A 57,671-nucleotide genomic window follows, 5' to 3' on the forward strand; every position below is an offset into this window, starting at 1 on the left:
TCTGATAAATTGTTAAAGAGCAGTTGCGACGCGCTTTAGCGCTCTGTCGCGAGGTCCCGTATAATACGTTTTCCTCATTCAGAGTCAAGCGCTTATTTTGCTTTTCTCTGTCGGCTTCAACGTTATCTTTCGCCGTTGAATCCTGCTGCCCCGGCGGCTTGCTTGCCGTTGTTCCGTGTCAGTGGAGGCGCATTATAGGGGGTAATTCTGAAGTGACAAGGATAAATTCAAAAAAAGAATTCAATCGCTCACTTTTCAACCAAATAAGGTATTGAGCTTTAATTCTTGCCTGGTTTTTAAACAAAAACGAGCCCGCTGGGCCCGTTTTTGTCGTTTTGTGACTTACTGCACTGCCACGATACGGTCGTCTTTCACTACCAGCTCGACGGTTTTACCCGGAATCAGCTCACCGGAAAGGATCTGCTGAGCCAACGGGTTCTCAATCTGCTGCTGAATAGCGCGTTTCAGTGGCCGCGCGCCGTATACCGGATCGTATCCGTTGGCGCTTAGTAACTTCAACGCCTCATCGGACATCCGCACTTCATATCCGCGCTCTTCCAGACGTTTATACAGACGCTGCAGCTGGATCTGGGCAATAGAAGCAATGTGTTTCTCACCCAGCGGATGGAAGACCACCACTTCATCGATACGGTTGATGAACTCCGGACGGAAGTTCTGGCTGACAACCCCCAGCACCAGGTCCTTCATATGTCCGTAATCCAGCTCGCCGAACCGTTCCTGAATCAAATCGGAACCGAGGTTCGAGGTCATGATGACCACCGTGTTACGGAAGTCGACCGTTCTCCCCTGGCCATCGGTGAGGCGCCCGTCGTCGAGTACCTGCAGCAGAATGTTGAACACATCCGGGTGCGCTTTTTCCACTTCATCCAGCAGGATGACGGAATAAGGACGACGGCGCACCGCCTCGGTCAGGTAACCGCCCTCTTCATAACCGACGTATCCCGGAGGCGCACCGACCAGACGCGAGACGGAGTGTTTCTCCATAAACTCGGACATATCGATACGCACCATTGCGTCGTCGCTGTCGAACATAAAGTTAGCCAGCGTTTTACACAGCTCGGTTTTACCGACCCCAGTCGGACCGAGGAACAGGAATGAACCAATCGGCCGGTTCGGATCGGACAGCCCGGCACGGCTACGGCGAATAGCGTTAGATACTGCTTCAACCGCCTCATCCTGACCAATCACCCGATGATGCAGTTCCTGCTCCATACGCAGCAGTTTGTCACGCTCGCTTTCCATCATGCGGGAGACCGGGATACCGGTCCAGCGGGCCAGCACTTCGGCGATTTCAGCATCCGTCACTTTATTACGCAGCAGACGCATGGTTTTTCCTTCGGACTGAGTGGCTGCCGCCAGCTGTTTCTCCAGTTCCGGAATTTTGCCGTACTGCAGCTCGGACATCCGCGCCAGGTCACCGACGCGACGCGCCTGTTCGATGGCGATTTTCGCCTGCTCCAGCTCGGCTTTGATGGTCTGGGTGCCGGAGAGGGACGCTTTTTCCGCTTTCCACTCTTCTTCCAGCACCGAGTACTGCCGTTCTTTATCCGCCAGCTCCTCGTTGAGCATATCAAGACGCTTCAGACTCGCCTCATCAGACTCTTTCTTCAGCGCCTGCTGCTCCAGTTTCAACTGGATGATACGGCGATCGAGACGGTCCAGCTCTTCCGGCTTTGAGTCGATCTGCATACGGATGCTGGACGCCGCCTCATCGATAAGGTCGATGGCTTTATCCGGCAGCTGACGGTCGGCAATGTAGCGATGCGACAAGGTCGCCGCCGCCACGATAGCCGGGTCGGTGATCTGCACATGGTGGTGCAGTTCATAACGTTCTTTCAGACCGCGCAGAATAGCGATGGTATCTTCTACCGACGGCTCGGCGACGAACACCTTCTGGAAGCGGCGCTCCAGCGCAGCGTCTTTTTCAATGTACTGACGGTATTCGTCGAGCGTCGTCGCCCCGACGCAGTGCAGTTCACCACGCGCCAGCGCCGGCTTCAGCATGTTGCCCGCGTCCATCGCGCCGTCGGCTTTACCGGCGCCAACCATGGTATGCAGTTCGTCGATAAACAGAATGACGTTGCCTTCCTGTTTTGAAAGGTCGGTCAGCACGCCTTTCAGACGCTCTTCAAACTCACCGCGATATTTCGCCCCGGCCACCAGCGCGCCCATATCCAGCGCCAGCACCCGACGGCCTTTCAGCCCTTCCGGAACTTCGCCGTTGACGATACGCTGCGCCAGTCCTTCGACGATAGCGGTTTTACCCACCCCGGGTTCACCAATCAGCACCGGGTTGTTTTTGGTACGGCGCTGCAGTACCTGAATGGTACGGCGGATCTCTTCATCACGGCCGATAACCGGGTCCAGCTTGCCCTGTTCGGCACGCTCGGTGAGATCGACGGTAAATTTCTTCAATGCCTGACGTTGGTCTTCGGCACCCTGATCGTTCACGCTTTCACCTCCGCGCATTTGTTCAATCGCCTGGGTCACGTTGGCGGTTGTTGCTCCGGCGGATTTTAAAAGGTCGGTCAGCGTACCGCGTGATTCAAGCGCCGCCAGAACAAACAGTTCCGACGAAATAAAGTTGTCCTTTTTCTTTTGCGCCAGCTTGTCGCAAAGGTTCAGGATCCGCACTAAATCCTGAGAAGGTTGCACATCGCCGCCGGTGCCTTCCACCTGCGGTAAACGGCTCAGAGCCTGTTCGATGTCAGTGCGCAGTTTCCCGGCATTCACGCCCGCCGAGGTTAATAAAGGACGTACCGATCCCCCTTCCTGATTCAGCAAGGCGCTCATTAAATGAAGAGGTTCGATGAATTGGTTGTCGTGCCCGAGTGCAAGCGACTGGGCATCGGCAAGAGCAAGCTGGAATTTATTGGTAAGACGATCCAGACGCATAACTCCTCCCATAACAGGTCAAATTTGCTACTGGAGATTAAATGAGGTCATCCCTCAATTATTCAAGGTTAAAGACCTGAACTATGCGAAAAATAAGTTTGCCTTCTGGATCGTCTTGATTCTCTAGGTTATATCAGCCAAATGAAACTTGCCATACGACCGGTGGTCTTGTCGCGCCGGTAAGAGAAAAAATCATCCTTTTCGCTTAGCGTGCAGCGATCGCCGCCGAAAATCTGCTCAACGCCGACGTTTGCCAGGCGCTGCCGAGCCAGCTGGTAGATATCAGCAAAATATTTTTCGCCTGCCGGACGAAAAGCCTGATGCGCATTCTCATCCTTAGCCATAAAAGCGTCGCGAACTTCTGGGCCCACCTCAAACGCCTGCGGACCGATGGCGGGTCCCAGCCACGCCATAATGTTTTCGGCTTTATCGGCGAAACGGGCGACCGTCTCTTCCAGAACCCCTTCGCATAAGCCGCGCCATCCCGCATGCGCCGCGGCGACTTCGGTACCGGCGCGGTTACAGAACAGGACCGGCAGGCAGTCAGCGGTCATCACCGCGCAGACAGTCCCTGGCGTACGGCTATAAGAGGCATCCGCGCGTTTCGACGGATAGGGTCCGCCGTCCAGCGTGAGCACATCGGTACCATGAACCTGCTCCAGCCAAACCGGGTAAGACGGTAAGCCGCCGGCGGCAAACATCCTCCGCCGGTTTTCTTCGACATGCTGCAGATTGTCGCCGCAATGGGCGCCCAGGTTGAGCGAGTCATAGGGCGGCAGACTCACGCCGCCGATGCGGGTAGAACTACAGGCCGCCACGCTGCCGGGCATTGGCCACTGCGGTACAATCAGTTTAGTCATAACCAGTCAATATCGTCCTTATGGGCTTCAAAATCGGCGCGCATCGCCTCGATGAGCTCGACCATATCTTGTGGGATGGGCGCGTGCCACTCCATTTCAATGCCGGTAATCGGGTGGTACAGACGTAGCATGGTGGCGTGCAGCGCCTGGCGGTCGAATTTACGCAGCGCGGTGATGAACTCCTCCGACGCGCCCTTCGGCGGACGCGGGCGGCCGCCATACACCTGGTCGCCTACCAGCGGATGGGTGATATGCGACATATGCACGCGGATCTGATGCGTACGACCGGTTTCCAGACGCAGGCGCAGGCGGGTATGGATGCGGAAATGCTCCATAATGCGGTAGTGGGTCACCGCCGGTTTGCCCATCGGGTGCACCGCCATATGGGTACGCTTGGTCGGATGACGGCTGATCGGTTCTTCAACCGTACCGCCAGCGGTCATATGACCGATCGCCACCGCTTCGTATTCACGGGTGATCTCGCGCAGCTGCAGCGACTCCACCAGCCGGGTTTGCGCTGGAATGGTTTTCGCCACCACCATCAGACCGGTGGTGTCTTTATCCAGACGGTGGACGATACCCGCACGCGGCACATCGGCAATAGGCGGATAGTAGTGCAGCAGCGCATTCAGCACAGTACCGTCAGGGTTGCCCGCGCCAGGATGTACAACCAGATCGCGCGGTTTGTTGATCACGATGATGTCATCATCTTCGTAAACGATATTGAGCGGAATATCCTGCGGCTGGAAGCGCGCCTCTTCTTCGATTTCCACATCGATAGCGATGCGTTCTCCCCCCAGCACTTTTTCTTTCGGTTTATCGCCAATGGTGCCATTGACTAATACGCGTTGGTCGAGGATCCATTCTTTTATCCGCGATCGCGAATAATCAGGGAACAATTCGGCCAAAGCCTGATCTAAGCGTTGACCGAGTTGATTTTCGGTCACCGTTGCGGTGAGTTGTACTCGTTGTGCCATATACAGCTTCTTCGTTTAACGTTGGGTTTTACGGCTTTGCCGTTTAATATAGTGTGCTATTGTAGCTGGTCTTAATCGGGAGCAGGAACAGAGATTCTCCCGCATAAACATTTTGAGGAAGTCAAAACGTCATGACGCGCATGAAATACCTGGTGGCAGCCGCCACACTGAGCCTGGCTTTGGTGGGTTGCTCCGGCTCTAAGGAAGAGGTGCCTGATAATCCGCCGAATGAAATCTACGCGACCGCCCAGCAAAAACTGCAGGACGGTAACTGGAAACAGGCGATAACGCAACTGGAAGCGTTGGATAACCGTTATCCATTCGGCCCTTATTCCCAACAGGTACAGCTGGATCTGATTTATGCGTATTACAAAAACGCCGATCTGCCGCTGGCTCAAGCGGCCATCGATCGCTTCATGCGCTTGAATCCCACCCATCCGAACATCGACTACGTCATCTATATGCGCGGCCTGACCAACATGGCTCTGGATGACAGCGCCCTGCAGGGCTTCTTCGGCGTCGATCGTTCCGACCGCGATCCGCAGCACGCGCGCGATGCCTTCAATGACTTCTCCAAACTGGTACGCGGCTACCCGAACAGCCAGTATGCCACGGACGCCTATAAGCGCATGGTATTCCTGAAAGATCGCCTGGCGAAGTATGAGCTGTCGGTGGTGGATTACTACACCGACCGCGGCGCATGGGTTGCCGTCGTTAACCGCGTGGAAGGTATGATGCGTAACTATCCGGATACCCAGGCCACCCGCGATGCCCTGCCGAAGATGGAAAATGCCTATCGTCAAATGCAGATGAATGCTCAAGCGGACAAAGTCGCGAAGATTATCGCCGCGAACAGTAAGAACACCTGAGCCTGACTCATGGATCGCAAACGGCAGCCACTGGCTGCCGTTTTTTTATTCGTTATCCTGGTTAGCTGAAGCGGTTTAGCGTCGAGTTAACTCATCAAATATGGCCTGCTTTGGCAGGTTCTACAAGTAAAATCTCACTTCTTCCTGCCCTGTCTCACAAAATGAATTCGTTGACAAAAAGTGACAATAAAACGTGATTTAGATCACACATTTTGACATTAGGAAAGGTATGCTGGATTCACCAAGACGGGAAAGACAAGAGGTAAAATTTATGACAATGAACATTACCAGTAAACAAATGGAAATTACTCCGGCAATCCGCCAGCATGTCGCAGACCGTCTCGCCAAACTGGATAAGTGGCAAACTCATTTAATTAACCCGCACATCATTCTGTCTAAGGAGCCGCAGGGTTTTATCGCTGATGCAACCATCAACACGCCAAACGGCCATCTGGTTGCCAGTGCGCGTCATGAAGATATGTACGCCGCCATTAACGAATTGATCAACAAGCTGGAACGGCAGCTCAATAAAGTGCAACACAAAGGGGAAGCCCGCCGCGCCGCGACGTCGGTGAAAGAGGCAGGCTTTGTGGAAGAAGAAGAGTAATCCTTAACTTAAGTTGTGTCATGCCACGCGCCTTCGGGCGCGTTTTTTATTGACAGAGTGAAAACAGTACAGGTACTGTAATCCCCACTACTTAAAGGAATTCATCATGAAACTCGTCCCGTTCTTCTTCGCATTCTTTTTTACCTTCCCCTGACCGGGAGGCAATTCGTCGTATAAGAAAGAATGCGAAGACGAACAATAAGGCCTCCCACCCGGGAGGCCTTTTTTATTGGATAACAACAAAGGCAACATCTATGACCGAGGAAAACCCATTACTGGCGCTGCGCGACAAGATAAGCGCGCTGGATGAGAAACTGCTTGCTCTGCTGGCGGAGCGTCGCGGGCTGGCTGTTGAGGTTGGTAAAGCCAAACTGGCCTCCCATCGCCCGGTGCGTGATATTGACCGCGAACGCGATCTGCTGGAGCGTCTGATGACCCTCGGCAAGCGCCATAATCTGGACGCTCATTACATCACCCGCCTGTTCCAGCTGATTATCGAAGACTCTGTACTGACCCAGCAAACCCTGCTGCAGCAGCATTTGAATAAAATTAACCCGCATTCGGCTCGCGTGGCGTTCCTCGGTCCCAAAGGCTCTTATTCGCATCTGGCGGCGCGTCAGTACGCCGCTCGCCACTTTGAGCAGTTTATTGAAAGCGGCTGCGCGAAGTTCGCCGATATTTTTAATCAGGTGGAAACCGGCCAGGCCGATTACGCCGTAGTGCCGATTGAAAACACCAGCTCCGGCGGGATCAACGATGTCTACGATCTGCTGCAGCACACCAGCCTGTCGATCGTAGGCGAGCTGACGATCCCTATCGATCATTGCGTACTGGTCAGCACCTCGACGGATGCCGATAAAATTCAGACCGTCTACAGCCATCCGCAACCGTTCCAGCAGTGTAGCCAGTATCTGAGTCGCTACCCGCACTGGAAGATTGAATATACCGAGAGCACCTCAGCGGCGATGGAAAAAGTCGCGCAGGCGAACGCCCCGACCGTCGCGGCGCTGGGCAGCGAAGCGGGCGGCGCTCTGTACGGCCTGCAGGTGCTGGAGCACTGCCAGGCCAACCAGACGCAGAATATTACGCGCTTCCTCGTTCTGGCGCGCAAATCGGTAAACGTCTCCGATCAGGTTCCGGCGAAGACCACGCTGTTAATGGCGACCGGTCAGCAGGCGGGTGCCCTGGTGGAAGCCTTACTGGTGCTGCGCAATCACAATCTGATCATGACCAAACTGGAATCTCGCCCCATCCATGGCAATCCGTGGGAAGAGATGTTTTATCTCGATATTCAGGCAAACCTGGACTCGCTGCCCATGCGCAAGGCGCTGAAGGAGCTGGCGGAGATCACCCGCTCCATGAAGGTTCTCGGTTGCTACCCCAGCGAAAACGTCGTGCCGGTGGATCCGGTTTAACGTTCGCGGAACGGTAATTTCTTCATCCCTGCCACCGCCACCGGCAGGGTGAAGATGGCGCCGGACAGCGGATACTGCGCCAGCTCATCGTCCTCCATGTTTTCCCGGGTGGTGGTGATATAGAGCGTTTGCATATCCGCCCCGCCAAAGCAGACCATCGTCGGGCAACGTACCGGCATCGGGTAGGACTCCAGCTCCTCACCCTGCGGAGAGAAACGGGCGATCCGCCAGCCGTCAAACATTGCGCTCCAGTAACACCCCTCCAGGTCAATCGCCGCCCCGTCCGGTATCCCTTCGCCAGGCTGAAAACGGCGAAAGACTTCGCGCCGGCCAGGCTCACCCTGCTCATCCAGCGGCGTACGGTAGATCACGGCGTTCGGCGTATCGGAGGTATACATCCAGCGCCGGTCGGCGCTAAACGCCAGACCGTTGGCGCCATGGATGTCACACTGGATCACCGTCGGCTTCAGGTCGTTATCGACCCGCATCAGCAGCGCGCCGTTATAATCCCCCGGGCCCCAGAAGGTGCCGGCATAAAAGCGCCCATCGCGATCGGTCCCACCATCGTTAAACCGCGCCAGTTCCGGATTGCTCGGGTTATCGCAGACTTTACGCCGTAGCAGACCGTGGGCGTCGGTCAGCCAGATACCGCTGCGCAATGCAACGATAAACCCACCCTTCTCGCGCAAGGAAAAACAGCCGACCTCCTCCGGAAATTGCAGCACCTGGTGTTCGCCGCTGCGGGTATCGTAGCGGTGAATTTCACATTCCATAATATCGGCCCAGTAGAGGGCCTGCTCTGCCTCGCTCCAGGTCGGGCATTCCGGCAGGTATCCGGTGTAGTCAAACAGCGGTTGTGGTTCAGCCATCGTTGTCATCCCTATAAAAAAAGCCAGCGGTCGCTGGCTTTATTGTATACACCTTTTTCGCTTTACTGCCGATTATCGTTCGCCTGACGCAGCAGCGTGCGGCTCTCGCTCTGGAAACGCTGGGCGTAATCGCCAAACCAGTGTTCGACTTTACGGAAGCTATCGATAAATGCCTGCTTATCGCCCTGCTCCAGCAGACCGATCGCCTCGCCAAACCGCTGGTAGTAGCGCTTAATCAGCGCCAGGTTGTTTTCCGAGGACATAATAATGTCGGCGTAGAGCTGCGGATCCTGGGCAAACAGACGGCCCACCATCGCCAGCTCCAGCCGGTAAATAGGTGACGAGAGCGCCAGCAACTGCTCAAGGCGCACATTCTCTTCCGCCAGATGCAGCCCATAGGCGAAGGTGGCAAAGTGGCGCAACGCCTGAATAAAGGCCATGTTCTGATCGTGCTCCACCGCGCTGATGCGATGCAGGCGCGCGCCCCAGACCTGAATTTGCTCGAGGAACCACTGATAGGCCTCTGGCTGGCGGCCATCGCAGTAGACCACCACCTGCTTGGCAAGGCTGCCGCTGTCCGGACCAAACATCGGGTGCAGGCCGAGTACCGGGCCCTGATGCGCCGCCAGCATCGCCTGCAGCGGCTCTGCTTTAACCGAGGCAAGGTCGACCAGAATGCAATCCGCCGGCAGCGGCGGCAGCCTGGCGATCGTCTCCACGGTGGTGTGAATCGGCACGCTGACAATGACCATGCCGGCATCGGCGACGATATCCGTCGCCCGCGCCCAGTCCTCTTTTTCCAGAATGCGCACCTGGTAGCCGGACAGCGTTAACATCTTCTCAAACAGACGCCCCATCTGCCCGCCGCCGCCGACGATCACTACCGGCCGCAGATTCGGGTAAAGGGTTTTGAAGCCTTTGTCGTTTTCGCTGGAATAGGATTCGCGCATCACGCGACGCAGAATGTCCTCGATCAGATCCGGCGGAACGCCGAGCGCAGCCGCCTCTTCACGCCGGGAGGCGAGCATCGCCGCCTCGCGTTCCGGGACGTAAATCGGCAGGCCATACTGGCTCTTCACCTCGCCGACTTCGGCCACCAGTTCCAGGCGCTTAGCCAGCAGGCTAAGCAACGCTTTATCTACTTCATCAATTTGATCGCGTAACGCGGTCAGTTCAGCAACCATACTTTCCTCTTACACCAAACGGGCCGCCAGGTGGCCGCGGAGATCCTTATCCAGTTCACGCAGTAGCGCATCGGTGGTTTCCCAGCTGATGCAGGCATCCGTTACCGAAACGCCGTATTTCATCGCCTCACGCGGCTGTTCAGAGGACTGATTGCCCTCGTGGATATTACTCTCGATCATCAGGCCGATAATGGAGCGATTGCCATCTTTAATCTGCGCGACAACGGATTCAGCCACGGCCGGCTGGCGGCGGAAATCTTTATTGGAGTTCCCATGACTGCAATCTACCATCAGCGACGGCTTCAGTCCCGCCTGCGCCATCTCTTTTTCGCATTTCGCCACATCGTCCGGACCGTAGTTTGGCGCCTTACCGCCGCGGAGGATCACATGGCCGTTCGGGTTACCCTGCGTTTGCAGCAGGCAGACCTGCCCGGCCTGGTTGATACCGACGAAACGGTGCGGCATCGCCGCGGCGCGCATGGCGTTGATGGCCGTGGCCAGGCTGCCGTCGGTGCCATTTTTAAAGCCTACCGGCATGGAAAGACCAGAGGCCATTTCGCGGTGCGTCTGAGATTCCGTGGTTCGCGCGCCGATGGCGGACCAGCTGAACAGATCCCCAAGGTACTGCGGGCTGTTGGGATCCAGCGCTTCCGTCGCCAGCGGCAGTCCCATATTCACGAGCTCGACCAGCAGACGACGCGCAATCTTCAGGCCGCCTTCAACATCAAACGAACCATCCATATGCGGATCGTTAATCAGCCCCTTCCAGCCGACGGTAGTACGGGGTTTTTCAAAATAGACGCGCATCACCAAGTAGAGGCTATCGCTGACCTCTTCGGCAAGGGCTTTAAACCGACGAGCATATTCGATCGCAGCTTCCGGATCGTGAATGGAGCAAGGACCGCAGACCACCAGCAGGCGCGGATCGCGGCCGGCGATGATATCGGAGATGGTTTCACGGGCGTGCGCGATCTGCGCTTCCTGTTCAACGCTCAGGGGGAATTCCGCCTTCAGTTGCTCCGGGGTCATTAACACATGTTCGTCGGTAATATGTACGTTATTCAGCGCGTCTTTTTGCATGATTGCGATCCTGTGTAGCTCGTTTGCGATAGGGGTTGCCTCAGCGGGCATGACGTAACGATACCATACAAAGTAAAGAATTCAATCCATATTCCGTAAATTTTACTTTACACCAATAAATTAATTGGCACTTTCCACGGCATTAAACGTACAAAAATATTTACACATAGCGAAATCGCGCCAAAATGGCTCATCAGAGCCATCAGCATTACGAAAAATCCTGGTGAGATTTGTCCCAAAGCAAAGGGCGCATCTAATGACGGGTTTTGCTATCAGTGATATTCTTCGCCGGGCATCGGCAGCGGCTTTTCCCGCGCCAGGGCGAATTTGACGGAAGCGTTAATGACAGTATTACACCGTCTTTTATTGACTGTATTTTTTCTCATCGCGGTATCTCCTGTTTTTGCTGCCGGACCTTCAGAACATGTTCGCGCGATTGTTTCCGGGATCGTGACCTATACCCGTTGGCCGTCATTAACAGGGGCGCCGAAGCTGTGCATTTTTGCCTCATCACGCTTCACCCATAGCCTGGCTCATGAAGATCCGGATGCATTGCCCTATCAACCGGTGATAGTACGTAATAGTGAAGAAGCGTTAAAAACAACCTGCGATGGTTTTTATTTTGGCAGCGAATCGCCGACCCAACAGTCGGAATTAACTCGCCGCTATGGCTCGAGGCCGCTGTTACTCATCGCAGAACAAAATACGGATTGCTCAATTGGTAGCGCGTTTTGCCTGATCATCAACGACGACAGGGTCCGCTTCTCCGTTAATCTGGACGTTCTGACGCACAGCGGGGTTCGGGTTAACCCGGACGTCCTGATGCTTGCCCGGAAGAAACCACATGAATAAGGACTTTTCACAGACATCGCGCCCGACGTTCAAACGCGCGTTGCGTCGCATTAGCGTGATAAGCGTGGTGATTTCCATGACGCTGGTCTGGCTGCTGCTGAGCACGGCCTCTATTTTCACGCTCAAGCAGTACGCGCAGAAAAACCTTGAGCTCACTGCAGCGACCATGGGCCGCAGTCTCGAAGCCGCCCTGGTGTTTGGCGACAGCGCGGCAGCAGAGGAGACCCTCGCTTCGCTGGGGAAGCAAGGGCAGATTTCCCAGGCAATCGTGCTCAACGGCCAGAAGCAGCCCTTCGCCGCATGGCGCCACGAACCGCTGGCCAACAAAGAACAAGTGAGCGGCCTTATCAGTAAATGGCTGTTTCCGGAGCCCACGGTGCAGCCCATCTGGCACCAGGGTAAACAAATCGGCGAGCTGCGACTAACCGCGCTTGATGAACTGATTAGCCACTTTCTCGGCATCTCGATTCTGGTACTGACAGGCAGCATTCTGCTCGCCTCGTTTATCGGCCTGCTGCTGACCCACTCTCTGCACCGGGGGATCGTCGCCGCCCTGCAGAGCATCACCGAGGTCGTGCATGATATTCGCGAAAACCGCCACTTCTCCCGGCGGGTGCCGGAGGAGCGTATCGAGGAGTTCCATCTGTTTGCCCAGGACTTTAACAGTCTGCTGGGGGAGATGGAGGACTGGCAGCGCCAGCTGCAGGCCAAAAATGCTCAGCTGTTGCGCAGCTCGTTACACGATCCGTTGACCGGCCTGGCTAACCGCGCCGCCTTTCGCAACGCGCTTGCCGAGCTGATGAAAAATGAAGTGGATCACCAGACCTCAGCGTTACTGTTTCTCGATGGCGATAACTTCAAATTGATCAACGACAACTGGGGACATGCGGCGGGCGATAAAGTGCTGATGGAAGTCGCCAGCCGCCTGATGACTTTCGCCGGTAAACGCCATCTGGCGTGGCGTCTCGGCGGCGATGAGTTTGCCGTTCTGCTGCGCGAGGTGCGCTCGGAAGCAGAAGTCCAGGCCCTGTGCCAGGCGCTGTCGGAACAATTTCTTCCGCCATTCAATCTGCACAATGGCCATAGCGCCACGCTCTCGCTGAGCGTCGGTTATGCCCTGGCGTGGGAGCACGCCACTGCGGAATCACTGCAAGAACTTGCCGATCAGAATATGTATCGGATGAAAAACCAACGTATCCAGCAGACGCTGAAATAATAAAGGACGCATTATGATCACGAAATATTTCGCCCCCGCCCTGATGGCGGCGGCGCTTTTGACAGGTTGCCAGGCTCCTCAGGGAAAATTTACCCCCGAGCAGGTGGCGGCGATGAAATCTTACGGCTTCACTGAAAGCAACGGCGATTGGTCCCTGGGCTTATCCGATAGCATCCTGTTTGACAAGAATGACTACCGACTACGTCCCGACAGCCGCCAGCAGATCACCCAAATGGCCTCGCGGCTGGCGACAACCGGGATAACGCATAGCCGCCTTGAAGGCCACACCGATAATTATGGTGAGGATAGCTATAACGAAGCCCTGTCGCTTAAGCGGGCCAACAGCGTAGCCGATGCCTGGGCGGAAGGCGCCCATATCCCGCGCAGTAATTTAGTCACCCGCGGCCTTGGCAAAAAATACCCGATCGCCAGCAACGACACCGCGGCCGGGCGCGCTGAAAACCGCCGGGTTACGGTGGTCATCAGCACGCCGTAAACGTCCGCTTAATCGCTGGACTTCGCCATCCTCATTGCCGTTGCCGCGCGCCAGCGCAGGTAGTCAACGGCAATGAACAACACCAGGCTGATGCCCATCAACGGCATGGCCAGACCCAGGGCTAACGCTATCCCCAGCACCAGCCCACGGGCAGGCCAGGCGAGCGACAGCCACGCCCGCAGCAGCGAATGCGCCGGATCCCAGACGGCCTGAGGCGGACGGCGCATCCACCACAGCCGGTACCCCACGGCGATGGTTACGCACAGCGCACAGCCAAACCCCACCAGCAGCAGTTGATTCGCCAGACCGAAGAGGATCCCCATATGGAAATCGACGCCCCAGCGGGTAAGTTTCGCCATCAGAGGAAAGTCGGCAAAATGGGTGCGATCCACCACCTCCATCGTGGCGCCATCGATCGCTACCGCATCCACCTGCGTCGGCCAGCGGCGGTCGATCTCATTCACCGTCCAGGCGCGTCCGTCTGATACCGGGGGACGGATCTCCAGCCGGCTGGCGTTCAGCCCCGCCTGACGGGCCACCGCCAGTGCCCGGTCAAACTGCGCGGGCTGATGCTGGGTCATGGCCATCGCCTCCCTGTGATGCCCGGCATGGGGATCGTGTGCCATCGGTGCCTCACCGTGCAGCAGGGTATTGACCTGCGGCGTCCACCAGCCGAAAGCCGCCCGCATTTTATCCACATTGCCGCCGGCCCATTGCGACCAGGTCAGGCCGGTGGCGGAGAAGAGCAGCATGCCCAGCAGTAAACTCCAGCCCAGCGTCACGTGCAGCCGACGATGATTCTGCAGGGCGTTACTGATCCGCCGTTTTGGACGCGTCATCGCCCACAGGGCAATGCCCCCCAGCGCGGCCACCCACATCCATGAGGCAGCCAGTTCGCTGTAGAGCCGCCCGCTGTCGCCCAACAGCAGCGAACGATGCGCATAGTCAATCCACTGACGCAGCGGCAGGATGCCGCTGGTGCCGTAGACCGTCATATCGCCCTTCACCCGCAGCGCGATCGGATCGACAAAAATGGCCCGGGATTCCGACTCCCCGAGACGCGGATCGGCAAACATAATGCGGGTGGTCTCGCCCACCGCGGGGGCCGGACGCACCGCCAGCAGCCGCAGATTACCCTGGGTCGCTTCCTCGGCCAGCGCAATCTGGGCGCTGAGCGGTTGCGGGGTGCCTTCGGGAAGGCCATACAGCGCATCGTGATAGAGCCAGTTTTCCAGTTGCGGCGTCGCCACATAAAGCGTACCGGTCAGGGCTGCGACAAAGATAAACGGTCCGATAAACAGCCCGATATAGAAATGGAGGCGACGCAGCAGGTTCAGCCATGCCGCGCGCGAGGTGCAGGTTGTCATACTTTTCCTTTTTTAAAGCAAAAGAGGTCGTTGCGCGGTGCGCAGATTGATTTTTATGAAAGGGAAAAAGCAGACAGCCGCGGCGGGGCGCGGGTTTCGGGGTAGAGCCAGGGAGAGTAGCGCCAGTGTTTTAATACCGGGCGAGAAGCCGGCAGGCGAATGCGCCGCAGGAGCATGGCGACGAACAGCGCCAGCGCGAACATCAGCCCTGGGACATGGGCTAACAGCACGCAATAGCCACAGGCTTCGGCATGGTCCAGCGGCAGTTCGTGTCCGGTAGGCGTAGCGCCGTCTGTGCTGTGCATCATCGCCATATCGTGGCCGGGCATCTGCGCCATACTCGCTGGCGAGCTGTCCATCATCATGGCGTGGTGCATGCCGGGCATGGCGCTCATAGGGTCTTTTTGCAGGGAGACGGAGATCAGGGGGGCCACCACGATCAGCAGGATCGCCAACAGCGCCAGCCAGGCGGCTCGCCGTTTAGGTGTCGTTTGCTGAAAACTGTTACTGACCACCGCCCCTCCGAATAGAGGGCGTATTGTAAATGATTTACATCACGATGGTTACAACAAAGATAAAAAAAGGGCCGGCCCTGAGGCCAGCCCTTTTTGTCAGGATGTCGCGAAAGCGAATCTTAGTTAAGACGCTCTTTGATACGAGCAGACTTACCAGTGCGCTCACGCAGGTAGTACAGTTTAGCTTTACGTACAGCACCACGACGTTTAACAGCAATGCTGTCAACTACCGGAGAGTGAGTCTGGAAGACACGCTCAACGCCTTCGCCGTTGGAAATTTTGCGAACAGTGAATGCAGAGTGCAGACCGCGGTTACGAATAGCGATAACCACGCCCTCGAATGCCTGCAGACGTTTTTTGGAACCTTCAACAACCCATACTTTCACTTCCACGGTATCACCCGGACGGAAGGAAGGTACGTCCTGCTTCATCTGTTCTTGTTCAAGTTGCTTAATAATGTTGCTCATAATTTAATCTCTTATCCTGGGTAAACTGATATTGGGGGCTCACGCCTGCCCATCATGTTTATGCTGCTGTTGCGCGTGTTCAGTTTTGAACTCCGCCAGCAGCTTTGCTTGCTCTTCAGTCAGAGCCAGGTTTTCCAGAAGTTCAGGTCTTCTAAGCCAGGTGCGGCCCAGCGACTGCTTCAGACGCCAGCGACGTATCTCAGCATGGTTTCCCGACAGCAATACTGGCGGTACTTCCATCTCTTCTAACACTTCAGGACGGGTATAGTGGGGGCAATCCAGCAACCCATCAGCAAAGGAATCTTCCGTTGCCGATGCTTCATGGCCCAGTACTCCCGGAATGAACCGGGAAACGGAGTCAATCAGCGTCATTGCCGGTAACTCACCACCGCTGAGAACGTAATCGCCGATTGACCATTCTTCGTCAATTTCGGTTTGGATTACGCGCTCGTCTATCCCTTCGTAACGACCGCACACCAGAATCAGTTTCTGATTCGTTGCCAGTTCGCTGACGCCCGCTTGATCAAGCTTGCGTCCCTGAGGTGACAGATAAATCACCTTCGCGCCTTCACCTGCCGCGGCTTTTGCTGCATGAATGGCATCCCGTAAGGGTTGCACCATCATTAGCATCCCCGGTCCGCCGCCGTAAGGACGATCGTCCACGGTACGGTGCCGGTCATGCGTGAAGTCGCGAGGACTCCAGCTTTCGATGCTCAGCAGGCCATTTTTTACTGCCCGGCCAGTTACCCCGTAATCGGTAATTGCGCGGAACATTTCAGGAAACAGGCTAATTATGCCAATCCACATAGCGCCGTCTTTTACCGTTTATCCGGAGAATTTAAAAACCAGGATCCCAATCTACTTCGATAGTACGCGTAGTGAGATCGACTTTCTTGATAACCTGCCCATCGAGGAACGGAACCAACCGCTCCTTGATACCAAATGCATCTTTCAGGTTTGCCTTGATGACGAGCACGTCATTAGACCCGGTTTCCATCATATCGATGACTTTACCGAGGCTATAGCCTTCCGTCGTCACTACCTGGCAGCCCATCAGGTCTTTCCAGTAGTAGTCACCCTCTTCCAGCTCCGGCAACTGCGATGAATCCACGATAATTTCGCAATTAGTCAGTAGATTCGCGGCATCACGATCGTCAACGCCTTTCAGCTTGATGATGATGTCCTGATTGTGGTGGCGCCAGCTTTCCAGCTCAACAACCTGCCACTGACCCGCCTTCTGGATTAACCAGGGCTGATAGTCAAAAATGCTTTCGGCGTCTTCGGTGGAGGAAAACACTCTGAGCCAACCACGGATACCGTAGGAAGAACCCATTTTCCCCAATACGATCGGATCAACAGGTGCTTGTGCGGTGTGTTGCTTGCTCATCATGACCACCGTGACAGATTAAGCTGCTTTGTTAGCGGCTTTGATCAGCGCGGCAACGCGATCGGAAACAGTAGCGCCCTGGCCAACCCAGTGAGCGATACGATCCAGATCCAGGCGAGTTTCTTCTTCCGCACCGTTAGCGATCGGGTTGAAGAAACCAACGCGCTCGATGAAGCGACCGTTGCGTGCATTACGGCTGTCGGTGACAACAACCTGGTAGAACGGACGCTTTTTAGCGCCGTGACGTGCTAAACGAATAGTTACCATAACATCCTCTTGTGTGAATAAAACAACCGGGCCCCATCGAGGAACGGAGCCCGGTGTCATATTAAAAGCCCGAAAATTTTACTGATTTCTGGGGAAAATGCAATCAGCAGTTGATAAGTCTGCTGTAAAAGGCCGTCGGCGGTGCAGTCAGTTAGCTGCCGGCGTGCGCGCAGCCACCGGAACGTACACGTCGTACGTGAGGATGGCGCACACACCTCTGCGCTAAAATGACAAACAAGATAGCCTTATGCCCTTGTTTTTAACGGCCCGGGAAGCCTGGAGGCATCATCCCTTTCATCCCGCGCATCATCTTCATCATGCCGCCTTTCGACTTCATCTTCTTCATCATGCGCTGCATGTCGTCGAACTGCTTGAGCAGACGGTTCACATCCTGCACCTGCATCCCGCAGCCGGCGGCGATACGGCGCTTACGTGAACCTTTGATGATTTCCGGCTTAGCGCGCTCTTTCAGGGTCATCGAGTTGATGATCGCTTCCATACGCACCAGCACTTTGTCGTCCATCTGCGCTTTGACGTTGTCCGGGATCTGGCCCATACCCGGCAGCTTGCCCATCAGGCTGGCCATGCCGCCCATGTTTTTCATCTGGCGCAGCTGCTCCAGGAAGTCGGTGAGGTCGAAGCCGTCGCCTTTCTTCAGCTTGGAGGCCAGCTTCTCGGCCTGCGCGCGGTCGACTTTACTCTCGATATCTTCGATCAGCGACAGCACGTCGCCCATGCCGAGGATGCGGGAGGCGACGCGGTCCGGATGGAACGGTTCCAACGCTTCGGTTTTCTCGCCGACGCCGAGGAATTTAATCGGCTTACCGGTAATATGGCGAATCGACAGCGCCGCGCCGCCGCGGGCGTCGCCGTCCACTTTGGTCAGCACCACGCCGGTCAGCGGCAGCGCTTCGTTAAAGGCTTTGGCGGTATTCGCCGCATCCTGGCCGGTCATCGCATCGACGACGAACAGGGTTTCAACCGGATTAATGGCGGCGTGGACGTGCTTAATTTCGTCCATCATCGCTTCGTCAACGTGCAGACGACCGGCGGTATCCACCAGCAGCACGTCGTAGAATTTGAGCTTCGCTTCTTTCAGCGCCGCGTTGACGATATCAACCGGCTTCTGCCCGACGTCGGACGGGAAGAAGTCGACGCCGACCTGCTCGGCCAGGGTCTCCAGCTGTTTGATCGCCGCCGGGCGGTAAACGTCCGCAGAGACCACCAGCACTTTCTTCTTGTGCTTCTCGCGCAGGAATTTCCCCAGCTTACCGACGCTGGTGGTTTTACCAGCCCCCTGCAGGCCCGCCATCAGCACCACCGCCGGCGGCTGCGCCGCCAGGTCGAGGGTCTGGTTCTCTTCGCCCATCGCCGCCACCAGCTCGTTGCGGACGATTTTGACGAACTCCTGACCCGGGGTCAGGCTTTTATTGACTTCATGGCCGACCGCGCTCTCTTTGACGCGGCTAATGAAGTCCCGTACCACCGGAAGCGCAACGTCCGCTTCCAGCAGCGCCATGCGCACTTCGCGCAGGGTGTCTTTAATATTGTCTTCTGTAAGGCGTCCGCGGCCGCTAATGTTGCGCAGCGTACGCGACAAACGATCGGTTAAATTATCAAACATTGTCTCTCGCCTGAGGTGGAAACGGTCGGTCGCCGCAGCGACACACAAAACGAATGTGGCGGAGTATAACACGACATCAATCTGAATGTGCTGCAACGGTTGGAGCAGAGGCCTGCTGACGTTATACTGCTTCTCTTTCTTATTTAGCCAACAGCCGACACCTATGCCTGTTTTTGCTCTACTCGCCCTTGTCGCCTACTCCGTCAGCCTCGCGCTGATTATCCCCGGCTTGCTGCAAAAAAACAGCAGCTGGCGGCGAATGGCGATTTTATCTGCGACTATCGCGTTGATTTGCCATGCTTTTGCGCTGGAAGCACGGATATTCCCCGGCGGCGAGAGCGGGCAAAACCTCAGCTTACTGAACGTCGGGTCGCTGGTGAGCCTGATGATCTGTACGGTGATGACTATCGTGGCCTCGCGCAATCGCGGCTGGCTGCTGCTGCCTATCGTCTATGCCTTCGCGCTGATCAACCTGGCCTTCGCCACCTTCGTGCCTAACGAATATATCACCCACCTGGAAACCACTCCGGGGATGCTGGTGCATATCGGCCTGTCGCTCTTCTCGTACGCCACGCTGATTATTGCCGCGCTGTATGCGCTACAGCTGGCGTGGATCGACTACCAGTTAAAGAATAAAAAGCTGGCCTTCAGCAGCGAAATGCCGCCGCTGATGAGCATTGAGCGCAAAATGTTCCACATCACTCAGGTCGGCGTAGTGCTGCTGACTCTGACGCTGTGCAGCGGCCTGTTCTATATGCACAATCTGTTCAGCAGCGAAAACATTGATAAAGCGGTGCTGTCGATTATTGCGTGGTTCGTCTATATCGTCCTGCTGTGGGGCCACTATCATGAAGGGTGGCGCGGACGTCGCGTGGTCTGGTTCAGCGTCGCTGGCGCCGGTCTGCTGACGCTGGCCTATTTTGGTAGCCGCGTGCTGCAACAGTTCGTGAGCTAAGTCTTTTAAGGAATCCTACGTGGAACATATCTCCACCACCACGCTGATCATAACGCTGATCGTCATGGTGATTATCTCTGCCTATTTCTCCGGCTCCGAAACCGGCATGATGACGCTGAACCGCTACCGGCTGCGTCATATGGCGAAACAAGGCAACCGCCCCGCCAAGCGCGTGGAGAAGCTGCTGCGCAAGCCGGACCGCCTGATTAGCCTCGTGCTCATCGGTAATAACCTCGTCAACATTCTCGCCTCGGCGCTGGGCACCATCGTCGGCATGCGCCTGTACGGCGATGCCGGCGTCGCGATCGCCACCGGCGTACTCACCTTTGTGGTGCTGGTATTTGCCGAAGTCCTGCCGAAAACCATCGCCGCCCTCTACCCGGAAAAAGTTGCCTACCCCAGCAGCTTCCTGTTGGCGCCCCTGCAGGTGCTGATGATGCCGCTGGTGTGGCTGCTGAATACCATCACCCGCATACTGATGCGCATGATGGGCATCCGCACCGATACCGTCATCAGCAGCGCCCTGAGCAAAGATGAACTGCGCACGATTGTGAATGAATCCCGTTCACAAATCTCACGACGCAATCAGGACATGCTGCTGTCGGTGCTGGACCTGGAGAAGGTCAGCGTTAACGACATCATGGTGCCGCGCAATGAGATTGTCGGCATCGACATCAATGACGACTGGAAATCTATCGTCCGCCAGCTGACCCACTCCCCACACGGCCGCATTGTGCTCTACCGCGATTCGCTGGACGATGCCATCAGCATGCTGCGCGTCCGCGAAGCCTACCGACTGATGACGGAGAAGAAAGAGTTCACAAAAGAGATCATGCTGCGAGCGGCAGATGAGATCTACTTTGTTCCTGAAGGGACGCCGCTCAGCACCCAGCTGGTGAAATTCCAGCGTAATAAAAAGAAAGTCGGTCTGGTTGTCGATGAATACGGCGATATTCAGGGGCTGGTCACCGTAGAAGATATTCTTGAAGAGATTGTCGGCGACTTCACCACCTCCATGTCACCCACCCTGGCGGAGGAAGTAACCCCGCTCAACGACGGCACCGTGATAATCGACGGCAGCGCCAACGTTCGCGAAATCAACAAAGCGTTCAACTGGCACCTGCCGGAAGATGAAGCGCGCACCATCAACGGTATCATCCTTGAAGCGCTGGAAGAGATCCCGGTCCCGGGCACCCGCGTGCGCATTGAGCAGTATGATATTGATATTCTCGACGTGCAGGACAACATGATCAAACAGGTGAAAGTGATGCCGGTGAAATCATTACGCGAGAGCGTCGCGGAGTAGCACGAGCGAAGGAATTAACCTCACGGTGGGCTGCGGCCCGCCGTTTTTTTTATCTCGCGCCGGGGAGCGATGACATAAAAAACGGCCGCCCGCGGGCAGCCGTTGAGCAAGGCAGCAAACGTTATTTCGCTTTTGCTACCGTCACCATCGCGGCGCGAATGGTGCGGCCGTTCAGGGTGTAACCTTTCTGCATCACGGCCAGCACGTTGCCCGCCGCCACGTCTTCAGACTCGACCATCGCAATGGCCTGGTGGACGTTCGGATCCAGCGGAACGTTGGTGTCGGCGATCACTTCCACGCCGAACTTACGCACTACGTCCAGCATAGATTTGAGGGTCAGTTCGATCCCTTCCACCATCGGCGCCAGCTCCGGGTTAGCCTTGTCGGCCACTTCCAGCGCGCGGTCCAGGCTGTCGATCACCGGCAGCAGTTCATTGACGAATTTTTCCAGCGCGAATTTGTGCGCTTTCTCGATATCCTGCTCGGTACGGCGACGCAGGTTATCTTCGTCGGCTTTGGCACGCAGCATCACTTCACGTTCACGTTTCTGCGCTTCAGCCAGCTGGGCTTCCAGATTCGCAATTTTTTCATCGCGCGGATCCACCTGCTCAGCCGAAACTTCAGGCTCTACCGCCTCAACGTCGTCGTGCTGCTCCGTGATAATTTCTTCCGGGGCTTGCCCCTCAGGCGTTTTCTGTTCTTTACTACTCATGAATTTCTCCGCGTTTTTTTCGCATTCATCTCGCTAACTTCGCTTATTATGGGGATCAGTTTCCGGGTTTCAAGGGAAGCGGACAGATTGTCACTATTTCATTTAACGCAAGGACATCCAGATCATGAAGAACCATTTCAAGTGTATCGGCATTGTGGGACATCCTCGTCACCCCACCGCCCTGACCACACATGAAATGCTCTGGCGCTGGCTGTGCAGCAAAGGGTATGAAGTGCTGGTTGAACAGCAGATCGCCCATGAACTCCAGCTCAGCAACGTGAAAACCGGCACGCTGGCGGAGATTGGCCAACAGGCCGACCTCGCGGTGGTCGTGGGCGGCGACGGCAATATGCTCGGCGCGGCGCGGACTCTGGCCCGTTATGACATTAACGTCATCGGCATTAACCGCGGCAACCTCGGCTTTCTCACCGACCTGGACCCGGACAACGCCCTGCAGCAGCTCGCCGACGTGCTGGAAGGCCACTACATCGCCGAGAAACGCTTTCTGCTGGAGGCCCAGGTGTGCCAGCAGGATTGCCAGAAACGCATCAGCACCGCCATCAACGAAGTGGTGCTGCACCCCGGCAAAGTGGCGCATATGATTGAGTTCGAAGTCTATATCGATGAAGTCTTCGCCTTCTCCCAGCGCTCCGATGGCCTGATAATCTCCACCCCGACCGGCTCCACAGCCTATTCGCTGTCGGCCGGCGGCCCGATCCTCACCCCGTCGCTGGACGCCATCACCCTGGTGCCGATGTTCCCGCACACCCTCTCGGCGCGACCGCTGGTGATCAACGGCGACAGCACCATCCGCCTGCGCTTCTCTCACCGCTGCAGCGATCTGGAGATCAGCTGCGACAGTCAGATTGCCCTGCCGATCCAGGATGGCGAAGATGTCCTCATCCGCCGCTGCGATTACCACCTCAATCTGATTCATCCCAAAGACTACAGCTATTTCAATACATTAAGCACCAAGCTCGGCTGGTCGAAAAAATTGTTCTGATTTACATCGCTGCCTCTTTACTGGATAAAAAACCAGTCTATACTGTACGAAAACACAGTATTGGTTTTTCATACAGGAAGGCAGCTATGTTGGCGCAACTCACCATCAGTAATTTTGCTATCGTTCGTGAACTGGAAATTGATTTCCACAGCGGTATGACCGCCATCACCGGGGAAACCGGCGCCGGGAAATCCATTGCCATCGACGCGCTGGGGCTGTGCCTCGGCGGCAGAGCGGAAGCCGACATGGTGCGTCGCGGCGCTACCCGTGCCGACCTGTGCGCGCGCTTCGCGCTGAAAGATACCCCGGCCGCCCAGCGCTGGCTGGAAGAGAACCAGCTGGAGAGCGGGCGTGAGTGTTTACTTCGCCGGGTGATCAGCGCCGACGGCCGCTCGCGCGGCTTCATCAACGGCACCGCCGTCCCGCTCTCGCAGCTGCGCGAGCTGGGCCAGCTGCTGATCCAGATCCATGGCCAGCATGCGCACCAGCTGTTGACCAAACCCGAACACCAGAAAACGCTGCTCGACGGCTATACCGGTGAGTATGCGCTCACTCAGCGTATGGCCGAGCACTATCGCCAGTGGCACCAGAGCTGCCGCGAGCTGGCCCAGCATCAGCAGCAGAGCCAGGAGCGCGCCGCCCGCGCCGATCTGCTGCAGTACCAGCTTAAAGAGCTGAACGAATTTAACCCGCTGGCGGGAGAATTCGAGCAGATTGACGAAGAGTACAAGCGCCTGGCCAATAGCGGTCAGCTGCTCAGCACCTGCCAGCATGCCCTGACGGTACTGGCGGACGGCGAAGAAGCCAATCTGCAGAGCCAGCTTTATACCGCGAAGCAGCTGGTCAGCGAGCTGGTGGGTATGGACAGCAAGCTTTCCGGCGTGCTGGATATGCTGGAAGAGGCGGCCATTCAGCTCAGCGAGGCCAGCGACGAGCTGCGCCACTATCACGACCGTCTGGACCTCGATCCTAACCGTCTGTTCGAACTTGAGCAGCGGATTTCCCGGCAAATCGCGCTGGCGCGTAAACACCAGGTGATGCCGGAAGAGCTGCCGGCGGTTTATCAGGCGATGCTCGAAGAGCAGCGCCTGCTGGACGACAGCGCCGGCTCTCTGGAATCCCTCAGCCAGCAGGTAGTCGAACATCATCAGCTGGCGCTGGAGACCGCGCGCCAGCTGCACGCCCTGCGCCAGGCCAGCGCCGACGAGCTAACCCAGCTTATCACCGAGAGTATGCACTCACTTTCGATGCCGCACGGAGTCTTCGCGATTGAGGTCGCTTTTGATGAACGCCATCTCACCGCCGACGGCGCCGATCATATTGAGTTCCGCGTCACCACTAACCCGGGTCAGCCGCTGCAGCCGATCGCGAAAGTGGCCTCTGGCGGCGAGTTGTCGCGTATTGCGCTGGCGATTCAGGTGATCACCGCGCGTAAAATGGAAACCCCGGCGCTGATCTTCGACGAAGTGGACGTCGGCATCAGCGGCCCGACCGCTGCCGTGGTCGGCAAGCTGCTGCGCCAACTGGGCGAGTCCACGCAGGTGATGTGCGTGACCCACCTGCCGCAGGTCGCAGGCTGCGGCCACCATCATTTCTTTGTCTGCAAAGAGACCGATGGCGAGATGACCGAAACCCATATGCAGCCGCTGGATAAGCGTGCTCGTCTGCAGGAGCTGGCTCGCCTGCTGGGCGGCAGCGAGGTCACGCGCAACACCCTGGCAAACGCGAAAGAGTTGCTTGCGGCGTAAACTTTTTGATTTTCACAGGGTCATAGTGAACAGCAAATTGCCTGCTGACCGCAGCCGGAGGTTTCCATCGGCGCTAAGGTCTATTATTATCGGCATATTACAGATGAGCCACGTACTGCTCGGGCCCAAAAAGGAATCAAATCACTATGCGCTGTAAAACGCTGACTGCTGCCGCAGCGGTTCTTCTTATGTTGACCGCAGGCTGTTCCACTCTGGAACGAGTGGTTTACCGTCCTGACATCAACCAGGGTAACTATCTGGCACCAAACGATGTAGCAAAAATTCGTGTCGGTATGACGCAACAGCAGGTAGCTTATGCTCTGGGGACGCCAATGATGACGGATCCGTTCGGCACCAATACCTGGTTCTATGTCTTCCGTCAGGAGCCGGGCCACCAGAAAGTGACTCAGCAGACCCTGACCCTGACCTTCAACAGCGGCGGTGTGTTGACTAACATTGATAACAAGCCCGCGCTGACCAGTCAGTAAGGCCCGGAAAAGCAAAAAGCGCTCGGTGAGCGCTTTTTTTATGGCTGATAGCCGGTCTGCTGCAGGTTACTTTGCGGCGCTTTTCTCTGCCCGCTGGCGACGCAGCTCTTTCGGGTCTGCGATCAGCGGTCGATAGATTTCGACCCGGTCGCCGTCGTGAACTTCGTCATGCAGCTTTACCGGACGACTGTAGATACCCAGCTTGTTTTTCGCCAGATCAATGTCATCACGCAGCGCCAGCAGACCGCTGGCGATAATCGCCTGCTCGACCGTCGCCCCCTCGTCCAGGGTGACCCGCTGCAGATACTGCTTTTCAGGCAGCGCGTAGGCGACTTCAACACGAATATTAGCCGGCACTGTAAACCTCTTTGGCGCGCGAAGTGAACGCCTGCACCATGTTAGCGGCCAGCTCTTTGAAGATCCGGCCAAAAGCCATCTCAATCAGTTTATTGGTAAACTCGAAATCGAGATGGAATTCTATTTTGCAGGCCTCGGGGCTCAGCGGAATAAACTTCCAGCCGCCAATCAGCTTCTTGAACGGGCCATCCACCAGGCTCATCAAAATGCTCTGGTTGCTGGTCAGTGTATTGCGTGTGGTGAAGGTCTTACTGATGCCGGCTTTGGACACATCAACCGCCGCCGTCATTTGCGTCGGCCCGAATTCCAGCACGCGGCTACCGGTGCAGCCTGGCAGAAAATCAGGATAGGACTTCACATCGTTTACCAGTTGATACATCTGTTCCGCGCTGAAAGGCACCAGCGCAGTACGGCTAATCTGAGGCATAGCAGGTTCCACATTTAAACACAGTGCAAATAATATCATTTATCTGCTGCTAAAAAAAACGCTGTGCCGCAACTCGTGCTAAGATGCGCAGTACACCTCGCAGGATGCGATCGAGGTAACTGTGTATAAGACGATGACTTCAGGACATTATGACTAAGAAAAAAGCCCACAAACCTGGATCAGCCACCATTGCGCTGAATAAACGCGCCCGTCACGAATACTTTATCGAAGATGAATACGAGGCTGGTCTCGCCCTGCAGGGCTGGGAAGTCAAATCCCTGCGTGCAGGCAAAGCCAACATCGGCGATAGCTATGTCATCCTGAAGGATGGCGAAGCCTTCCTGTTCGGCGCCAACTTTACGCCCATGGCCGTGGCTTCCACCCACTATGTCTGCGACCCGACGCGCACCCGTAAGCTGCTGCTCAACCAGCGCGAACTCGACACGCTGTACGGCCGTATTAACCGCGAAGGTTATACCGTTGTCGCCCTGTCGCTGTACTGGAAGAACGCCTGGTGCAAAGTGAAAATCGGCGTCGCCAAAGGTAAGAAACAGCACGACAAGCGTACCGACCTGAAGGATCGTGAATGGGCGCTGGATAAGGCGCGTATTATGAAGCACGCCGGACGCTGATCCCTCCCCTGAGGGCCAGCTCTCGCTGGCCCTTACGCTATATCCTTGTTGATGCTGCTTTTTCGTCCACCCTGCTGAAATAATCCTGCGTGATGGGGCTGGTAACGACATTCACAAATCTGTTATACTTGACCTACACATTGGGGCTGATTCTGGATTCGACGGGATTTGCGAAACCCAAGGTGCATGCCGAGGGGCGGTTGGCCTCGTAAAAAGCCGCAAAAAATAGTCGCAAACGACGAAAACTACGCTTTAGCAGCTTAATAACCTGCTCTGAGCCCTCTCTCCCTAGCTTCCGCTCTTAAGACGGGGATCAAAGAGAGGTCAAACCCAAAAGAGATCGCGTGGATGCCCTGCCTGGGGTTGAAGCGTTAAATCTAATCAGGCTAGTTTGTTAGTGGCGTGTCTGTCCGCAGCTGGCAAGCGAATGTAAAGACTGACTAAGCATGTAGTGCCGAGGATGTAGGAATTTCGGACGCGGGTTCAACTCCCGCCAGCTCCACCAAAATTCTCCATCGGTGATTACCAGAGTCATCCGATGAAGTCCTAAGAGCCCGCACGGCGCAAGCCCTGCGGGCTTTTTTGTATCTGCAATTTGTCCCGCGAAGTCCGAAGAAAACTCATTAAATCCGAACCTTTTAGGCCCATTGATAGGCCCAACGAAAAGCTCTATTGTTTTCGTTGGGCCTAAACGCATGGAGACTCCCCATGGCAAGAAAAACCAAGCCGTTAACCGATACGGAAATCAAAGCCGCCAAACCTAAAGATGCCGATTACCAGCTGTATGATGATGCTGGGTTGACGTTGATTATCAAGTCCAGTGGAAGCAAACTCTGGCAGTTCCGTTATCATCGACATTTAACAAAGCAGAGAACTAAACAAAGTATCGCTGCTTACCCTTTTGACCTGCACTCCGTTGATTAATGCACATCGATATTAGTTATGTCTTCATATGAGCCTGACCCCGAATATGATCCAGTTGTAGTCAGGAATTACCGGCTTCATGTTGGCTGTATATTCTGCTAACCGGCAGTCTTCTCAGCGAATTCGGATGACGTCATCCAGCCCAGTGCAGAATGGGGACGCCTCTGGTTATAATAGTGTATGCGCCAGGCCTTTATTTTGCACCGTGCATCCTCCAGAGACATGAACCCGTTCTCGTTCAGACATTCCTGTCGCAGCCTGCCATTCAACGACTCCACTATGGCATTGTCCGTCAGTGATCCCGGCCGGGAAAGTCTATACGGCCCCCCGTACATATCCCCACTTGTCCAGCATTTTTCCTGCAAATCCAAAGCACGCCTCAGTTAGATTATCCCCGTATCGTGAAGCCACTCTTTTATTATCTGCATTAGTTTGTCAGGTTGTTCAAGAGGCAGCATATGGCCAGCATTCTCAATAACATGTAATACTGATGCAGGATAGTCAGAATGCAGCGCCTCAGCCTCAGAGAGTGTTCTGAGCTCGTCACTGGCAGAAGCCACTATCAATACGGGAAAATTAACAGTTCCTGTCAAACTGACTGGGCTGTTACGCTGTAACTGCAATTGTCGAACAAAAACATCCGGACCTAATCTCAGGCTCATCGAACGAATAAACTCAATTAGCGTCGTATTCTTTTTATTTGATTCATGCAGCGATGAGCGTATCGTCGCCGTACTCAGACCGCCAAAAGATACGGTATTGACCATTTTTGCTGTCAGGTGTTTCGCCGTCATGAGATTAACGTCATCGGGTTTATTTGAAGAGGCAATCAATATCATTGCATCAATCCTTTCCGGGACCAGCGATGCTATCCAGCGCGCAACATAGCCGCCTAAAGAAAATCCAACCAAAATAAACCGATCTGGTAATACAGAAATATTACTCAGCGCCATTTCTTGTAGGCTCTGTCCATAGGATAAATCACCATAGATAATTTCACCCAGGGAACGAATACTCTCTTCCATATCGCGCCATAAGGCCCGGTCAGTCATAAACCCTGGTATTAATACAAAATTCATGCCGCCCCCAAAAAATTCATGATGAGTATCAAAGTTGTTGGCTTTATTTTATCGCCTCATGATTTAGGCTAAGCACCCAGCGGAGAGTACAAATAATAAACCCACCCATTGCAACACCACCGCCTATCCAGAGTACAATTGTTATGTTTTTGCCTGGAAATATACTTAGGCACAGTGCGACAAGCCCAGCGCCAAACGTTTGACCAAGCAATCGGGATATAGCGACAATACCGCTTGCGCTTCCACTTCTGGCGGCTGGTACGGAGCCCATTATAGCCCGCAGGTTCGGTGACTGAAACAAGCCGAATCCAATGCCACAAATCGCCATTTTGACTCCTGTGCCAAACATAAAGGAGGAGTCTGATACCATTGCGAGAGAGACCATTCCTCCCATCAGAATAAGTAGACCGGCACCGCTGAGAATTTCACTTTTATAACGGTCAGAAAGTCGCCCTGCAATTGGTGCCATAACCGCGACCATCGCAGACCAGGGGGTGATAAGTAACCCTGTCTCAATTTGATTTTTATGTAATACCGTTAGAAACAGAAATGGCAATGAAACAAATGCTAACCCCTGTACGGTAAAAGCACATATTGAAGTAAGAGAAGAGAGTAGAAGGTTAGCAGACTGCAGCAGGTCGATAGCTAATATGGGTGAGGGATGCGTTGATTGTTTGTATGCCAGTAGGATGGAAAAAACAAGGGTGACTGACCACTCAAGTAATACCACCGGCCAATACCCTTGATGCGTTAGCTCTCCAAACCCCAGAATAAAGAATAAAAATAACAGAAAGCAAAGCATTGCTGCGAACCAATCAAATTTCGTTACTGGCAAATGGTCGTTGTGTTGCTCCTTAGGCAAATAAATAGCTGAGAGTATCAGAGCCATACAACCAACAGGAATATTAATAAAAAACAGCCATTCCCAGCGAGCAATGGATAAAATCGCAGCAGAAATCAATGGCGAGATAGTGAACGAAACAGCAACAATAAGTGCATTAAAACCTAACCCTTGACCCAGTTTATTTGGGGGGTAGATGAATTTAATAAGTGCGGTATTAACACTCATAATCGCTGCCGCGCCGAATCCTTGCAATGAACGTGACAGTATCAAAAAAAACAGACTATTTGACAGACCACACATTAATGATGAGACAAGAAAGACGCTAAGCCCAGTTATATATACTCTACGATATCCAATAACTTCGCCAAGCGAAGCTAAGGGCAGTAGCATAGATATCATAATCATTTGATATGCATTAATAATCCATACTGCGCTGGAAGGATTTGAACCTAGTTCCCGTGAAATAACAGGAAGCGCCGTATTGACTATAGCGGTATCTATTGTCGCCATACAGATAACAATAGAAATGGCGACTAATGACAATCGCCATTTATAAGTAACCTCAGCGTTTTTTTGCATGTTAGACAGCGTAACCTGATTTTTTCATTGCATCAACAGACTTACTTTCGTGAGATCCTTCTTGCACCTCATAAATAGAACCAAATTCGGATCTGGCAATAGGTAAGTAGTGAATGCCACTATCAACTCTAGCCTGTCTCGATACCTGTCCACGAAGTAGTTTTATCCCTGCCTCGTTATGTGCTGCGTGGGGGCCGAAATAGATTGGAAAAGCATCAGCACTACGATATGCAGGTAGAAAGGTACGCCGCGGAACAGGTGAGCTGTTCACCGCAGAGGCATGCATGCAGAGGCAGTGAAGAAATAGCACATCACCCGCTTCCGCCTCTATATAAACTGCATCATCTTCATCAATATCAGAGAGTTTCCCCCGAAAGAACCCGTCAATATCATGCGATAAAAGACCTTTTCTATGAGAGCCAGGAATAACCCGCAAGCAACCGTTCTCTTTATTTGCATCATCCAGAAAAATCAAGGCCGTTAATAAGTCAGTATTGGTGTGTGGGTAATATGAAAAATCCTGGTGCCATTCCACTATACTTCCAACCCGTGGGCCTTTCATATTCAGCTTGCTGTAATGAAATAAGATGTTTTCACCAATTAAACTCTGCACAACATCAAGTAACTGTTTATCCTCTGCCAATTCCACAAATGTTTCATGTTTTTGTGTCGGAGACCAGATACGTCTCACAACGGTGCTATCTTTTGGCTCTTTCTCAGAATTTTTATCGGCATCATTACGTAATAATATTTCATCAATTGCTATAAGTCCCTTCGTGATTTTATCTTGACCAAAAAGTTTTTTTACCAGCACATAACCATTGTCATGGTAAAATTTAATATCAGCAGCGTCTGTCATTCTACTCCCCCTTGCTAAAAGTTGTTTGTTTAAACCTTCATTGAACCAGGCTGATTGCAGATAAATTCTTTTGTAAACGCTCAACTTCTATTACTGAGCTTTTACTCTTCAGCCAACAATTGGAAAATACCAGTATATCCGACAGCTAAAAGTTACCAACTAGTAACAAAACCTACACCACCAAAAACAAATGGTCAACAATTTTTTAACCAAAAATACACATGAATATATCAAATAAAATCAATATGATAAACAAATACCCTTACGCAATATCGTTACTGCTGATAAAATTAATGCCAAATGAACTGCCAATCCACGCTATCACAAAGCATAAATCTTACCACTCAGTACAGTTTTCGGTTCTTTCAATTCCCCCGTTGGGCAGACGTTTCTGTGTACATGGCAAAGAGATCAGGGACTCACCAGTAACATGTATGACCGTCATCAGTATCAAATTGAGGAAATTGGATCTATGGAAACCCCTGGCAGCATCGACCTATTGCAGATCAACACATTACGCGACAGGCTAAAGGCGGAGGAGATCACGAGTATGAAAATTTAACTCCGGCATACTGCAGCTTGCCGGAGAGACGCACTTAAATTCTGCGCAACGTATCCAGCAAATTATCGTAGTAATCCTGGCACGTTTGCAGACGGAGCTGCGCGCCAAAGTAGATTTCTTCGAGCGACTCTGGGTTACGACGAGCGACAGGCTCGATGACCTTATTAAGCCAGCCATCTGCATGACCAATATCGACTCTAATATGTTCCGCGTAATAATAGACATCACGTTCAGAAAGTCCCAGGCGGTGACTTCCATTGACCAATTTTTTATATTGTGACGGGTCGAGAAGTTCTGTCATAGCCATCATACCAACCAATTTATAATAATGACGACGAGTGACGCCTCCCATCATAAAGAGGTTATGTCCGGCCAAACCTTGCCAGTCATAGAGATGGCTGAAGTGGTCTTCAGGTAAATCGATGTCCCGTCTTTTAAGGAGGTCTTTATATAGATTGACGTGCGTAAAGTCATTACTGCCCTGGCCAATTTCATCCCACAAATTTTGACTTATTTCACCACGCGTTTCGGGAACAGATCCAACCAGAGTCATCGCTACTAAATCAAAAAAAAGGAGATTTAATGCACTGTCACTTTTAAAAAAATAATACAACTGCTGATTATTCGCCTCACTTTCAAGAAAATCAAAAAGAGGATGTTCAGATACCTTGTGACAGCGCCATAATTTTTTTATTTCAGCGCCGATATTATCAGGCGTTAAAGTATTTAAACATGGAGGGCAGCGTTTTGTTTCTGAATCAAGCCAGCGTGATTCAAGTAAGTGACGTACATGCAGCAATACTGGATGGTATTGATTCAGGCTAAAATTAGAGAGGGGCTCGGCCAAATTTGCCCGATAAGAGTAAAAAAGTGTCTGATGAATTTGACGTAATGCCTCAGTAGACCGGAAGATAAACGCCTCATCGCACCGTTTTTTTGCTAAGGCAACTAACTGCTCAAATGGTCCTTCTTTGCCTGCTACATCCAGATGCAACGCTGTCGATTCAATCAGACTGAAGAAAAGCTCATCGAGGCAACCATTGTCCTCTCGTCCGGCATCTTTGCTGTTAATCGTCGGTAAATATTCATCCAGGCTCATCGTTTCAAAACCTTCGTTGTGATGGGATTTTCACTCTATCGCCATTACCTCCATCACGCAACACAAATGTTACGTGATAGTATCATTATTGTTAATTTTTGGATAATTTTACGCTACGGATCCTTGTGCCGTGCCCGTAAGTCATCGTTTAAGTATGCATACCACCTGGAGCATTTTGTTATTAATCCCCTTTTTCAGCAGCAATTATAGTTTTGGCTGCTGCCCATGCAGACATGGCCGGAGGGAACTCGCGAATCTCTTTATCCATTGTCTGACTAACGGATATCGCACCATCGATCAACATCAGAATGACAAAAGCGACTCTCTCAGATTTTATTGGGCTAAAATAATCCAGTAAAATCTCCTGTATTAGCCGATATAGACCGCTCTTAAAATCAAAGGTAATGCTCTTCAAGGCTGGCATTGTATTTCCGAGTTCAACAACTGCCCGAGTGAACATACAACCATGAAAACTTTCTCTGGCAAACCAATTTTGATAAAAATCAAATATTGTGAATAGCTTATCTTTGGCTGTTTCTTTTTCCGCAATTAAAGATTTCAGCTCCAGTATGAACGTATTATGTTTCTCTTCGAGAACAGCCTTAATCAGTGCTTCTTTATCTTCAAAATAACGATAAAAAGTCATTTTTGAGATGCCAGCCGCTTCTGCAATACGATCGATACTAGGATTAAGGAAACCTTCTCGATTAAAAAATTGAGACGATAAATTAATAATTTCATGATATTTTGGTTTCATTACTGCATATCCGTACGGTTACTGTGATTATTGCGATATTTTTAGTATATAGGAAAACAGGTTACCTGTGCCAATTTACAAGCAAAACAAGGGCCAGGCCCGCACAGTGATGCCACTCTTCAAACTGGACTGACACTTTTCCTCCTGTTTTCAACGTCATCATTTCAATAGTAAACATATGTTCAGGTACAGCTGACATTTTCACGGGGAGGACACATATATAGCACAACGCCTACCCCGCCTGCAGGGTGCAAACAGAATAAGAATGGCGATGACTCCCCCGTCTCGGCTCCTTCTGCAGCCATGAAATCATACTCAATGAACTGATCATTCATACATTTACTCTATAGTATACTTTTTATCGCCGTTAACATTTTAATTACAATTTACACAAAATTACACATATTATTTATCCATTTAAATCAATAAGTTAATTACCACATTGCTAAATAAATGTAAATTTACATAGATATACCAAACAGTAAATAAAAAGTGATGTTATGTTTTCTTACCAGTATCAATGGCAGGTAAAAACATGCATTGGGGCAGGCTTACAGCCGAATCTCTGGTTAAACAACAAGCCTGCATGCTATAGACATTGAAAAAGGAGAGAGGTGTAAGAAAACAGCCCTATTCACTATCGACGCAGTCCTTATCTTAATCTTACAAAATCTGGCGAGCATTTTGCTTGTCAGCAATATTATTATGCAAGGAGATATCATGTCGTCAGTTAACTATCTGGTGGTGGAACCGACAAACCATATTCTGCATTCAGCCTGGATACCATCGTCAAAACCTGAGACTCAGAGAGCAATACTTGCTGCAACATTGGCTAATGGTAAGTCTGTTATCTACAACGATCTTCGTTGTCTGGAGACCAGTACCATGAAAGATGCATGCCGAAGCATTGGTGCAAAAATTATCGAAGAGCCTGGTCGTCTTATTATTTATGGAACCGGTGGTAAAATATCTCCGGAAGAAAAAGTCATTGATGCACTGGGCTCAGGTTTGGTATTCCGCGTGTTGACTGCTCTGACATGCTTTAGCAATAAACCGGCTGTTATTACCGGTGACACCATTCTTAGAACGCGTGTGATGGAACCATTGCTGGATGCCATTAACATACTGGGAGGAAATGTTTCCAGTATCAATATGAATGGTAAAGCCCCCTTTGTTAATTGGGGAGGTTATGCAGGAGGTGAATGTGAAATCGCGGGCAATATCAGCTCACAATTTATCACTGCAATCCTGTTCGCCGCTCCGCTGGCTCAACACAGTACCACGCTACGTATCACAGGCGAGATTCTTTCTCTGTCTTATATCCGTCAGACACTCGCAACGCTAAAAGCTGCTGGAATTCATTTCTCACATAATGCGGACCTTTCCGAGATCACAGTTTTCCCCGGTGAATATCGTCCTGCTGAATATACGATCACCGGGGACTATACCTCTTGTTCCTATTTAGTGGCTGCTTCAACCTTGTTCCCGTGTGACCTAACACTTAAAAATATCAACAGTCACAGCTTACAAGGTGAGCAGGCAATCCTTAATTTTGTCGAAAAAATGGGGCTGCAAGTTATCCGAAATGATGAACAAAACGAATTACGTCTTATTAATAAGACAGGTCGTTTACGCGGTAACTTCGCGTTCGATGTGAGTGACTGCCCAAATATTGTACCGACGTTGGCTGCACTCGGGAGTTTTGTCGATGGGAATTTCCGCATTACAGGTGGTTCAATTACTCGCCTGCATAAGTCTCCACGTATTAAGGCGATGGTGAGTGAATTAAGTAAGCTGGGAGTAAATATCACTCCTCTGTATAAAAATGACATTTATGATGGGTTTGATATTCAGGGTGCAGCCAACTATAACGGTGATTGCTCACTCTCCAGCTGGGGAGATCATCGCATATTCATGTCACTGTTTGTCGCCTCATTGCGTTGTAAGCAGGCTAATCGCCTGGACGGGTATGAAGACGTTCATTGCTCCTTCCCTGACTTCTTTAAAGAATTCCAGCAATTGGGCGTCAGATTTGAAGAAAAAATCCCGCAAAAAGAAGAAGCCATTTAATTTAGTTCGGGGAGGGACCCCCTTAGTCGAGAGGAAAATATGAATATGATTGCGCAGATGCATCAGCACGGCTATGTTGTCATTCCGCAGGCAATTGGAAGCGATGAAATCCAAACAATTCGTGACTGTTATAAACATCTCTCCGAAAGCTCAGGGTTATCGACGTTGTTGCCTACGGACATTTTAAATCAACCTGCTATTTTCAATGTGTTATTGAAAGAAAACATAACTTCAGCAATTCGCGAACTCTTTGGGCGTAACTTCTCGCTTTTCCCAAATTTTACTATTCGCGAGAGCGTGTATATTCCCTGGCATAATGACGCCTACTTTCTTCCTCAGGAAGTGATTAACGCAGAATCTCCCTTACAATTCATGCAATGTGCCATTTACTTACAAGATAATGATCCTGAACTGGGAGGTGGCATAACGTTAATACCCTCCAGCCATCGACTTGATAAAGATGTCATTGAAAATATGCTGAAAGATTCGCAGGAATACGAAAAAATTGTTATGAGCAAAGCCGGAGACTTAGTGCTTTGGGATAATCGTATTACCCATAGAAGCACCTATCCGGATAAGGCACCGGACAGCACTAAACTCGCTTTACAATGGACTGTCAGCGCTTCTCAAGATCATAACGGCCCTTATCTTGAATACCTTCGAGCGCGTGCAGAACGAAGTATGCATGTTTCCGATTACCTTCCAAAAAGCCCTAAACCCTATTTTGCGGATATGCCCAACGTGGTATTCCCTACCTCATTTCATCAGGATTCTCTGTCTCGCATGACGCGGCAAAACATTCACTTTATAGGTTTATAACGTATGGCAAATCATATTTCTAAAAGGAACGAAACAGGAGCGGCATGGATTTTACGTCAATTGAAACAACTCGATGCCTCACACCTTTTTATGGTGCCGGGTAAATTGATCAACGCCTTTATGCGGTGTTACCCACGGGATGTCCAGGCCGGATCTGACGAATTCCCTGTCCCTATCGTGACAGCATGTGAAACAGGAGCCGCATATATGGCTGAAGGCTATGCTCGCGTCTCCAGTGCTTTTGGAGTTTGTCTGGTCATCGGTGGCCCCGGGGTCACGAATACCCTCACCGGTATCGCTTCAGCTTATACGGATAATTTTCCAGTTTTACTGCTAGCCGGGCAAATTGCCTCCGGGATGGAAATGCGTAACGTTCTTCAGGACAGTACACAATCCGGTATTAATCAACGTGATATTTTTGCGCCAGTCACCCGGGCTGCTTACGAAGTTAAAGAAGGGCAACCGCTGAGTCTCTTTCTTCGGGAGTCGTTACGGGCGTTGAAAGGTGCGGAACGTGGCCCTGTCTATCTTGGAGTCAGTAAAGAAGTCCTCACCAGCGTTGACGCCTACCGTGGCGAGATTACCGATAGCGTCAGTGATAGCTGGCAAAGAAAGCCAGTGGATCTGATTAAAATGCGCAGTTCGGCATTTGAAACTTTTCTCGCCAATAATCAACGCTGCATCATTCTCGCGGGCCTGAGAGGCAAGACACCTGAAACCAGCAGAGCGCTGATAGATTTTGCCGAAGCTTACGGTTTTCCCGTCGCGACTACGCTGAGCGCAAAAGGGCTTTTTCCTGAAGATCATCCGCTTGCACTGGGGGTATATGGTTATTCGGGGCATCCTCGCGCCATTGAAGCCTTAAAAGATGGTGAACTCGATGGCGTTATTTTACTCGGTATGGATATGACACAGTGGAGCACGATGATCTGGTCACCCGACCTCCAGCCCCCAGGGGGAGTGATTCAAGTTGATATCAACGCAGACTACCTTGGCAAATTCATGGATGTGACTTGCGGCGTTGTCGCTGACAGTAGCGCATTTCTTGATGCGCTGAGCGAATATTACCATCCTATTTTGGCAGAGGGTCGCAACGTCCGTGAACCTTGGGTGCAACGGCTTATGACGACCTCACGCTGCATGCCGATCGGTGACGAAAGCCGCCACCCAGCTTCTTATGTTGGCCTTCTGCAGACTCATTTTCCTGACAATGGCATCGTCAGCGTTGACTCTGGCGCACATCGTTCTTTTTTTGGACATTACTGGGTTTCTCGTACTCCTGATGCTTACCTTTCTGCCACAACGCTGGGACCAATGGGATGGAGTATTCCAGCAGGCATCGGGGCCAGTTTTGCCGCTCCCGACCGAAAATGCATGGTTATTACCGGGGACGGGTGCATGTTAATGCAAGGAATGGAGCTAGCGACGGCCGCGAAGTATCAGCGAAATGTACTTTTTGTCGTCTTCAATAACGCCTCCTATGCCGCCAGTTATTTTAATAACAAAGAAAACCAGGCAGATCTTACCGATATTCCTGATTATGATTGGTGTCTTTTAGCCAAAAGTTTTGGTATCGAGGCAATTTCTGTTCAATCTCCAGAAGAGTTAGAAGGAATGATTGCGGACATTATGCGCAAGCAGACCCCTTTTTTGATTGAAGTAAAATGCGATAATTATCATGCAACACCTAATACTGAATATAACCGTCGTGTTAAAGCGCATCCACTTATTTAGAAGGTATGAGGAAATGGCTTCTCGATTAATTATAACCAACTCCTGTATTATACTTATTCTGGGTTTATTCTCTATTGACCTGTATAACCCAGCATTGCCTACGATTAAGGCGGCTCTCAATATCAGTAACGCACAGGCCCAGAGTCTGGTCGTCTGGTATCTGGGCGGTTTTGCAGTATCACAACTGGTTTATGGCCCTCTTTCCGATAAATACGGCCGGGTCCCGGTAATATTATTATCACTGCTCTTTTCTGCCGTAGGTAACTATTTGACCTCAACGGCTGATAGCTACCAGATGTTATCTCTCTTCCGGTTATTTACCGGGATTGGTGCCGGAGGCTGCCCGGTAATCAGTCGGGCCATTCTCAGTGATACATTTCGGGATAAATCAGAGCTGTCAAAATCCCTGGCTGTTTTCTCTATGGCCTCACAAGTCTCTCCCGCTTTTGCTCCAGTGATTGGCGGATACATTACGGAATATTTTCCATGGAAATATAACTTCATTGCCTTAGCGTTGATGATGCTTGCCGGGTTTATATTCGTCAAAATAACACTGCCTGAAACCTCCCCCAGAAAAGCATTACCTGGCGGGCGTATTGCTGGATTTAGGATCTTATTCAGTGATTTAAACTTCATGATATATAGCGTGGTTTCAGCCGTATTATTCTCCATTACGATTGGGTATTTTACTGCTAGTCCCTTTGTTTTTCAGACACAATTTCACCTCACTTCTTCACAAAATGGCTATTTATTCATGATTTATTCTGCCGGAATTGTTATTGGCTCCTGGCTGACTAAGCGATGTTTGTCACGAGCAACGCCGGAGAAAATTTTGATGGTCTCGCTGCCCTTGTTAGTAGCTTTCACGCTGTTGGCTTCTTTATCTGTTCACTTTACCAACGTGCTATCCATCGGATTCATTGTGATTTACAGCTTTGCGGTAGGTCTGGGATGTGGTCTCTCCTCACCTTTACTGCTGGGTATCAGTTTACACGGCCATGCCGAATTGGCCGGTACAGGAAGCGCGTTGCAAGGGGCTCTCAAAATGGCTGGCGCCGCATTGGTGCTGTGGTTTTTTGCTAGCGGGCGGACGGGCACAGCCTCAGGTCTCTTATCGGGCTTATTCTTACTCTCTCTGATTTGCCTTGTTCTGATCGCATTCGCACAATTCTGGACTGCACAGTCAGTCCATCAGCAATCATCCCCCGACAGAGATTAGCAGGAGCAAAACATGGACCTTGGCATTACAGGACGACAAGCGGTGGTGTGTGCCGCAAGCAGCGGGTTAGGCTTTGCCTGTGCCGCTGCGTTGGTGTCAGAAGGCGTCAATGTAACGATTAACGCAAGGCAAAGCGATAGACTTAATGAAGCCGTGCACTTGCTGAGGACCATCAACTCAGCAGTACGAATACAAGGCATTGCAGGCGATATCACGTGTCCCGAGGTACAAAATGCCGTACTGACAGCGACACCCACCGTGGATATTTTAGTAACCAATGCGGGGGGGCCGCCAGTCGGTGGCAGTCACGACTGGCCCCGTGAAATATGGTTGCAGGCGATTGAAACGAATATGCTCACCCCCATTGCATTAATTCAGGCTGTACTCGGCGAAATGAGAAACCGTCGCTTTGGACGTATTGTTAATATTACGTCCGGGAGTGTTAAAGCACCGCGGGGTACATTAAGTTTATCGAATGGGTCACGTGGGGGTTTAACGACTTATATTGCCGGTCTTGCCAGAAGTAGTGAGCTTGCCAGTCAAAATGTGACTATCAATAATCTCCTCCCTGGCGCATTTTCCACACCGCGATTAATGCAAACCCTGGCAACTGATGCACAACGCTGGGGAAAATCATCAGAGAGCATTGAGATTGAGCGCAAAAAACTTATTCCTGCCGGACGTTTTGGTATACCAGATGAATTTGGAGCCTGCTGTGCTTTTCTTTGTAGCATGAATGCTGGCTATATAACCGGGCAAAATATTTTGATTGATGGCGGGGCATATCCAGGGGTGTTTTGAATATGAAGTCGTTCTGGTAAATCGCCGTGGGCTTAGAGACAGTCAGGCCCTGGTTGGTAATGGCTGCTTAGCCGGTATCCGGCAACCAGGTACCAGTCATAGCGTTTTTTCCAGACAGAGTGTGGGAAAGACACCAGGGTCAGTGATTGCTGATAGCTTTTTGGACTAACTCATTGGGGGATTATCGTTGCCACGTTAAGTGCTGGCCTGATTGCAGAACGCTCCTTGCCCTGCGATGGCGTCACGGCGAGATCGCTTTATAGGCGTCATGCTGATATCACTTTGCGCAATGCCGATTTTTCTGTTCAGCCAGCTTGCATCGGCATTGACGCTTACAGCCGCTTTTTTATTGCCGATGTCGCTTTTGGCCTGTTTGGCGTGTCCTGGGCTCATTCGCTAGATACGCATATTCCATAGAAGAAATTGGCTCGCGTATATGCCTGTGATGCAGTGGGTTCGTTTGTGGCTATTTCTGTCGGTGAACCGGTCGCCGGACCGCTAGCAATAAATTTTGGTGGCAGGAATGTACTCTTAGTTTCAGCGATGGCGGTAGTCATCGCCACTATAGCTGCCAGTATGATTCCCGCAATTAGGCTTCTGGATAACTCTTCATAGATTAAGTCCCAAAAGGTACGGTGCATGAACTGGATAAACTCTGATCGTCTGGCTGTGCGGAACAAACCGGGCCAGGGGCCGTTTTAGCGTTACCAATTACCCACCCCCCCTCTCAGAACTAGACCTCCCACGACACTCGCACAACCCTTTCACCCTCCGGTCGCGTTAGCGGCCGGAGTGATAGGTTTACCCCTTGTCAGAATACGCGTCCAGCATGGCAAGGACCGCCCGACGCGCCGCATCGTCTGCGATATTGTCAGGCAGCGCATCAGCCCGCAGAGTGACATAAGCATCAGCAGCCCTTCGAATGGCAATCCCGACGGAGTGACGATCGTGCGTTGCCAGGGTGGAAGTCAGCAGGCCATCGGGATCAATGCCGAGGGCTTCTATTCGGCGAACGCCGCGTTGCGGTAGATTGGCGCGACGGAACAGCATCGGCCCCAGCACTTGTTCCCGGAAGAAGGACAGCATCCCCAGCGCTTCGAAGAGTTCGCCCCTGCCCAGTTTAACCACGGCATAATGCAGCCAGATCCAGGCTCGGGACTCAAACCACTCCGGCGTCATGTTCGGCCAGTGCGCGCTAAATTTTGCCAGCTGTCGCTCGAGAGCATCGTGATCTCGGGTAAATAGCACGGCAGGCTCTTCAACGCGCTGAGTGAGCATGTCCAGGGTGATAAATTTCAGATCGACATGCAGAAGTTGCGGGCCAAACAGGCAGATCAGCAGGCGAGGCTCACCGACGTGTTCCCCGGTGAAAGCATGTAGCAGATGGCCGAGGGTTCCGGCGAACGCCATACGCTGAGCCATGATTTCGTCATAATAGAGAGGGTCGACCACCACCACGAAATCGAGATCGGAGTATTGATCAAACCCGCCATGGATAAACGAGCCGCCGGCGAGAAGGGCGTGGATCCGCGAATCAGACTGTAATTTAAGCTTCAGTTGCTCTGCAAAACTTCTGTGTAAATCGGGGAGCGTATTAAACATACTTTTTCCTGTTCACAAAAAAGACAAAGCATTACAGAATATCGAGTGATTGATCGGCAGACCAGATATTTCTGCAGGAGCCCTGCGCTCCCATGAGGGGCTCCCGAAACGATAATCCCCTCAAACCACCTCGCTCATCCACTCAGCAAACGCCCGCACGGCGGGAGAGAGAAAGCGCTGGTGCGGATAGAGCAAAGTGACGGGTACCGGGGGCGGCTGCCAGTCCGCCAGCACTTCCACCAGCCTCCCCTCCCGCAGGTGGTCAGCAACGATATTCTCCGCCAGCTGCGCCAGCCCAAATCCTGCCAGGCACATTTTTATATAAAGCCCCGTTTCATTCACCGCGGCGGTGCCGCTGACGGGTACAGAAAAAGTCTCGCCGTGGCGAAGGAAGCGGAACTCATCGGCCCGCCTCGCCTGGCCGGAGAAATAATGCACGGCCCGGTGCTGAGAGAGCGCCTCCGGTGATGGCGGCACGCCATATTCCCTGAGATAGTCCGGTGACCCGCAGGTGACCCAGCGAAAGCGGCCCAGAGGCCGGGCCACCAGGCTGGAGTTGTTCAGCTCTCCCGTGCGTATCACGCAGTCGACGCCTTCCTGAATAAGATCGACCTGCCGATCGCTGACCCCGATCATCAGGTAGATATCAGGGTAACGTCGGTAAAAGTCTTGCAGATGGGGCATGACGATGAAATGCGCGATGCCCGCGGGCATATCAACCCGCAGGCGCCCCTGAGGCCGCGCCACAGACTCGCTCAGGCTGGATTCGCTATGTTCGATGAGGGCGAGAATTTCCCGGCACTGCGCCAGATACTGCATCCCTTCCGGAGTCAGGCTCACCCGCCTTGTGGTCCGGTTCAGCAGCCGCACCTTCAGGTATTTCTCAAGGTTTTTAATGGTACTGGTGACAGTGGAGGCTGGCAGGGAAAGGGTTTCCGCGGCACGCACGAAGCTCCCTGCCTCCGCGACGCGCACAAACATCTGCATAGCCTGGATACGATCCACCTTCTTTCTCTCCTGTAGCGAGCAGCTTACCGACAGATGGCATGATTATTCGTTAATTATGAATAATGAAAACAATTTACGCACCTTTTTGCGCTTAATCGCCTGGCGTATCGTTGCACGGTGGATGACGAATGAAGGGTTGAAAATGACCATGACCTCAACAAATATCCATACAATCAACAAATTAAATAACACGTATAAAGGAAAAATCATGTCCGTTCAGGCTGTCGAATTACGTAAGGCCTATCGTTTATTGCAGGTCGGGTCCACCACCATGATTTCCGCAAAATATGATGGCGTCGAAAATGTCATGTCAGCCGCCTGGGTTGGGTTGGCAGGCGAGCGAAAAGTGGTGGCCTATATCGGCACCCAGGCCTTCACTCGTCAGCTGGTGGAAAAGAGCGGCTATTTCGTCGTGCAGATCCCCGTAGTCAGCCAGATGGCAACCGTCCTCTACGCTGGCGGGCGCAGCTATGCCGATGCGCCGGATAAAAACGACACCATCCCCTTCTTTTATCAGCCAGGGTTCGATCTCCCCCTTGTCGCAGGCTGCGCGGGCTGGCTGGTGTGCAAAGTGATGCCTTACCCGGACATCCAGCAACAGCACAATCTGTTTATGGGCGACATCGTCGCCGCCTGGAGCGATGACCGGGTATTCCGCAACGGACACTGGATCTTTGATGATGCACCGGACGAACTACGGACCGTTCACTATGTCGCAGGCGGGCAGTTCTATGCCATCGGCAAAGGCAGCAAATTCGATCATGGACCGGGTAAGGACTGACCCTCCCCGGTCATGAAGATCACTGACGAGATGTCTGCGCGGCAGAGCGGCTGATACTCCGGCGCCAGACGCCGGGCGCCTGGCCATACTGGCGCTTGAAGCTGCGGTTGAAGGACTGCTGGGAGTCAAAGCCGAGGGCGATCGCCACGTTGAGGATCGGCTCGTTGCTGTGGGCTAAGCGTTCAACCGATTTTTGCAGCTTTTGCGCCCGGATATACTCCCCGAGGGGGTGCCCGGTATGTTCTTTGAAGATCCGCTGCAGGTGCCACTTCGAATAGCCGGCTCGCCGGGCAACGGTATCAATATCCAGACGGCTATCAAGATGGTTGTCGATCCAGTCGATCAGATCCTGAATGATGGCGCCAGTGTTCATCATATTTCCCCCTCGCGGCCGGTTAAAAGCATCTTTAGCAGTTGCATTAAAAGGTGGCCTGGTTTTACACAAAATGCAAGTTTTATTGTTGCATTTAAAACCCTGCCAGGATCGCGCCTTTTTTCTCCGGTGAGGATCGCACATAAAGTGCAACAATTATTCTTGCACTTAGTTAAGCGCCTTCCTACAATCGCCGCGATAGTGTATTCGAAATTGTTACAATTTTGTGGCGATGATCGACACAAATGGCCTTAAGCCAGCCCGGACAAAGGAAGTGGCGCAGCCTCTCAGGCTGCGTCTTGCCCGGCGGCTACAATGACTGGAATAAAAATAATGAGCCTGCAAAAAACCTGGGGAAACATTCACCTGACCGCGCTCGGCGCGATGATGCTCTCCTTTCTGCTCGTCGGCTGCGACGACAGCGTCGCACAAAACGCCGCGCCGCCCGCGCCGGCCGTCAGCGCCGCTAAGGTGTTGGTGAAGTCGATCAGTCAGTGGGATAGTTTTAACGGTCGCATTGAAGCGGTGGAGAGCGTTCAGCTCCGCCCCCGCGTCTCGGGATATATTGATAAAGTGAATTATACCGACGGCCAGGAGGTGAAAAAGGGCCAAGTGCTGTTCACGATAGACGACAGAACCTATCGCGCCGCGCTGGAGCAGGCGCAGGCGACGCTGGCGAGAGCCAAAACGCAGGCCAGCCTGGCGCAAAGCGAGGCGAACCGCACCGATAAATTAGTGCATACCAACCTCGTCTCCCGTGAAGAGTGGGAGCAGCGTCGGTCAGCCGCGGTTCAGGCGCAGGCCGATATTCGCGCCGCGCAGGCGGCGGTGGATGCCGCGCAGCTTAACCTCGACTTCACCAAAGTGACTGCCCCTATCGACGGCCGCGCCAGCCGCGCGCTGATCACCAGCGGCAATCTTGTCACGGCGGGCGACACCGCCAGCGTGCTCACCACCCTGGTCTCGCAGAAGACGGTGTATGTCTACTTTGACGTCGACGAGTCAACCTACCTCCACTATCAGAATCTCGCCCGCCGCGGGCAAAGCGCCTCCAGCAATAATCAGGCGCTTCCGGTGGAGATTGGCCTGGTTGGCGAGGAGGGCTACCCCCATCAGGGCAAAGTGGATTTTCTCGATAATCAGTTAACGCCGAGCACCGGCACCATCCGCATGCGCGCCCTGCTGGATAACTCGCAGCGGCTGTTCACGCCGGGGCTGTTTGCCCGCGTGCGTCTTCCGGGCAGCGCGGCGTTCCAGGCTACGCTTATCGACGACAAAGCGGTGCTCACCGATCAGGACCGCAAATATGTCTATATCGTTGATAAAGATGGCAAAGCGCAGCGACGTGATATCACGCCGGGGCGGCTGGTCGACGGTTTACGCATCGTGAAGCAGGGTCTGAAGCCTGGGGATAGCGTCATCGTTGACGGCTTACAAAAAGTGTTTATGCCGGGTATGCCGGTTAACGCCAAAACCGTTGCCATGACCCCCAGCGCCGCCCTCAACTGATCCCTTATCAGAGAATCCAAGACATGGACTTTTCCCGCTTTTTTATCGACAGGCCCATTTTCGCCGCAGTGCTGTCGATTTTAATTTTTATCACCGGGTTAATCGCCATCCCGCTGCTGCCGGTGAGCGAATATCCTGACGTCGTGCCGCCCAGCGTGCAGGTGCGCGCGGAGTATCCCGGCGCCAACCCGAAAGTGATCGCCGAGACCGTGGCGACGCCGCTGGAGGAAGCGATCAACGGCGTTGAAAACATGATGTACATGAAATCGGTCGCCGGCTCCGACGGCGTGCTGGTGACCACCGTGACCTTCCGCCCGGGTACCGACCCGGATCAGGCGCAGGTTCAGGTGCAGAACCGGGTCGCGCAGGCCGAGGCGCGTCTGCCGGAGGATGTGCGCCGTCTGGGGATCACCACCCAGAAACAGTCCCCGACGCTGACCCTGGTGGTACATCTGTTTTCGCCTAACGGTAAGTACGACTCGCTGTATATGCGCAACTACGCCACGCTGAAGGTGAAGGATGAGCTGGCGCGCCTGCCCGGCGTCGGCCAGATCCAGATATTTGGCTCCGGCGAATACGCGATGCGCGTCTGGCTGGATCCCAACAAGGTGGCCGCCCGCGGTCTGACGGCCTCGGATGTGGTGACGGCGATGCAGGAGCAGAACGTCCAGGTCTCCGCCGGTCAGCTTGGCGCCGAGCCGCTGCCGCAGGAGAGCGACTTCCTGATCTCGATTAACGCCCAGGGCCGTCTGCATACCGAAGAAGAGTTTGGCAATATCATTCTGAAAACGGCGCAGGACGGCTCGCTGGTCCGCCTGCGCGACGTGGCGCGCATCGAGATGGGTTCCGGTAGCTATGCGCTGCGCTCCCAGCTCAACAATAAGGATGCGGTCGGGATCGGTATCTTCCAGTCCCCGGGGGCTAACGCCATCGATTTGTCGAACGCCGTGCGTGCCAAAATGGCCGAGCTGGCCACCCGCTTCCCGGAAGATATGAAGTGGGCGGCGCCGTACGACCCGACGGTTTTCGTCCGCGACTCCATCCGCGCGGTGGTGCAGACGCTGCTGGAGGCGGTAGTGCTGGTGGTACTGGTGGTGATCCTGTTCCTGCAGACCTGGCGCGCATCGATTATCCCGCTGATCGCGGTGCCGGTATCGGTGGTCGGTACCTTCAGCATTCTCTATCTGCTGGGCTTCTCGCTGAATACCCTGAGTCTGTTCGGGCTGGTACTGGCGATTGGTATCGTGGTGGATGATGCCATCGTGGTGGTGGAAAACGTCGAGCGCAATATCGAAGAGGGGCTTGCGCCGCTTGCCGCGGCGCATCAGGCGATGCGAGAGGTCTCCGGGCCGATTATCGCTATTGCGCTGGTGCTGTGCGCGGTGTTCGTGCCAATGGCGTTTCTCTCAGGCGTTACCGGTCAGTTCTACAAGCAGTTTGCGGTGACCATCGCCATCTCCACGGTGATCTCGGCCATCAACTCGCTGACGCTCTCCCCGGCGCTGGCGGCCCTGCTGTTAAAGCCGCACGGCGCGAAGAAAGACCTCCCTACCCGGCTGATCGATCGTCTGTTTGGCTGGATTTTCCGTCCGTTTAACCGCTTTTTCCTGCGCAGCTCGAACGGCTATCAGGGGCTGGTGAGTAAAACCCTCGGTCGCCGTGGCGCAGTGTTTGTGGTGTACCTGCTGCTGCTCTGCGCCGCAGGGGTGATGTTTAAAGTCGTTCCCGGCGGATTTATTCCCACCCAGGACAAACTGTACCTGATTGGCGGCGTGAAGATGCCGGAAGGTTCGTCGCTGGCGCGCACCGATGCGGTGATCCGCAAAATGAGCGAGATTGGGATGAATACCGAAGGGGTCGATTATGCGGTCGCCTTCCCCGGTCTTAATGCGCTGCAGTTCACCAACACGCCGAATACCGGGACGGTCTTTTTTGGCCTGAAACCGTTCGACCAGCGCAAACACTCGGCGGCGGAAATCAATGCGGAAATCAACGCTAAAATCGCGCAAATCCAGCAGGGCTTTGGCTTCTCCATCCTGCCGCCGCCGATTTTAGGACTGGGTCAGGGCTCCGGCTACTCCCTTTACATCCAGGATCGCGGTGGGCTGGGCTATGGCGCGCTGCAAAGCGCGGTGAATGCGATGTCCGGGACGATTATGCAGACGCCGGGGATGCACTTCCCGATCTCGACCTACCAGGCTAACGTGCCGCAGCTGGACGTGCAGGTCGATCGCGATAAGGCGAAAGCGCAGGGGGTATCGCTGACCGATCTGTTCGGCACGCTGCAGACCTATCTCGGCTCGTCTTATGTCAATGACTTTAACCAGTTCGGGCGTACCTGGCGCGTGATGGCCCAGGCTGACGGACCATACCGCGAGAGCGTGGAAGATATCGCCAATCTGCGCACCCGCAATAATCAGGGCGAAATGGTGCCGATCGGCAGTATGGTGAATATCAGTACCACCTACGGGCCGGATCCGGTGATCCGCTACAACGGTTATCCGGCGGCGGACCTGATTGGCGATGCCGATCCGCGCGTTCTCTCCTCCTCGCAGGCGATGACGCTGCTGGACGCCATGTCTAAACAGGTGCTGCCGAATGGGATGAATATTGAATGGACGGATCTCAGCTTCCAGCAGGCCACTCAGGGCAACACGGCGCTGATCGTCTTCCCGGTGGCGGTGCTGCTGGCGTTCCTCGTGCTGGCAGCGCTGTATGAAAGCTGGACCCTGCCGCTGGCGGTGATCCTTATCGTGCCGATGACGATGCTCTCCGCGCTATTTGGCGTCTGGCTGACCGGGGGCGATAACAACGTCTTCGTGCAGGTGGGGCTGGTGGTCCTGATGGGCCTGGCCTGTAAAAACGCCATTCTGATCGTCGAGTTTGCCCGCGAGCTGGAGATTCAGGGCAAAGGCATCATGGAGGCCGCGCTGGAGGCGTGCCGCCTGCGTCTGCGCCCGATTGTGATGACCTCCATCGCCTTTATCGCCGGGACCATTCCGCTGATCCTCGGCCACGGCGCAGGAGCGGAAGTTCGCGGCGTCACCGGGATCACGGTGTTCTCCGGGATGCTGGGGGTGACGCTGTTCGGTCTGTTCCTGACACCGGTGTTTTACGTGACGCTACGGAAACTGGTGACCCGCAGTAAGCCGGTCCAGGAGGATCTGCCCGCCTAGCCTGCAGCAGATAACAAAAAACCGCCTTCACAATTTGAAGGCGGTTTTTTTTCGTCACCAGAAAATGATTAATGCGCTTTTTTAAAGCGGGCGATCATTTCCGGTACCGGGTCGCAGCCGCTGGTATCGGCGTTTTTGAGCGCCTCCAGCGCGCTGGCCACGGTATGGCGAGCGAGGACGTTGAGCGAAGCCTGCTCCGCTTCGTCAGCGACCGATTTGAAGTACCAGCAGGCGTTGGCGCTGACCACGCAGCGGGCCGGGACCTCAGGACGCGACGCCCACAGTTTTTTATCTTCGATAACGGAAAGGTAGATATCACGCAGAGTGATTTTGTCCGCCGGGCGGCCAAGATGAATAGAGCCGTTGCGGCCAAGCGTGGAGACAATGATGCCGTCACGGGTGAGCGGAACCATTAATTTGCGGATAAAGCTCGGGTTGGCTTCCAGGCCGTAGGCCAGAATCGCACTCGTTGAACGTTCACCCATCTGCTCCGCCATTGCTACGCTGAGAACCATCTGCAAAGCTGTCGGGAAGCGGTAATCTAACATGGTTTTGTCCTGGGTTGCGGTGAATCTTGTTCTTTTTGGCACCGCAGAGGTGAGTAATCAATGAACAACAATATAACAAATACGGGAATTTTTTTGAAGCAATCTGCGGTTAGCCTGCGAAGTAAATTTTCCTATTTCGTCTGCACAGGCGGGCTGAGAAACCGCGCTCTTCCGAAGCGGTTTGACTGGACGGCAATCTCCTCAGCGCTCCCCGGTGGCTGCCCCGTGGTATAGAAATCCGCTGCCATAACGGCAGCGGATCCTGCAGGGTGTTATGCCGTTAATTCCAGCTCGGTTTCAAAGGTGGTCACCGGCACAAACGGCAGATAGGAGATCCGCAGCCTCTCGGCCACCTTCAGGCGATGCCAGCCGGCCGGCAGGCCACCGGGTTTGAGCACCGTGATGGTCGCCTTTTCACCGAAGTTCCACCGGTCGTCGTAGACGCTCTCCAGCTCGTCGAGCGTCCACTCCCGGCCGCGCAGCGCCAGGCGGATCGCCTGCCGCGGGATGGCTTCGCCGTTGAGGGTCACGGCGATATCTTCCACCATCGACAGACCCAGACCGCGGTAGTAAGGCAGACGGGCCAAAAAGCGCACGCCGATAACTTCTCCGTCGCGGGTGACGTTACTGAAACCTTCGCGGCAGATAATATGCTGATCAAACATGATAATGCTCCTTACTGGCCCAGCAGCGCCGGGGGTGGGGTTTCATCTAACAGGCGACAGAACATCAGCTGCTGGCGGCGGACCTGCTCCAGGCTGTCCACCTCCTGCGCGTCTTCCACCCAGCGGTTGCCTTCATACTCGGAGCACACATACCCCTCATAGCCGCCCTTCTGCAGCACGCGGAAGATCTCATCGTAGGGAATCGACCACTCGCTTATCTCATCGGTCATCTCATAGAATTTGGCATGAATGTTGTGGATCCGCGGCATAAAATCGAGCATCCGCTTCGGCTCGAACGCCGCGTTGTGGCGCAGCGTTTCCGCCATCGCCAGCTGCGGGCCTGGTCCCCATTTTTGCATCACATCCAGGATCACGTATTCGCTGAGCGTCCGCTCCTCATAGGCTTTCTCGATAAAATCCGCTGCCGCCTGTGGGCAACCGTTACGAATAAAGCGCTCTTTCCACACCCGCGGGAAGCGGGCTAAAAACATTCCCATATCCGGCAGGAAGCCCAGCGCCCGGGTATTGGCTTTTTCATAGGCTTCGGCATGACGAATAATCCACGGATGATCGAAATGCAGCGGGGCGTGCACTTCCAGCAGAATGGTGATCCCTTTGTCTTCCGCATACGGCGCCGCCGCCACCAGCACCTCCGGCGCCACGGAAACCAGAGAGCGGATAAAGCGCATGCCCAGCCGGGCGGCAAAATCGATGTCGTTTTGCACGCTGCGCACCTGCTCGTCAAACGGCATCGGCCGGTCTTTATAACGCTTATAGTCGAGCATAAAGTCATGGCACACCGGCACCGTGTCATGGCGCTGCATCAGACGGTGCCAGTCGGCGATCGCCGCCTCCGGCATGCCGCACTCCGGCCAGCCGGCGAAGGTCTGTTCGCCGACGACTTCAATGCCGCGGGCGCCGAACGCCGCGCAGTGACCGATCGCCTGATCGAGGGACATCTTGCCGAGATAGGTCTCATTCTGAAAACTGTACAGACTGACGCCGCGTTTTATTTTCTGAGTCATAAAAGTACCAGGTAAGTTGGTTAACAGGATAAGCCGGTCGCTTCGCGGGCGCGGGCCACCGAGGCCGCTGCGGGCAGCGACGGTTTATACTCCAGGCCAATGGCCCCGTTGTAGCCCAGGCGTTGCAGCCGGGCGATCACATTGGGCCACTCGCCGCTGCGCGGATCCGGTTCGTTACGATCCGGCGCCTGCGCTATCTGCACGTGCCCCACCCGATGCATTCTGCCGCCGAGCACCTCCTCCATCTCCTCTTCCATCACCATCGAGTGATAGACGTCAAACAGTAGCTGCAGCCGCGGGCTGTCGACCGCCTCGATAATGTCCAGCGCCAGCCGGGTGTCGTTTAAGAACATCCCCGGATGATCGATGCGGGTGTTGAGCGGCTCCAGCAGCAGAGTGACCCCGGCGGCTTCCGCCAGCGTCGCCGCCTGGCGCAGGATGTGGATCGCCTGCGCCTGCTGTTCGGCGATCGCCACCCCTTCGCGGCTGAAGCCGGAGGCCACCACCAGCGGCGGCGACCCCAGCTGGCGCGAGGCCGCCAGGCTGTCGCTCACTGCCGCCAGAAACTGCTCATGCTCCGCCGGATCCACCAGGCTGCGCCGGGGCTCCACCACGAAGCTCGACAGCCTCACGCCGGTCTCCTCCAGCGCCTGCGCCAGCGCCGCCAGCGGTTTATCACGCCAGAGATGAAACTCAACGTGGCTGAATCCCTGCGCTTTCGCCGCCCGGACCCGATCGCTGAAATCGGGATACTCTTCACGAAACAGCCATTCAATACATGCGGACAAATACATCCGACCCCCTTCTCTACTTGCCAGATCAAAACAAACAAAATTAGAATAAGAATTCTTATTCTGTTTCGGAGCGGCAGTGTGACGCCTTCCCTTCTGGCTTCGCGGTCAACAGCAGGATCTGACGCGGCACAACCAGAATGAGTGCTCTAATTCTAATCTCTGGTTGCTATAAATTGTCAACATTATTTAACAAGTTTTTAACCAAACCTGAAGGTACATCATGCTCAATAACGCTTCGGCGGCCGCGGTTCAGGCGCCTCCCTATACCAGCGAGCGGCAGCGCACGCTGGCCACGCTGGTGGTTTCGATAGCGCTGGTGCTGGAGATCATCGACGTCTCGATCATTAATGTCGCCATCCCGGTGGTACAGCGGGATCTGCTCGCCAGCCCGCGGCAAATTGAATGGGTGGTCACCGGCTACCTGTTCTTTTTCTCCATTCTGCTGCTCACCGGCGGTCGGCTCGGCGATCTGTATGGCTACCGGCGGCTGTTTATCAGCGGCCTGCTGGCGTTTGGCGCTGCGTCGGCCGGCTGCGGACTGGCCGCCAGCCCGGAGATGCTGGTGGCGATGCGTATTGCGCAGGGGGCCAGCGGGGCGATGATGGGCCCGCAAATTCTCTCCCTGATGCAGGTGCTGTATCGCCCGCACGAGCGTTTCCGGGTGATGAGTATTTTCGGCCTGCTCGGCGGCGCCGCCGGGATCCTCGGCCCGGTGCTCGGCGGGATCATCATCGAAAGCAATCTGTTCGGCCTCAGCTGGCGGCCGATCTTTTTGATCAACGTGCCGGTGATCGTCGTCGCCGTGATACTGGCCTGGCGGGCGCTGCCGGCGGTGCGCAGCCCGGCGGCCAAAGGTATCGATCCGCTGGGTACCCTGCTGGCGGTGGTGGGCGGCGGCGCGCTGCTGCTCACCCTGATCGAAGGCCCCGCCCTGCGCTGGCCGCTATGGATGGCGCTGCCGCCGCTGCTGTCGCTCATCACGGTGGCCCTCCTCTGGCGACATCTGCTGGGCCGTGAACGCCGGGGCGGCACGCTGTTGTTACCCCCCGCGGTGCTGCGCGACCGCTTCTTTCGCGCCGGGATCGTCATCACCCTGCTCTATCAACTGACCACCGCCTCGCTGCTGCTGGCCACCGCGCTGGTGCTGCAGAACGGGCTGGGCTTCAGCCCGTTCCATACCGCCCTGCTGCACATCCCCTTCGCCCTCGGGGCGATGTTTTCCATCGCCGTCGCCGGCCGCCGGCTATCGCCTCGTCTTGGGCGTAACGTGACGCTGGTCGGGGTGGCCGTGCAGATGAGCGGCCTGCTGCTGATGGGCTACGGGATCGCCGCGGCGCCGGGGACGCTGGCGCTGACCGCGCTGGGTCTCGGGTTCGGCCTGTGCGGCTGTGGGATGGGGCTTATCTCCGCCCCGCTGCCGGCCTTTGCCATGGCGGCGATCCCGGTGGCCCACGCCGGCGCGGCGTCGGGATTATTTCGCACCGGCCAGCAGTTTGGCGCCGCCCTCGGCATGGCGACCCTTGGCGGTTTCTATCTGGCGCAAAGCGCCTCCGCGCCGGACGCCTGGCGCGGGGCATTTATCACCCTGCTGACCCTTGGCGCCCTGATCCTGCTGGCGATTGCCGCCCTCAGCCGCCTGCTGCCCGTCTCGGTGCTTCCCCCGCCAGGGAAGCCATGACCTATCGCGTCCGGCAATGGCTGCTATCATGAGGAACCATTTATCAGGACGCACAAAGCTGTAGTACCTATTTTCTGTACACCTGCAACGGGCATGCGCCCGGAGAACAACAAAGGCAAGGACTGATATGGATGAGAACATCGATGTACTGATTATTGGCAGCGGCCCGGTAGGCGCCGCTTTCGCGCGGCGGATTGCCGACCGCCGCGCCGCGCGGATCCTGGTGGTGGAAGCCGGCGAAGCGCTGACGCCCGCCACCGGGGTTAATATCCGCAACCTGGCGCCAGCGCAGCGGGAAACGGCCTACGACCGCGCCCGGGCGTTTCCGCTGGCCGCCCTGCCGGAAAACCTGCCGGCAGACGCCCTGCAGGCGCGGCCCGGCACCCATCTTCTCGACCCGACGGCGCCCCACAGCGGCATGCCGGCCGCCGCGCTCTCCACTAACCTCGGCGGCATGGGCGTCCACTGGACCTGCGCCTGTCCGCGACCGGGCGGCAGCGAAGTCATTCCCTTTCTCGATCCCCGCGAGATGGCCGACGCCTGGGAGTCGGCTGAGCATTATCTGCAGGTGACCCGCGAAGGATTTCCGGCCACCGCCATCGGCCGGCAAATCGTCGATGCCCTTAATCAGCACTTCGCCAGCGACCGTCCGCCGGCGCGGCTGGCGCAGCCTATGCCGCTGGCCTGCGCCGCGACGCCGGATGGCAAGCCGCGCTGGTCCGGCGTCGACGTGGTGCTTGGCGAGCTGGCGGAGGAAGAGACTCGCCGCCACCGCGGGGTGGAGATCCGTACCGCCACCCTGTGCACCCGGATCCTCAGTGAAGACGGCGTCGCCTGCGGGGCGGAGCTGCGCGATCTGCGTACCGGCGAGCAGTACGTGGTGACGGCCAAAGCGGTAGTGGTCGCCGCCGATGCGCTGCGTACCCCGCAGCTGCTGTACGCCTCGGGCATCCGTCCGCGGGCGCTGGGGCGCTGGCTCAACGACCAGCCGCAGGTGATTGCCCTGATTGAAGTGGACGCCCCGCCGGCCGCCGCCGCGCCGACCTCCCCGCTGCGCGACGGACGGGACAATGTCTCCGGCGTCACCTGGCTGCCGTTCCATGAGCCTGATTTCCCGTTCCACGGTCAGCTGATGCAGATGGATACTTCGCCGATCGCCTTTACCCAGCCGCCGGGGACTCCGACGAAGCCGGTGGTGGGCCTGGGGCTGTTTCTCGCCAAGGAGCTGCGCGAGGAGGCTCGAATCGTCTTCAGTGATGACACCGACGCCGTAGGGCTGCCGAAAATGCAGCTGAACTACCAGTTAACCGACGGCGATCGCCGCCGTTTACAGCAGGCGGTGGCGGTGACCGAACGCGTCGGCGCCGTGCTGGGCCGCGTCGCGCCCGGCGGTGAGGCCATTATCCTGCCGGCGGGCACCTCGCTGCATTACCAGGGAACTTGTCGCCTGGGAGAAGCGAACGACGGCACCAGCGTGGCCGACCGCCGCTCGCGGGTGTGGGGTTTTCACAATCTGTACGTCGGCGGCAACGGCGTGATCCCCACCTCAACCGCCTGCAACCCGACGCTGACCAGCGTCGCGCTGGCGATCCTCGCCGCTGACGATATCGTGGCGCGCCTGCTGTAGCGCCTCTGGCTTACCGGGGCAAAAGCGGCCCCGGCTTCTCGCGAAAGGCGACATCGGTCGCCTTTTTATTGCCGCAAAATCCACATAAAACCAATGGTATTTTTGTTTGTGATGGATCACATACGTAATCACAATTTTTCCCCGCGCCGTTCCTGCTCCTACTCTTAAATCCGCGGCTATTCCCGCCGCCACCTGTATCCCTGACCTGCATACTAAAAAACCGCGCCGCCGCCAACGACAGGCGACCCGCGCGATAAAAGGAGAACGTCGTGAGCCATAGCCTGAATCCGCCCCACGCGCCACAAGCCGGCGCGATCCAGGGCATCATCATCGCCCTGACCGCCTTTCTGCCCATCCTGGCGATCGTTTCCCTGGCGCCGGCGGTCCCGACGCTGATCCAGCACTTTGCCGGGGTGCCTTATGTCGAAACCCTGGTGCCGCTGATGCTGACCGCGCCCGGACTGGTGATCGCCATCGCCGGGCCGTGCACCGGCTGGCTGGCGGATAAATTTGGCCGCCGTAAACTGCTGCTCAGCGCCACGCTGTTGTATGGCATCTGCGGCACTATGCCGCTGTACATCACCTCCCTGACCGGCATCTTTTGCAGCCGCCTCGGCGTCGGGCTGGCGGAGGCGGTGGTGTTGACCATCGCTAACACCATGCTGATCGATTACTTTGACGACAAACAGCGCCGCTTCTGGCTGACGGTGCAGGGAGTGATTGGCCCGGCGCTGGCGGTGCTGGTGCTGGCCAGCTCCGGCTATCTGACCGCCCTGCGCTGGAACGGCGCCTTTATGATCTACTTTGTCGCCATCCTGCTGTTCCTGGCGATGTACTTCTGGATGTTCGAACCGGCTCAGGCGGCCCGTCCGCAGCACGCCGCCCAGGCGGCGCAGCATAATCCGTTTCCGTGGCCGCGAGTGATCGCCCTCAGCGTGCTGACCTTTGTCTGCGCCATCATTTATTACGTGTACACCATCAATGGCGCCAACGCCTTTCATACCCTGCAAAACGCCAGTCCGCAGCGTATTGGCCTGATTATGTCGCTGGTCAGCCTCGCCGTGCCGGTCGGTTCGCTGCTGTTCGGTCTGGTCTCCCGCCGCTATACGCCGGAGCGCGTGCTCGCCATCATGCTCTGCCTGATGGGGATCGGGATGCTGGGGGTGGGTGAATCACGGACGGCGATCGCCATGGGGATCGGCTCCGCCATCCAGCAGCTGGGAGCCGGCATGGCGATTAACGCAATGATTTACTGGGTAGGGTCGCTGATTCCGCCCGCCTACTGCGGCCGGGCGATGGGCGCCTGGTCCGGGGCCTTCTTCGCGGGCATGTTTGTCAGCCCGATCATCGTTGGCGCGATCCGCCTGCGGGCCGGGAACGATGTGCTGAGCGCCTTCCTGACGCTCGGCATCGCGGCGCTGGTGCTGGCCGCCGCGATATTTCTTTATACTTTCTCCCGCCATAGCCAGCGCCTGCGTCAGCACAAGCAGGCCAGCGCCTGGCAGTTAGCGAAGTAAAATCCCGCGGCTTAGCCGGCCTCGACGGGGGTAATCAGATAGCTCAGACACATCATGCCCAGATGGCGTTTGAGCTGTTCCCAGTCGCCCTCACCGGCGGCTTCCGCCGCCGATCCCAGGCCGAGGAAGCGCGCCAGCGCGGCATACGAAACCGTAAAGCAGAAGCGGGCGGCCTGCTCTGGCTCCGGGTGGCGGATCTCCGCCGCGGCATCGAGCAGCTGGTCGATAAAGGTCTGCTCGTTTTTCTGGTAAGCGGCTTTCCCAATTCCCGCCACGCGCTCATCATCCGCCCGCGCCATAAACGGCCGCAGGATCCCGGCATGGCGACGCAGATACTCCGCCTGGACATCCATCAGCGCCGGAAGCCGCTGGCGCAGCGGCAGATTGCGCGCGTGCAGCTGCTGGATCAGCTGCTGCCATTCGGCGTCCAGCTCCTGCATCACCTCCATCATGACGGCGATAAACAGATCTTCTTTGCCGCCGAAGCGGGCATAGATCGAGCCGACAGAAACGCCCGAGCGTTTACTGATTTCAGCAATGGTCAGCAGCTCAAAGGTGCCTTCATGCAGGATTTCACGGCTGGCGGCCATCAGCCGCTCCAGCGCCACCCGGCTCCGGTCCTGTTTCGGCTGGCGCATCGCGGGAAGATCGGTCATCGCAGTTCTCACCTCTTTATCCATAGAAAACCCCCGCAGTGTATTGCAGTTAGCGACCGCGCTGCAAATTGCCCACCCGACTCCCCCGTCGGCGATGTGACAAAAGTGTGATGGCGGTCATTTTCATTCTTTGATAAACAACTAGAATCATAATTCTAGTTCTATTTAATAATAACAACCACCACACAACCCAGGAGTTGCTATGCGTTTCTCTGTTTTCCTCGTCGGCCGTTCCACCGCCCCCGAGCAGGATCGTTTTGTCATGCAGTCGCTGATCGAACATGCGCGCCAGGCTGAAGATCGCGGCTTCGATGCGGTCTTTATGCCAGACCATCACTTCACCGGCTATGCGCCGATGTCCAGCGATCCGTTTGTCTTCGCCGCCTACCTGGCCGGCCAGCTGAAAAAGATCCATTTCGGCATGTCGGTGACTACCGTCCCGCTGCACCACCCGGTGCGCTTCGCCGAGCGCGTTAACCTGCTGGATCAACTCACCGAAGGCCGCCTGCTGGTGGGCATCGGCAGCGGCACCACGCCGGAAGAGATGATCGGCTTTGGCGTGAACTACAAGGACGCCTCCAGCCTGCTGCAGGAGAACCTCGATCTGGTCCAGCGGCTGTGGGAGAAAAATATTGAAGACGATCCGATCATCTTCGAAACCGGCCACTATAAGGGCGCGGTGGTCCAGCGCATCGTTCCTGCCCCCTGGCAAAAACCCTTCAACCGCATTATGCCGGTGGCGCTGCGTGAAACCAGCATGCAGCGCGCCG

At 54.8% G+C, this 57,671-nt stretch carries 54 protein-coding genes, 1 other RNA gene, 3 pseudogenes and 1 other annotated feature (1 of these 59 running past the window's edge); of the genes and pseudogenes, 28 read left to right on the plus strand and 30 right to left on the minus strand.

What is annotated here, in order from left to right; all coding sequences use genetic code 11:
- Positions 1-342 precede the first annotated feature (342 nt).
- The 3 genes from clpB to rluD all read right to left on the minus strand — a co-directional run bounded on the left by clpB (position 343) and on the right by rluD (position 4,753).
- Positions 343-2,916 (minus strand): ATP-dependent chaperone ClpB, encoded by a 2,574-nt coding sequence (gene clpB / locus ABLV64_RS13255; RefSeq protein ID WP_004206837.1) that lies wholly within the window; start codon positions 2,914-2,916, stop codon positions 343-345.
- A gap of 128 nt (positions 2,917-3,044) precedes the next feature.
- Positions 3,045-3,776, minus strand: a complete 732-nt coding sequence (gene yfiH / locus ABLV64_RS13260) for a purine nucleoside phosphorylase YfiH (RefSeq protein ID WP_023318894.1) — start codon at positions 3,774-3,776, stop codon at positions 3,045-3,047.
- Complete coding sequence (gene rluD, locus ABLV64_RS13265) at positions 3,773-4,753, minus strand: 23S rRNA pseudouridine(1911/1915/1917) synthase RluD (protein WP_004206840.1); 981 nt, start codon at positions 4,751-4,753, stop codon at positions 3,773-3,775. Before rluD ends, yfiH begins: the two co-directional genes overlap by 4 nt.
- A gap of 131 nt (positions 4,754-4,884) precedes the next feature.
- On the opposite strand from rluD, the gene bamD reads away from it, so the two are divergent.
- From bamD to pheA, 4 genes are all read left to right on the plus strand, one after another.
- Positions 4,885-5,622 (plus strand): outer membrane protein assembly factor BamD, encoded by a 738-nt coding sequence (gene bamD / locus ABLV64_RS13270; protein ID WP_004145664.1) that lies wholly within the window; start codon positions 4,885-4,887, stop codon positions 5,620-5,622.
- Between the two features lie 271 nt (positions 5,623-5,893).
- Positions 5,894-6,229, plus strand: coding sequence for a ribosome-associated translation inhibitor RaiA (raiA, locus tag ABLV64_RS13275; RefSeq protein WP_002914111.1), 336 nt, complete (start codon positions 5,894-5,896; stop codon positions 6,227-6,229).
- 105 nt (positions 6,230-6,334) lie between these two features.
- Positions 6,335-6,459, plus strand: a sequence feature (Phe leader region).
- Positions 6,336-6,383, plus strand: a complete 48-nt coding sequence (gene pheL / locus ABLV64_RS13280) for a pheA operon leader peptide PheL (RefSeq protein ID WP_100250063.1) — start codon at positions 6,336-6,338, stop codon at positions 6,381-6,383. It overlaps the preceding feature by 48 nt.
- Positions 6,460-6,483: 24 nt before the next feature.
- Positions 6,484-7,644, plus strand: coding sequence for a bifunctional chorismate mutase/prephenate dehydratase (gene pheA / locus ABLV64_RS13285; protein ID WP_049092790.1), 1,161 nt, complete (start codon positions 6,484-6,486; stop codon positions 7,642-7,644).
- Here pheA and ABLV64_RS13290 read toward each other — a convergent pair.
- The 3 genes from ABLV64_RS13290 to aroF form a co-directional block, all read right to left on the minus strand.
- Positions 7,641-8,513, minus strand: a complete 873-nt coding sequence (locus tag ABLV64_RS13290; protein ID WP_085846558.1) for an SMP-30/gluconolactonase/LRE family protein — start codon at positions 8,511-8,513, stop codon at positions 7,641-7,643. The two genes, pheA and ABLV64_RS13290, sit on opposite strands and share 4 nt — an antisense overlap.
- Positions 8,514-8,575: 62 nt before the next feature.
- Entirely contained in the window at positions 8,576-9,697 is a 1,122-nt protein-coding gene (gene tyrA / locus ABLV64_RS13295; protein ID WP_049003974.1) for a bifunctional chorismate mutase/prephenate dehydrogenase, read from the minus strand.
- 9 nt (positions 9,698-9,706) lie between these two features.
- Positions 9,707-10,777 (minus strand): 3-deoxy-7-phosphoheptulonate synthase AroF, encoded by a 1,071-nt coding sequence (gene aroF, locus ABLV64_RS13300; RefSeq protein WP_060656637.1) that lies wholly within the window; start codon positions 10,775-10,777, stop codon positions 9,707-9,709.
- A 342-nt stretch (positions 10,778-11,119) separates the two neighbouring features.
- Between aroF and ABLV64_RS13305 the strand changes: the two genes are divergently transcribed.
- Genes ABLV64_RS13305 through ABLV64_RS13315 form a run of 3 tightly spaced genes read left to right on the plus strand, consistent with a single transcriptional unit; the run spans position 11,120 to position 13,341 of the window.
- Positions 11,120-11,629, plus strand: a complete 510-nt coding sequence (locus tag ABLV64_RS13305; RefSeq protein WP_017900644.1) for a YfiR family protein — start codon at positions 11,120-11,122, stop codon at positions 11,627-11,629.
- Entirely contained in the window at positions 11,622-12,845 is a 1,224-nt protein-coding gene (dgcN, locus tag ABLV64_RS13310; protein ID WP_004206845.1) for a diguanylate cyclase DgcN, read from the plus strand. The genes ABLV64_RS13305 and dgcN overlap by 8 nt, the downstream gene beginning before the upstream one ends.
- Positions 12,846-12,858: 13 nt before the next feature.
- Positions 12,859-13,341: an OmpA family protein gene (locus ABLV64_RS13315; RefSeq protein WP_017900643.1), complete on the plus strand. Its 483-nt coding sequence runs from the start codon at positions 12,859-12,861 to the stop codon at positions 13,339-13,341.
- Between the two features lie 8 nt (positions 13,342-13,349).
- Here the strand turns inward: ABLV64_RS13315 and ABLV64_RS13320 are convergent, their stop codons facing one another.
- The 7 genes from ABLV64_RS13320 to ffh form a co-directional block, all read right to left on the minus strand.
- Entirely contained in the window at positions 13,350-14,708 is a 1,359-nt protein-coding gene (locus ABLV64_RS13320; protein WP_004206847.1) for a PepSY-associated TM helix domain-containing protein, read from the minus strand.
- 53 nt (positions 14,709-14,761) lie between these two features.
- Complete coding sequence (locus ABLV64_RS13325) at positions 14,762-15,223, minus strand: DUF2946 domain-containing protein (RefSeq protein ID WP_085846556.1); 462 nt, start codon at positions 15,221-15,223, stop codon at positions 14,762-14,764.
- A 119-nt stretch (positions 15,224-15,342) separates the two neighbouring features.
- The gene (rplS, locus tag ABLV64_RS13330) at positions 15,343-15,690 is read right to left on the minus strand and encodes a 50S ribosomal protein L19 (protein WP_002914145.1); all 348 of its coding nucleotides are present in this window, start codon (positions 15,688-15,690) and stop codon (positions 15,343-15,345) included.
- 39 nt (positions 15,691-15,729) lie between these two features.
- Positions 15,730-16,497, minus strand: coding sequence for a tRNA (guanosine(37)-N1)-methyltransferase TrmD (gene trmD, locus ABLV64_RS13335; RefSeq protein WP_002914147.1), 768 nt, complete (start codon positions 16,495-16,497; stop codon positions 15,730-15,732).
- Between the two features lie 31 nt (positions 16,498-16,528).
- Positions 16,529-17,077 (minus strand): ribosome maturation factor RimM, encoded by a 549-nt coding sequence (gene rimM, locus ABLV64_RS13340; RefSeq protein ID WP_004150977.1) that lies wholly within the window; start codon positions 17,075-17,077, stop codon positions 16,529-16,531.
- A gap of 18 nt (positions 17,078-17,095) precedes the next feature.
- Positions 17,096-17,344: a 30S ribosomal protein S16 gene (gene rpsP / locus ABLV64_RS13345; RefSeq protein ID WP_002914149.1), complete on the minus strand. Its 249-nt coding sequence runs from the start codon at positions 17,342-17,344 to the stop codon at positions 17,096-17,098.
- 259 nt (positions 17,345-17,603) lie between these two features.
- On the minus strand, positions 17,604-18,968 hold the full coding sequence (ffh, locus tag ABLV64_RS13350; RefSeq protein ID WP_002914152.1) for a signal recognition particle protein: 1,365 nt from the start codon (positions 18,966-18,968) through the stop codon (positions 17,604-17,606).
- Between the two features lie 163 nt (positions 18,969-19,131).
- Here ffh and ABLV64_RS13355 point away from each other — a divergent pair, with 163 nt between their 5' ends.
- Together ABLV64_RS13355 and ABLV64_RS13360 are read left to right on the plus strand one after the other, a co-directional pair.
- Complete coding sequence (locus ABLV64_RS13355; protein ID WP_002914153.1) at positions 19,132-19,923, plus strand: inner membrane protein YpjD; 792 nt, start codon at positions 19,132-19,134, stop codon at positions 19,921-19,923.
- 19 nt (positions 19,924-19,942) lie between these two features.
- On the plus strand, positions 19,943-21,229 hold the full coding sequence (locus tag ABLV64_RS13360; protein WP_023318900.1) for an HlyC/CorC family transporter: 1,287 nt from the start codon (positions 19,943-19,945) through the stop codon (positions 21,227-21,229).
- 121 nt (positions 21,230-21,350) lie between these two features.
- On the opposite strand, the gene grpE is transcribed toward ABLV64_RS13360, so the two are convergent.
- The gene (gene grpE, locus ABLV64_RS13365) at positions 21,351-21,941 is read right to left on the minus strand and encodes a nucleotide exchange factor GrpE (RefSeq protein ID WP_004174800.1); all 591 of its coding nucleotides are present in this window, start codon (positions 21,939-21,941) and stop codon (positions 21,351-21,353) included.
- Positions 21,942-22,065: 124 nt separating this feature from the next.
- Here grpE and nadK point away from each other — a divergent pair, with 124 nt between their 5' ends.
- From nadK to bamE, 3 genes are all read left to right on the plus strand, one after another.
- Entirely contained in the window at positions 22,066-22,944 is an 879-nt protein-coding gene (nadK, locus tag ABLV64_RS13370) for an NAD(+) kinase (protein ID WP_002914158.1), read from the plus strand.
- Positions 22,945-23,030: 86 nt separating this feature from the next.
- Positions 23,031-24,692, plus strand: a complete 1,662-nt coding sequence (recN, locus tag ABLV64_RS13375; RefSeq protein WP_004206849.1) for a DNA repair protein RecN — start codon at positions 23,031-23,033, stop codon at positions 24,690-24,692.
- A gap of 146 nt (positions 24,693-24,838) precedes the next feature.
- Complete coding sequence (gene bamE, locus ABLV64_RS13380) at positions 24,839-25,180, plus strand: outer membrane protein assembly factor BamE (RefSeq protein ID WP_002914160.1); 342 nt, start codon at positions 24,839-24,841, stop codon at positions 25,178-25,180.
- A 66-nt stretch (positions 25,181-25,246) separates the two neighbouring features.
- On the opposite strand, the gene ABLV64_RS13385 is transcribed toward bamE, so the two are convergent.
- Positions 25,247-25,537 (minus strand): RnfH family protein, encoded by a 291-nt coding sequence (locus ABLV64_RS13385; protein ID WP_004145682.1) that lies wholly within the window; start codon positions 25,535-25,537, stop codon positions 25,247-25,249.
- Positions 25,527-25,964, minus strand: a complete 438-nt coding sequence (locus tag ABLV64_RS13390; RefSeq protein WP_004145683.1) for a type II toxin-antitoxin system RatA family toxin — start codon at positions 25,962-25,964, stop codon at positions 25,527-25,529. Before ABLV64_RS13390 ends, ABLV64_RS13385 begins: the two co-directional genes overlap by 11 nt.
- Positions 25,965-26,113: 149 nt before the next feature.
- Between ABLV64_RS13390 and smpB the strand changes: the two genes are divergently transcribed.
- The 3 genes and pseudogenes from smpB to ABLV64_RS13405 form a co-directional block, all read left to right on the plus strand.
- A complete protein-coding gene (smpB, locus tag ABLV64_RS13395) occupies positions 26,114-26,596 on the plus strand; it encodes an SsrA-binding protein SmpB (protein WP_002914164.1) in 483 nt (160 codons plus the stop codon).
- Positions 26,597-26,738: 142 nt separating this feature from the next.
- Positions 26,739-27,101, plus strand: a transfer-messenger RNA (tmRNA) gene (gene ssrA / locus ABLV64_RS13400).
- 203 nt (positions 27,102-27,304) lie between these two features.
- Positions 27,305-27,496: pseudogene (locus tag ABLV64_RS13405) on the plus strand (integrase arm-type DNA-binding domain-containing protein); the annotation flags it as partial.
- Positions 27,497-27,618: 122 nt separating this feature from the next.
- Here ABLV64_RS13405 and ABLV64_RS13410 read toward each other — a convergent pair.
- The 6 genes and pseudogenes from ABLV64_RS13410 to ABLV64_RS13435 all read right to left on the minus strand — a co-directional run.
- Positions 27,619-27,831, minus strand: a pseudogene (locus tag ABLV64_RS13410) (transposase); the annotation flags it as partial.
- Between the two features lie 72 nt (positions 27,832-27,903).
- Entirely contained in the window at positions 27,904-28,599 is a 696-nt protein-coding gene (locus tag ABLV64_RS13415) for an alpha/beta hydrolase (protein WP_049003964.1), read from the minus strand.
- A 43-nt stretch (positions 28,600-28,642) separates the two neighbouring features.
- Complete coding sequence (locus ABLV64_RS13420) at positions 28,643-30,022, minus strand: MFS transporter (protein WP_217324738.1); 1,380 nt, start codon at positions 30,020-30,022, stop codon at positions 28,643-28,645.
- A gap of 1 nt (position 30,023) precedes the next feature.
- Positions 30,024-30,881, minus strand: a complete 858-nt coding sequence (locus tag ABLV64_RS13425; RefSeq protein WP_004205782.1) for a phytanoyl-CoA dioxygenase family protein — start codon at positions 30,879-30,881, stop codon at positions 30,024-30,026.
- 596 nt (positions 30,882-31,477) lie between these two features.
- Positions 31,478-32,542, minus strand: a complete 1,065-nt coding sequence (locus tag ABLV64_RS13430; protein ID WP_004205781.1) for an iron-containing redox enzyme family protein — start codon at positions 32,540-32,542, stop codon at positions 31,478-31,480.
- A gap of 181 nt (positions 32,543-32,723) precedes the next feature.
- Positions 32,724-33,299 (minus strand): TetR/AcrR family transcriptional regulator, encoded by a 576-nt coding sequence (locus ABLV64_RS13435; RefSeq protein WP_004205780.1) that lies wholly within the window; start codon positions 33,297-33,299, stop codon positions 32,724-32,726.
- 720 nt (positions 33,300-34,019) lie between these two features.
- Here ABLV64_RS13435 and aroA point away from each other — a divergent pair.
- The 6 genes and pseudogenes from aroA to ABLV64_RS13465 form a co-directional block, all read left to right on the plus strand.
- A complete protein-coding gene (aroA, locus tag ABLV64_RS13440) occupies positions 34,020-35,369 on the plus strand; it encodes a 3-phosphoshikimate 1-carboxyvinyltransferase (protein WP_032426136.1) in 1,350 nt (449 codons plus the stop codon).
- A 39-nt stretch (positions 35,370-35,408) separates the two neighbouring features.
- Positions 35,409-36,188, plus strand: coding sequence for a phytanoyl-CoA dioxygenase family protein (locus ABLV64_RS13445; protein WP_101839409.1), 780 nt, complete (start codon positions 35,409-35,411; stop codon positions 36,186-36,188).
- Positions 36,189-36,191: 3 nt separating this feature from the next.
- Positions 36,192-37,922: a thiamine pyrophosphate-binding protein gene (locus ABLV64_RS13450; RefSeq protein ID WP_032426134.1), complete on the plus strand. Its 1,731-nt coding sequence runs from the start codon at positions 36,192-36,194 to the stop codon at positions 37,920-37,922.
- A gap of 13 nt (positions 37,923-37,935) precedes the next feature.
- A complete protein-coding gene (locus ABLV64_RS13455) occupies positions 37,936-39,141 on the plus strand; it encodes a multidrug effflux MFS transporter (RefSeq protein WP_004205773.1) in 1,206 nt (401 codons plus the stop codon).
- 12 nt (positions 39,142-39,153) lie between these two features.
- Positions 39,154-39,942 carry an SDR family oxidoreductase gene (locus tag ABLV64_RS13460; protein ID WP_348843346.1) on the plus strand — a complete coding sequence of 263 codons (789 nt, stop codon included), beginning with the start codon at positions 39,154-39,156 and terminating at the stop codon, positions 39,940-39,942.
- A 136-nt stretch (positions 39,943-40,078) separates the two neighbouring features.
- A pseudogene (locus ABLV64_RS13465) lies at positions 40,079-40,557 on the plus strand (MFS transporter); the annotation flags it as partial.
- A 186-nt stretch (positions 40,558-40,743) separates the two neighbouring features.
- On the opposite strand, the gene ABLV64_RS13470 reads toward ABLV64_RS13465, so the two are convergent.
- The gene (locus ABLV64_RS13470) at positions 40,744-41,544 is read right to left on the minus strand and encodes a hypothetical protein (RefSeq protein WP_004205770.1); all 801 of its coding nucleotides are present in this window, start codon (positions 41,542-41,544) and stop codon (positions 40,744-40,746) included.
- Between the two features lie 120 nt (positions 41,545-41,664).
- Positions 41,665-42,549: a LysR family transcriptional regulator gene (locus ABLV64_RS13475; protein WP_004205768.1), complete on the minus strand. Its 885-nt coding sequence runs from the start codon at positions 42,547-42,549 to the stop codon at positions 41,665-41,667.
- 211 nt (positions 42,550-42,760) lie between these two features.
- Here ABLV64_RS13475 and ABLV64_RS13480 point away from each other — a divergent pair, with 211 nt between their 5' ends.
- Complete coding sequence (locus tag ABLV64_RS13480) at positions 42,761-43,333, plus strand: flavin reductase family protein (RefSeq protein ID WP_004205767.1); 573 nt, start codon at positions 42,761-42,763, stop codon at positions 43,331-43,333.
- Between the two features lie 19 nt (positions 43,334-43,352).
- Here ABLV64_RS13480 and ABLV64_RS13485 read toward each other — a convergent pair whose 3' ends face one another.
- Positions 43,353-43,706 carry a helix-turn-helix domain-containing protein gene (locus ABLV64_RS13485; RefSeq protein ID WP_004205765.1) on the minus strand — a complete coding sequence of 118 codons (354 nt, stop codon included), beginning with the start codon at positions 43,704-43,706 and terminating at the stop codon, positions 43,353-43,355.
- A gap of 333 nt (positions 43,707-44,039) precedes the next feature.
- Here ABLV64_RS13485 and oqxA point away from each other — a divergent pair, with 333 nt between their 5' ends.
- Both oqxA and oqxB read left to right on the plus strand, forming a co-directional pair.
- The gene (gene oqxA, locus ABLV64_RS13490; RefSeq protein ID WP_004205764.1) at positions 44,040-45,215 is read left to right on the plus strand and encodes a multidrug efflux RND transporter periplasmic adaptor subunit OqxA; all 1,176 of its coding nucleotides are present in this window, start codon (positions 44,040-44,042) and stop codon (positions 45,213-45,215) included.
- 23 nt (positions 45,216-45,238) lie between these two features.
- Positions 45,239-48,391, plus strand: a complete 3,153-nt coding sequence (gene oqxB, locus ABLV64_RS13495; RefSeq protein ID WP_004205762.1) for a multidrug efflux RND transporter permease subunit OqxB — start codon at positions 45,239-45,241, stop codon at positions 48,389-48,391.
- 68 nt (positions 48,392-48,459) lie between these two features.
- Here oqxB and ABLV64_RS13500 read toward each other — a convergent pair whose 3' ends face one another.
- From ABLV64_RS13500 to ABLV64_RS13515, 4 genes are all read right to left on the minus strand, one after another.
- Entirely contained in the window at positions 48,460-48,939 is a 480-nt protein-coding gene (locus ABLV64_RS13500; protein WP_004205761.1) for an Rrf2 family transcriptional regulator, read from the minus strand.
- 272 nt (positions 48,940-49,211) lie between these two features.
- Complete coding sequence (locus ABLV64_RS13505) at positions 49,212-49,604, minus strand: DUF6379 domain-containing protein (RefSeq protein ID WP_048325404.1); 393 nt, start codon at positions 49,602-49,604, stop codon at positions 49,212-49,214.
- 11 nt (positions 49,605-49,615) lie between these two features.
- Positions 49,616-50,629: a TIM barrel protein gene (locus tag ABLV64_RS13510; protein ID WP_023290705.1), complete on the minus strand. Its 1,014-nt coding sequence runs from the start codon at positions 50,627-50,629 to the stop codon at positions 49,616-49,618.
- Positions 50,630-50,649: 20 nt separating this feature from the next.
- Positions 50,650-51,423: a TIM barrel protein gene (locus ABLV64_RS13515; RefSeq protein WP_043521383.1), complete on the minus strand. Its 774-nt coding sequence runs from the start codon at positions 51,421-51,423 to the stop codon at positions 50,650-50,652.
- A gap of 220 nt (positions 51,424-51,643) precedes the next feature.
- Here ABLV64_RS13515 and ABLV64_RS13520 point away from each other — a divergent pair, with 220 nt between their 5' ends.
- From ABLV64_RS13520 to ABLV64_RS13530, 3 genes are all read left to right on the plus strand, one after another.
- Positions 51,644-53,101 (plus strand): MFS transporter, encoded by a 1,458-nt coding sequence (locus ABLV64_RS13520; protein WP_217324737.1) that lies wholly within the window; start codon positions 51,644-51,646, stop codon positions 53,099-53,101.
- Positions 53,102-53,228: 127 nt separating this feature from the next.
- Complete coding sequence (locus tag ABLV64_RS13525; RefSeq protein ID WP_217324736.1) at positions 53,229-54,728, plus strand: GMC oxidoreductase; 1,500 nt, start codon at positions 53,229-53,231, stop codon at positions 54,726-54,728.
- Between the two features lie 269 nt (positions 54,729-54,997).
- A complete protein-coding gene (locus tag ABLV64_RS13530; RefSeq protein ID WP_064795148.1) occupies positions 54,998-56,245 on the plus strand; it encodes an MFS transporter in 1,248 nt (415 codons plus the stop codon).
- A gap of 11 nt (positions 56,246-56,256) precedes the next feature.
- Here the strand turns inward: ABLV64_RS13530 and ABLV64_RS13535 are convergent, their stop codons facing one another.
- Positions 56,257-56,901 (minus strand): TetR/AcrR family transcriptional regulator, encoded by a 645-nt coding sequence (locus tag ABLV64_RS13535; protein WP_048325409.1) that lies wholly within the window; start codon positions 56,899-56,901, stop codon positions 56,257-56,259.
- A gap of 202 nt (positions 56,902-57,103) precedes the next feature.
- Here ABLV64_RS13535 and ABLV64_RS13540 point away from each other — a divergent pair, with 202 nt between their 5' ends.
- Positions 57,104-57,671, plus strand: the 5' portion of a protein-coding gene (locus ABLV64_RS13540) for an LLM class flavin-dependent oxidoreductase (protein ID WP_135722328.1). 527 nt of this gene lie beyond the right edge of the window; the window shows 568 of its 1,095 coding nt (coding positions 1-568); the start codon lies at positions 57,104-57,106; the stop codon falls past the right edge of the window.

Source organism: Klebsiella sp. JB_Kp031 (assembly GCF_040064295.1).
Taxonomy (GTDB): domain Bacteria; phylum Pseudomonadota; class Gammaproteobacteria; order Enterobacterales; family Enterobacteriaceae; genus Klebsiella; species Klebsiella quasipneumoniae.

Coding starts and splice junctions, on each gene's coding strand:
- clpB (WP_004206837.1), bottom strand. CDS start 2,916: ATGCGTCTGGATCGTCTTACCAATAAATTCCAGCTTGCTCTTGCCGAT.
- yfiH (WP_023318894.1), bottom strand. CDS start 3,776: ATGACTAAACTGATTGTACCGCAGTGGCCAATGCCCGGCAGCGTGGCG.
- rluD (WP_004206840.1), bottom strand. CDS start 4,753: ATGGCACAACGAGTACAACTCACCGCAACGGTGACCGAAAATCAACTC.
- bamD (WP_004145664.1), top strand. CDS start 4,885: ATGACGCGCATGAAATACCTGGTGGCAGCCGCCACACTGAGCCTGGCT.
- raiA (WP_002914111.1), top strand. CDS start 5,894: ATGACAATGAACATTACCAGTAAACAAATGGAAATTACTCCGGCAATC.
- pheA (WP_049092790.1), top strand. CDS start 6,484: ATGACCGAGGAAAACCCATTACTGGCGCTGCGCGACAAGATAAGCGCG.
- ABLV64_RS13290 (WP_085846558.1), bottom strand. CDS start 8,513: ATGGCTGAACCACAACCGCTGTTTGACTACACCGGATACCTGCCGGAA.
- tyrA (WP_049003974.1), bottom strand. CDS start 9,697: ATGGTTGCTGAACTGACCGCGTTACGCGATCAAATTGATGAAGTAGAT.
- aroF (WP_060656637.1), bottom strand. CDS start 10,777: ATGCAAAAAGACGCGCTGAATAACGTACATATTACCGACGAACATGTG.
- ABLV64_RS13305 (WP_017900644.1), top strand. CDS start 11,120: ATGACAGTATTACACCGTCTTTTATTGACTGTATTTTTTCTCATCGCG.
- dgcN (WP_004206845.1), top strand. CDS start 11,622: ATGAATAAGGACTTTTCACAGACATCGCGCCCGACGTTCAAACGCGCG.
- ABLV64_RS13315 (WP_017900643.1), top strand. CDS start 12,859: ATGATCACGAAATATTTCGCCCCCGCCCTGATGGCGGCGGCGCTTTTG.
- ABLV64_RS13320 (WP_004206847.1), bottom strand. CDS start 14,708: ATGACAACCTGCACCTCGCGCGCGGCATGGCTGAACCTGCTGCGTCGC.
- rplS (WP_002914145.1), bottom strand. CDS start 15,690: ATGAGCAACATTATTAAGCAACTTGAACAAGAACAGATGAAGCAGGAC.
- trmD (WP_002914147.1), bottom strand. CDS start 16,497: ATGTGGATTGGCATAATTAGCCTGTTTCCTGAAATGTTCCGCGCAATT.
- rimM (WP_004150977.1), bottom strand. CDS start 17,077: ATGAGCAAGCAACACACCGCACAAGCACCTGTTGATCCGATCGTATTG.
- rpsP (WP_002914149.1), bottom strand. CDS start 17,344: ATGGTAACTATTCGTTTAGCACGTCACGGCGCTAAAAAGCGTCCGTTC.
- ffh (WP_002914152.1), bottom strand. CDS start 18,968: ATGTTTGATAATTTAACCGATCGTTTGTCGCGTACGCTGCGCAACATT.
- ABLV64_RS13355 (WP_002914153.1), top strand. CDS start 19,132: ATGCCTGTTTTTGCTCTACTCGCCCTTGTCGCCTACTCCGTCAGCCTC.
- grpE (WP_004174800.1), bottom strand. CDS start 21,941: ATGAGTAGTAAAGAACAGAAAACGCCTGAGGGGCAAGCCCCGGAAGAA.
- nadK (WP_002914158.1), top strand. CDS start 22,066: ATGAAGAACCATTTCAAGTGTATCGGCATTGTGGGACATCCTCGTCAC.
- recN (WP_004206849.1), top strand. CDS start 23,031: ATGTTGGCGCAACTCACCATCAGTAATTTTGCTATCGTTCGTGAACTG.
- bamE (WP_002914160.1), top strand. CDS start 24,839: ATGCGCTGTAAAACGCTGACTGCTGCCGCAGCGGTTCTTCTTATGTTG.
- ABLV64_RS13390 (WP_004145683.1), bottom strand. CDS start 25,964: ATGCCTCAGATTAGCCGTACTGCGCTGGTGCCTTTCAGCGCGGAACAG.
- smpB (WP_002914164.1), top strand. CDS start 26,114: ATGACTAAGAAAAAAGCCCACAAACCTGGATCAGCCACCATTGCGCTG.
- ABLV64_RS13415 (WP_049003964.1), bottom strand. CDS start 28,599: ATGAATTTTGTATTAATACCAGGGTTTATGACTGACCGGGCCTTATGG.
- ABLV64_RS13420 (WP_217324738.1), bottom strand. CDS start 30,022: ATGCAAAAAAACGCTGAGGTTACTTATAAATGGCGATTGTCATTAGTC.
- ABLV64_RS13425 (WP_004205782.1), bottom strand. CDS start 30,881: ATGACAGACGCTGCTGATATTAAATTTTACCATGACAATGGTTATGTG.
- ABLV64_RS13430 (WP_004205781.1), bottom strand. CDS start 32,542: ATGAGCCTGGATGAATATTTACCGACGATTAACAGCAAAGATGCCGGA.
- ABLV64_RS13435 (WP_004205780.1), bottom strand. CDS start 33,299: ATGAAACCAAAATATCATGAAATTATTAATTTATCGTCTCAATTTTTT.
- aroA (WP_032426136.1), top strand. CDS start 34,020: ATGTCGTCAGTTAACTATCTGGTGGTGGAACCGACAAACCATATTCTG.
- ABLV64_RS13445 (WP_101839409.1), top strand. CDS start 35,409: ATGAATATGATTGCGCAGATGCATCAGCACGGCTATGTTGTCATTCCG.
- ABLV64_RS13450 (WP_032426134.1), top strand. CDS start 36,192: ATGGCAAATCATATTTCTAAAAGGAACGAAACAGGAGCGGCATGGATT.
- ABLV64_RS13455 (WP_004205773.1), top strand. CDS start 37,936: ATGGCTTCTCGATTAATTATAACCAACTCCTGTATTATACTTATTCTG.
- ABLV64_RS13460 (WP_348843346.1), top strand. CDS start 39,154: ATGGACCTTGGCATTACAGGACGACAAGCGGTGGTGTGTGCCGCAAGC.
- ABLV64_RS13470 (WP_004205770.1), bottom strand. CDS start 41,544: ATGTTTAATACGCTCCCCGATTTACACAGAAGTTTTGCAGAGCAACTG.
- ABLV64_RS13480 (WP_004205767.1), top strand. CDS start 42,761: ATGTCCGTTCAGGCTGTCGAATTACGTAAGGCCTATCGTTTATTGCAG.
- ABLV64_RS13485 (WP_004205765.1), bottom strand. CDS start 43,706: ATGAACACTGGCGCCATCATTCAGGATCTGATCGACTGGATCGACAAC.
- oqxA (WP_004205764.1), top strand. CDS start 44,040: ATGAGCCTGCAAAAAACCTGGGGAAACATTCACCTGACCGCGCTCGGC.
- oqxB (WP_004205762.1), top strand. CDS start 45,239: ATGGACTTTTCCCGCTTTTTTATCGACAGGCCCATTTTCGCCGCAGTG.
- ABLV64_RS13500 (WP_004205761.1), bottom strand. CDS start 48,939: ATGTTAGATTACCGCTTCCCGACAGCTTTGCAGATGGTTCTCAGCGTA.
- ABLV64_RS13505 (WP_048325404.1), bottom strand. CDS start 49,604: ATGTTTGATCAGCATATTATCTGCCGCGAAGGTTTCAGTAACGTCACC.
- ABLV64_RS13510 (WP_023290705.1), bottom strand. CDS start 50,629: ATGACTCAGAAAATAAAACGCGGCGTCAGTCTGTACAGTTTTCAGAAT.
- ABLV64_RS13515 (WP_043521383.1), bottom strand. CDS start 51,423: ATGTATTTGTCCGCATGTATTGAATGGCTGTTTCGTGAAGAGTATCCC.
- ABLV64_RS13520 (WP_217324737.1), top strand. CDS start 51,644: ATGCTCAATAACGCTTCGGCGGCCGCGGTTCAGGCGCCTCCCTATACC.
- ABLV64_RS13525 (WP_217324736.1), top strand. CDS start 53,229: ATGGATGAGAACATCGATGTACTGATTATTGGCAGCGGCCCGGTAGGC.
- ABLV64_RS13535 (WP_048325409.1), bottom strand. CDS start 56,901: ATGACCGATCTTCCCGCGATGCGCCAGCCGAAACAGGACCGGAGCCGG.